The sequence below is a fragment of the Enterobacter sp. DSM 30060 genome (assembly GCF_013375955.1).
Classification (GTDB): Bacteria; Pseudomonadota; Gammaproteobacteria; order Enterobacterales; family Enterobacteriaceae; genus Enterobacter; species Enterobacter intestinihominis.
In genome coordinates, this window is the sequence record NZ_CP056118.1 from 3,327,719 (window position 1) to 3,385,389 (window position 57,671).

Consider the following 57,671-nt stretch of genomic DNA (forward strand, 5'->3'; position numbering starts at 1 on the left):
CGCAGGATCTGCATCAGACGGGGCTGTTTTGCAAGGTTTCCGAGCAGGTGCGCAGTGGTGAACGGCGTTGCCAGCGAGCGCAACATAAACTTACGTCGATAGGCCGGATTTTGCCACGCCAGCCCCGGCGTGAGGGAACCCGATGCCAGGCTTTTAAACAGTTGCCAGCCCGATTTAGGCTGGGACAGCGTTGAATAAGGTGTATCGACGATGGAAGACATGTTAGATCCTGCTTCTGGTGGAATTTCGCTATTTCAGCAGGCGCTTTATCAACATCGGGTAAACAATTCCCGACGATTACGGGGATCGGGGGTTTCGTTGAGGAGTGGTTTAGATAAAATCAACGGTGATGATAGCCAGAACAATTATTTGGAATATTTATGAACCTGAAGGGAAAACGCAGAAAGCTGTTTCTGCTGCTGGCGGTAGTGGTGTTAGCAGGCGGATTCTGGTTATGGAAGGTACTGAACGCGCCGGTACCCCAGTATCAAACGCTGATTGTTCGTCCGGGCGAGCTGCAACAAAACGTGCTGGCGACGGGGAAGCTGGATGCCCTGCGTAAGGTTGACGTGGGCGCGCAGGTCAGCGGTCAGCTTAAAACCCTGTCGGTTGAGATTGGCGATAAGGTTAAAAAAGGCCAGTTGCTTGGCGTGATCGATCCTGAGCAGGCGCAAAACCAGATCCGCGAAGTGGAAGCGACGCTGATGGAGTTACGCGCGCAGCGCGCTCAGGCTCAGGCGGAGCGTAATCTCGCTCAGGTCACCCTGTCGCGCCAGCAGGCGCTGGCGAAAACGCAGGCCATCTCGAAACAGGATCTGGACACAGCCGCCACGGAGCTGGCGGTGAAGCAGGCGCAGATTGGCACCATCGATGCGCAAATCAAGCGGAATCAGGCCTCGCTGGATACGGCGAAAACCAACCTCGATTACACGCAAATCGTTGCGCCAATGGCCGGGGAAGTGACGCAGATAACCACCCTGCAAGGCCAGACGGTCATCGCCGCGCAGCAGGCGCCGAACATCCTGACCCTGGCGGATATGAGCACCATGCTGGTGAAAGCCCAGGTATCTGAAGCGGACGTCATTCACCTTAAGCCGGGGCAGAAAGCCTGGTTTACGGTGCTGGGCGATCCGCAAACCCGCTATGAAGGGATGCTGAAAGATATCCTGCCGACGCCGGAGAAGGTCAACGACGCCATCTTCTACTATGCGCGTTTTGAGGTGCCTAACCCGCAGGGCGTGCTGCGTCTGGACATGACCGCTCAGGTGCATATCCAGCTGACCGGCGTGAAAAACGTGCTGACGGTTCCGCTCTCCGCGCTGGGCGAATCCGCCGGGGATAATCGCTACAAAGTTAAGGTGCTGCGCAACGGTGAAACCCGCGAGCGGGAAGTGGTGATTGGCGCACGTAACGACACCGACGTGGTGGTGGTAAAAGGGCTGGAAGAGGGTGAGGAAGTGGTCACCAGCGAAAGCCTGCCTGGAGCCGCGCAATGACGGCGCTGCTTGAGCTAAATGACATTCGTCGCAGCTATCCGTCCGGCGACGGGCCGGTGGAGGTGCTGAAAGGCATCTCCCTGCGCGTTGAAGCCGGTGAAATGGTGGCGATTGTCGGGGCATCGGGCTCGGGTAAATCAACGCTGATGAACATTCTCGGCTGTCTGGATAAGCCTACCAGCGGCACCTATCGCGTGGCCGGGACGGATGTTTCCACCCTGGACGGCGACGCGCTGGCGAAGCTGCGTCGCGAGCATTTTGGCTTTATCTTCCAGCGTTACCATCTGCTTTCACACCTGAGCGCGGCGCAGAATGTGGAAGTGCCAGCGGTGTATGCGGGCGTCGAGCGCAAAAAACGCCTCGAACGCGCGAAGGCGCTGTTAACGCGTCTTGGGCTGGCGGAGCGTGTTGATTATCAGCCTTCGCAGCTTTCCGGCGGTCAGCAGCAACGCGTGAGTATTGCCCGCGCGCTGATGAACGGTGGGCAGGTGATCCTCGCCGATGAGCCAACCGGTGCGCTCGACAGCCATTCCGGTGAAGAGGTGATGGCGATCCTGCATCAGCTTCGCGATCAGGGGCATACGGTGATTATCGTCACCCACGATCCGCAGGTGGCAGCGCAGGCGGAACGCATTATCGAGATCCACGACGGCGAGCTGGTCAGCAACCCGCCGCCACGTCAGTCCAGAGCGGCGGCGGCGAAAGAGGCGCTGCCGGCCGCAACTGGCTGGGGCCAGTTTTCCAGCGGTTTCCGCGAGGCGCTGACCATGGCCTGGCTGGCGATGGCGGCCAACAAAATGCGCACTCTGCTGACCATGCTTGGCATCATTATTGGTATTGCCTCAGTGGTGTCGATTGTGGTGGTGGGCGATGCCGCGAAACAGCTGGTGCTGGCAGATATTCGCGCCATCGGGACTAACACCATCGACGTTTACCCCGGCAAAGATTTTGGCGACGACGAGCCGCAGTATCAGCAGGCGCTGAAGTATGACGATCTGGCGGCTATTCAGAAGCAGCCGTGGGTGAACTCCGCCACGCCTGCCGTCTCGCAAAACCTGCGTCTGCGCTATGGCAACATCGACGTGGCGGCCAGCGCTAACGGCGTCAGCGGAGATTACTTCAACGTCTACGGCATGACCTTCAGCGAAGGGGCGACCTTCAACGCTGAACAGCTGGCGGGCAGGGCGCAGGTGGTGGTGTTAGACGCTAACTCCCGCAGGCAGCTGTTCCCGAATAAGACCAATGTGGTGGGGGAAGTGATCCTCGTAGGCAACATGCCAGCGACGGTGATCGGCGTGGCGGAAGAGAAGCAGTCGATGTTCGGCAGCAGTAAAATCCTGCGCGTCTGGCTGCCGTACACCACCATTTCCGGGCGCATCATGGGGCAGTCATGGCTTAACTCTATTACCGTTCGAGTGAAGGAGGGCTACGACAGCGGGCTGGCAGAACAGCAGCTGGAGCGGCTGTTAACCCTGCGCCACGGGAAAAAGGATTTCTTCACCTGGAATATGGATGGCCTCTTGAAAACGGCGGAAAAGACCACACGTACTCTTCAGCTGTTCCTGACGCTGGTGGCGGTGATTTCGCTGGTCGTCGGCGGGATAGGGGTGATGAACATTATGCTGGTGTCGGTGACCGAACGTACGCGGGAGATCGGCATCCGTATGGCGGTCGGAGCCAGAGCCAGCGACGTGCTGCAGCAATTTTTGATTGAAGCGGTGCTGGTGTGTCTGGTGGGCGGTGCGATGGGGATTGCGCTCTCGATGATGATCGCCTTTGCGCTCCAGCTCTTCTTACCGGGCTGGGAGATTGGCTTCTCGCCGATGGCGATCCTGACGGCGTTTTTATGTTCCACCTTCACCGGTATTCTGTTCGGCTGGCTACCGGCGCGAAACGCGGCGCGGCTGGATCCGGTGGATGCGCTGGCGCGCGAATAACCCGAAAATAAAAATGCCAGCCGATCGGGCTGGCATTTTGCCTGCAGGGTGTACACAATGAATCAGAGAGCTATGCAACCGCTTCTGCTTCAACGGGGACGATCAGACTGGCATGATTGCCTTTTGGCCCCTGGTGTACATCGAACCGGACGGACTGCCCGGCTTTGAGCGTCCTGTAACCATCCATCTGAATGGTGGAATAGTGAGCGAAGATATCCTCGCCGCCGCCTTCGGGGCAAATGAAGCCAAACCCCTTGGCGTTGTTGAACCACTTAACAGTACCCATTTCCATGCTTCGACATCCTTCGTAAATCTTATAAATTAAGATGGAATGAACCGGTGGTGGAGTGGGGGCTGTTCAAAACCTCGCCAACTCACGCTTGTACAATTTAGAGAAACGGAAGAAGCCGTCAAGCGTTTGGCGCTGGAGTTGGGACAATAATCAACCAAAATTTGAGGCAGTTAACGCTATTGCAACAGTTTGTGACAGACATCGCGGATGACAGTAATAGATGATTGTTATCTAACATCTGAGGTAGATTCAAAGTGGTTATGCATAATGGGTAAGACCAACGATTGGCTGGATTTTGACCAGCTGGCGGAAGATAAAGTGCGCGACGCGCTAAAACCGCCATCTATGTATAAAGTTATGTTAATGAACGATGATTACACGCCGATGGAATTTGTTATTGACGTGCTACAAAAGTTCTTTTCTTATGATGTTGAACGTGCAACGCAACTGATGCTTACCGTTCATTATCGTGGCAAAGCGATCTGCGGCATCTTTACTGCCGAAGTAGCGGAAACCAAAGTAGCGATGGTGAACGACTATGCAAGGGAGAACGAGCATCCGTTGCTGTGTACGCTGGAAAAGGCCTGATAAGGCATAAAATTGGGGGAGGTGCCTATGCTCAATCAAGAACTGGAACTCAGTTTAAACATGGCTTTCGCCAGAGCGCGTGAGCACCGACATGAGTTTATGACCGTCGAGCATTTGCTGCTCGCACTGCTTAGCAACCCATCTGCCCGCGAAGCGCTGGAAGCCTGCTCCGTGGATCTGGTGGCGCTACGTCAGGAACTCGAAGCCTTCATCGAACAAACCACACCGGTGCTGCCAGCCAGTGAAGAAGAGCGCGACACACAGCCGACGCTCAGCTTCCAGCGCGTGCTGCAGCGCGCGGTTTTCCACGTCCAGTCTTCCGGACGTAGCGAAGTGACGGGCGCCAATGTGCTGGTCGCCATCTTCAGTGAGCAGGAGTCCCAGGCGGCCTACCTGCTGCGTAAACACGAAGTCAGCCGGCTCGACGTGGTCAACTTCATCTCTCACGGAACGCGAAAAGACGAGCCTAACCAGGCATCGGATCCCAGCGGACAGATCAACAGCAATGAAGAGCAAGCAGGCGGGGAGGATCGTATGGAAAACTTCACCACCAACCTTAACCAGCTTGCTCGCGTTGGCGGTATCGACCCGCTGATTGGCCGCGACAAAGAGCTGGAGCGTGCCATCCAGGTGCTGTGCCGTCGCCGTAAGAATAACCCGCTGCTGGTGGGGGAATCTGGCGTGGGTAAAACCGCGATTGCCGAAGGTCTGGCCTGGCGCATTGTGCAGGGCGACGTGCCGGAAGTGATTGCCGACTGCACCATCTACTCACTGGATATCGGCTCGCTGCTGGCGGGCACCAAATACCGCGGTGATTTTGAAAAACGTTTCAAAGCGCTGTTAAAACAGCTGGAGCAGGACACCAACAGCATCCTGTTTATCGATGAGATCCACACCATCATCGGCGCAGGCGCGGCTTCCGGTGGTCAGGTAGATGCCGCCAACCTGATCAAACCGCTGCTCTCCAGCGGCAAGATCCGCGTGATGGGCTCTACGACGTACCAGGAGTTCAGCAACATCTTTGAGAAAGATCGTGCGCTGGCGCGTCGTTTCCAGAAAATCGACGTTACCGAGCCGTCGGTTGACGAAACGGTGCAGATCATCAACGGTCTGAAAACCAAGTACGAAGCGCACCACGACGTGCGTTACACCGCGAAAGCGGTGCGTGCGGCGGTGGAGCTGGCGGTGAAATACATCAACGATCGTCATCTGCCGGATAAAGCGATCGACGTGATTGATGAAGCGGGTGCGCGTGCGCGCCTGATGCCAGCGAGCAAGCGTAAGAAAACCGTGAACGTAGCGGATATCGAGTCCGTGGTGGCCCGTATCGCACGTATCCCTGAGAAGAGCGTCTCTCAGAGCGACCGTGATACGCTGCGCACCCTCGGCAATCGCCTGAAAATGCTGGTCTTTGGTCAGGATAAAGCCATTGAGGCCTTAACCGAAGCGATTAAGATGGCCCGTGCTGGCCTTGGGCATGACCACAAGCCTGTCGGTTCCTTCCTGTTCGCCGGCCCGACCGGTGTGGGTAAAACCGAGGTAACGGTGCAGCTCTCCAAAGCGCTGGGCATTGAGCTGTTGCGCTTTGATATGTCCGAGTATATGGAGCGTCACACCGTCAGCCGTTTGATTGGTGCGCCTCCGGGCTACGTGGGCTTTGACCAGGGCGGCCTGCTCACCGACGCGGTGATCAAGCATCCGCACGCGGTCCTGCTGCTCGATGAAATCGAGAAAGCGCACCCGGACGTGTTCAACATCCTGTTGCAGGTGATGGACAACGGGACGCTGACCGATAACAACGGGCGCAAGGCCGATTTCCGCAACGTGGTGCTGGTGATGACCACCAACGCCGGGGTACGTGAAACCGAGCGCAAATCCATCGGCCTGATCCATCAGGATAACAGCACCGATGCGATGGAGGAGATCAAGAAGATCTTCACGCCGGAGTTCCGTAACCGTCTGGACAACATTATCTGGTTCGATCACCTGTCTACCGAGGTGATCCATCAGGTGGTGGATAAGTTCATCGTCGAGCTGCAGGTTCAGCTGGATCAGAAAGGCGTGTCGCTGGAAGTGAGCCAGGAGGCCCGCAACTGGCTGGCCGAGAAAGGCTACGACCGTGCGATGGGTGCCCGTCCGATGGCGCGTGTGATTCAGGACAACCTGAAGAAACCGCTGGCGAACGAACTGCTGTTTGGATCGCTGGTTGACGGCGGCCAGGTGACCGTGGCGCTGGATCAGGCGAAGAACGAGCTGACGTACGATTTCCAGAGTGCGGCGAAGCACAAGCCGGAAGCGGCTCACTGAGTTGAAAGGTAAAAGCAAAACGGCAACTTCGGTTGCCGTTTTTTTTGTTTGCTCCCTCTCCCAGTGGGAGAGGGCTGGGGTGAGGGCATCAGGCCGCAGAGGAATTTTGCGAGGCGCTTTCCAGTTTCTTTCGAAGTCAGTTGCTGGATAAATCTACAGTAATAAAATGGCGTCGCACCTGCAAAATCGGGTGCCGGGATTGGCGTCCTGAAAGTGTGTGCACAGACAATCTTGCGTGCATAAAGGATTACATATGACTAATATTAATAGCTTCGCCCAGCTCTACACCGAACTCTCCCTCAACCCCGATCTCCCAACCCTGGCCGAGCGCTGCAAGCTGCTCACCGAAATCCTTCTCGACTGCAAATCTCTCCCACAAACGCAGCCCGTTTGCCGCTGTCTCGGAGCTTATCTGGAAGAGGTAAAATCCGGCCTCACAGAATCCATGCGTGATTTTCAGGTGGTGGAATTTGAGGACGAAGCGGAACAGCCGCGACAAAAAGAGTGGTTGCTGGAAGATACAGAAACGAAATGTGACTACTGCCGGGCGTTAAACCACGTGCTGCTGGTTTCGCATTTTGACCGCGATATGTTGCCGCACCTGACGGGACTGTTGCATGACATTACCCACGCGATAGCTGAAGATTTAATCGTACCCATGAACCCGTGCATGACAATACATCTGCCGACACAGCCACACTAAGGCCATAAATAAAAAAGGCCGGGATTGTCCCGACCTTTTAAATATTCATCTGCCATTACAGGCGAAAACAATTAGCGACTACGGAAGACAATGCGGCCTTTGCTCAGGTCGTACGGGGTCAGTTCAACAGTCACTTTGTCGCCCGTCAAAATGCGGATATAGTTTTTGCGCATTTTACCGGAGATGTGCGCAGTTACCACGTGACCGTTTTCCAGTTCTACGCGAAACATGGTATTAGGCAACGTATCAAGTACGGTACCCTGCATTTCAATATTGTCTTCTTTGGCCATCTAATCCTCTGGGGTATCACTACCAAGTTTTGAACCGGCAAGATAATGCCGAAATTCATCAATTAAGTAAAGAATTGCGCGTTTAAAACGCAGCAAAACAATTTCAGCGTATTGCCCAAGCGTCACGGTACAACCGAACGGAAAGCGCATTCGTAAAGGGGATACGACAGGATAAACGTCAGGACGTTATCTGAAGCGAGGGTCCCAAACGGCGGCGGGGCAACAGGCAGAAGCTACTCTGCGGCGTAATTATAACACCCTCATAAAAAATATGCGGAAAACATTTAGGCATTGGGCATAAAGAGCATTCTGGGAACCCAAAAATCGCGCGGAAGAGTCTCCTGTCGGCACTGTTCAAGGTGTTCGATATAGCGTCGGCGGGAAATTTCAACCGCGCCGAGCGAGGCGGTGTGCTCATTCAGCACCTGACAATCCATCAGTTGTCCGCCGCGTTGGGCAAATTCCTGGCTAAAAACCAGCAGCGCGGTTTTCGACGCATTCGTGGCGCGGGAGAACATCGACTCACCGCAGAAAAGCGTGCCCTGCGCCACCCCGTACATCCCCCCAACGAGGTCATCATCTTTCCATACTTCGATGGAGTGCGCGTAGCCTAGCTCATGAAGCTGGTGGTAGGCGATAATGATGTCGCGGGTTATCCAGGTGCCTTCATGACGATCTTCAGCGCAGCCTTCGATAACCTGCCCGAAGGCGTGATTGAGCGTGACGCGATAGGGCGAATTTGCGTGAAAACGTTTCATGCTGCGGCTCAGGTGAAACTGCCCAGGCCACAGCACGGCTCGCGGGTCCGGAGACCACCATAAAATCGGGTCGCCGGGAGAAAACCACGGGAAAATGCCGCGCTGGTAAGCCATTAAGAGACGCGCCGGGCTGAGATCGCCGCCCAAAGCCAGCAATCCGTTAGGTTCACGCAGCGCCCCCTCCGGAGAAGGGAACGCAATATTATGGCGAGAAAGCTGCACCAGGCGCATGACAACAGAACTCCAGTACGCGAGAGAGGACGCTACAAATATAGTCTACAGGCGCTGTTTAAACTGGTAGTAGCGACCCTGTTTTGCCAGCAGCTCTGCGTGATTACCTTGCTCAATTATGTGTCCGTTGTCCATCACAATTATTCGATCGAAATTCACCAGCCCGCGCAGGCGGTGAGTGACCATCAGCACGGTTTTGCCTTTCATCACCTTTGTCAGTAAATCAAGAATTTGACTCTCGGTTGTCGCATCCAGACCTTCTGTCGGTTCATCCAGCAACATCAGCGGCGCATCGTGCAGCAAGGCGCGCGCGATGGCCAGACGACGCAGTTCGCCGCCGGAAAGCTGTCGGCCCCCTTCACCCAGCCAGCTGTTCAACCCGTCGTCCTCAAGCAGCTTGTGCAGCCCAACCTGTTCCAGCATCGCCCGCAGCGTATCGTCAGAGGCGTCCGGTGCCGCCAGAAGAAGATTATCGCGCAGCGTAGCGCTGAACAGGTGCACACGCTGGGGCACGACGCTGACCGTTTTACGCAAGGCCGCTTCGCTAAAATCAGACAGCGGAAGGTCGTTAAACCGAATCTCGCCCTGCTGCGGGTCCCAGGCGCGCGTGAGGAGTTGCAGAAGCGTCGATTTGCCACATCCCGTACGGCCAAGGATCGCAATGCGCTGCCCGGCATCAACAGAAAGGCTGATGTCTTCCAGCGCGTTTTGCGCCTGCTTGTCGTAGGCGAAGGTAACGTTGCTGAGCGTCAGCGCGACCTGCTCCGGCACAGCGGTTTGACCCGCGCTGAACTTCACTTCCGGCTCCTGCTCTGCAATATCCGTAATGCGCAGCGCAGAGGCAATCACCTGGCCGAGATGCTGAAAGGCGCCGGTGACCGGGGCTAAGGCTTCGAAGGCTGCCAGGGCACAGAAAACAAACAGCGCAATCAGCGGGCCAGGCTGCGGGTTACCGCCCACGCCACCGGAGGCCATCCAGAGCATGGCGATAACGGCAAACCCACCGATTAACATCATCAGCGCCTGAGAAAACGCGGTCAGTTCAGACTGGCGACGCTGGGCTTCATGCCAGTTCAGTTCCGTATTTTCCATACGGGTGCGGTAGCGCTTGCTGGCACCAAAAATGGTGAGCTCGGCCTGACCCTGCAACCAGGAGGTGAGCTGCTGGCGGTATTCCCCGCGCAGACGCGTCAGGTTTTCCCCGGTGGTTTTACCTGCACGATAAAACAGGGGCGGCAGAATAATCAGCGTCATCAGCATGATGCCGCCGAGCGTCAGTGCGATGGGAACATCCAGGAAACTCAACCCCAGCGTGACCACGACAATCACCACAAACGCGCCCACCATGGGCGAGATGACGCGCAGATAGAGGTGATCCAGCGTATCCACATCCGCAACTACGCGGTTGAGTAATTCGCCCTGCCGAAAACGTGCCAGCCCGGCAGGGGAGAGGGGCAGCAATTTGCTGAACGTATAAATACGCAGGTGTTGCAGCACGCGGAAGGTCGCGTCGTGGCTGACCAGGCGTTCGAAGTAGCGCCCGGCAGTTCGCGTAATCGCCGTGCCGCGCACCCCGGCGGCAGGCAGCATGTAGTTAAAGCTGTATAGCCCGGCAAAGCCTGCGGCCGCAGACGCGGAGAGGAACCAGCCAGAAAGCGTAAGCAGGCCGATGCTGGCGAGCAGAGTGATAATCGCCAGTACGATCCCGAGCGTCAGCATCCATTTGTGGCGTTTATACAAAGCAAGATAGGGAAGCAGGGCGCGCATCAGATATCCTCCTGACGGTTCGCCAGCAGGGTCGCAAAGGGCCCCTGCGCGGCAACAAGCGCGGCGTAATCGCCTTGCTCAACAATGTGTCCGTTTTCCATCACCCAGATCTGATCCCAGTCGGCAATACCTTCCAGCTGGTGGGTCACCATCAGGGTAGTTTGCTGGCGTGAGGCTGCGTTAAGCGCATCCATCACGCGCTGCTCGCTGTGAGCGTCCAGGCTGGCGGCGGGTTCGTCCAGCAGCATTAACGAACAGGGGTTCAGCAGCGCACGGGCAACCGCGACGCGCTGTGCCTGGCCCACTGACAGCCCGGCAGACTGATCGCCAATGAGGGTATCGACACCCTGCGCAAGCAGCGGCAAAAACTCGCTGACCCAGGCGCGGTCGAGGACCGATTGCAGCTCATCGTCACGCGCATCCGGCCTTGCCAGCAGCACATTCTCGCGCAGCGTCGGGGCAGGCAGCTGAGGGTTTTGACCCACCCAGCTTAGCTGTTTACGCCAGGCATCAGGATCGAGCTCGCGTAGCTCCGTTTTGTTGATACGCAGCGATCCGGTGTACGCCATAAAACCTGACAGCGCATTCAACAATGAGCTTTTACCTGAGCCGCTGGTACCCACCAGCACCACACGTTGCCCGGCAGGCAGGGTAAAGTTCAGCGGGCCGGCCAGCACTTTGCCTTCAGGCGACAGAACAGAAAAATCCTGTGCTTCAATGGTCACCGGATCGTTCGTATTCAGCGTCACCTCACCACGCTCCGGATGTGCCAGCGGCGTTTCCATAAAGGTTTTCAGGCTGTCGGCAGCACCCACCGCCTGCGCTTTGGCATGGTAAAAGGTGCCGAGATCGCGAAGCGGCTGGAAAAATTCCGGGGCCAGGATCAGCGCCAGGAACCCGGCGGAAAGCGTGACCGCCGTACCGTAGTGGCCAAAGTCCAGCGCGCCGAGGTAGGAGAAGCCAAAGTAAACCGCCACCAGCGCGATCGACAGGGAGGTAAAGAACTCGAGCACGCCGGAAGAAAGGAAGGCCATGCGCAACACTTCCATGGTGCGCTGACGAAAATCCTGCGACGCCAGGCGAATATTTTCGGTTTCCGCTTCACCACGACCAAAGATCCGCAGGGTTTCCATTCCGCGCAGACGGTCCAGGAAATGACCGCTCAACCGACCCAGCGCAAGGAAGTTGCGACGGTTGGCATCTGCCGCGCCCATGCCGACCATCGCCATAAACAGCGGGATGAGCGGGGCGGTTCCCATCAGGATCAGAGCCGCTACCCAGTTAACAGGGAAGATGGCGATAACAATCATCAGAGGCACAAACACTGCCAGCGCCATCTGTGGAAGATAACGCGCATAGTAATCGTGCATATCGTCGATTTGCTCAAGGATCAGCGTCGCCCAGCTACCGGCCGGTTTGCCCTGGATCCACGCAGGCCCGGCTTCCGAAAGCCGGTCGAGCACTTTGCGGCGGATCTCATAGCGGATGTGCTGGCCGGCATGGAACCCAACCCGTTCGCGCAGCCAGACCACCCACGCACGCAGGACGAAAACCAGCACCAGAACGATAAACGGCAGCAGCAGCGCTTCGCGCGGGATGCTCTCCATGATCATATGATTGAGAATGCGGGCCAGCAGCCATGCCTGGGCAACAATCAACAGACCGCTGATAAATCCCAGAACGCGGGAAATCATAAGCCAGCGGCGGGACAGAACGCTTTGCTGTTTCAGCCAGCGCGTTAACTCTTGTTGACGGGTTTTTTCCATTGCGTACTTTGCAGGTGACGTTATAAGAAATTAGACATCTGCATGTTACACGTGAGCAAAAATAAAGGCGACCAGTGGCCGCCTTTATTTACGTTTGTTACTGACTTGTAAAGATTATTTACCTTGTTCTGCCAGTCCGTCCAGATAGCGTTCTGCGTCCAGCGCGGCCATACAGCCGGTGCCCGCAGAGGTGATCGCCTGACGATAAATATGGTCCATCACGTCGCCAGCCGCGAAGACGCCTGGGATGCTGGTCTGCGTGGCATTGCCGTGAATGCCAGACTGCACTTTGATGTAGCCGTTCTCCAGCTCAAGTTGGCCTTCGAAAATGGCCGTGTTCGGGCTGTGACCGATTGCCACAAACAGGCCTGCCACCTCCAGCGTTTCGACGGTGTCGGTGTTCTGCGTATCACGAATTCGCAGACCCGCCACACCCATCTGATCGCCGGTCACTTCTTCCAGCGTACGGTTGGTATGCAGCACAATGTTGCCGCTCGCCACTTTATCCATCAGGCGTTTGATCAGGATCTTCTCGGCGCGGAAGGTGTCGCGACGGTGGATCAGGTGTACTTCTGAGGCGATGTTCGCCAGATACAACGCTTCTTCCACAGCGGTGTTGCCGCCGCCGATCACCGCAACTTTCTGGTTGCGATAGAAGAAACCGTCGCAGGTCGCGCAGGCTGATACGCCGCGCCCTTTGAATGCTTCTTCAGACGGCAGACCGAGATAACGGGCAGAGGCACCGGTAGCGATGATCAGCGCATCGCAGGTGTATTCACCGCTGTCGCCGGTCAGACGGAACGGACGGTTCTGCAAATCCACTTTATTAATGTGGTCGAACAGGATTTCGGTTTCGAATTTAGCAGCATGCTCGTGCATGCGCTCCATCAGCAGCGGCCCGGTCAGGTCGTTCGGGTCGCCCGGCCAGTTTTCCACTTCCGTGGTGGTGGTCAGCTGACCGCCTTTTTCCATCCCGGTAATCAGTACCGGTTGCAGGTTAGCGCGTGCAGCATAGACCGCTGCGGTATATCCCGCAGGTCCAGAACCAAGGATTAGCAGCTTACTGTGTTTGGTCGTGCCCATGAGATCCCCATTGTTGTTGGCAGGCAATGGGCTGGATTGTAGGGAATTTGTTGCCGTAAAAAAAGAGCACGACAGTTTTGCTTCCGATATATGCAATAGTCACGCCCTATGGATCAGACACGGTCATATCACGTCTGCTACTGAAAATCGCGCGTTTATAAGGCAATAAAATGATGATTAATACCCCCCCGTAATGAATATCCGGCATCTTGTACTAAAAATCGATGTTTTGCTTTGACAATCCCCTGCGCTTTTGCGAAAACATTCAAGGAAGAAAAAAAGACGCATGAACTGCATGCCGAATAGACATGCACGTAAATGCCATTTTTACCGGGTCAGTGAAATCTACGCATGGTGTGGACAGACGCCATACGTGATGTCTGTGACTGCTTTCGGGCAACGGTCTTCTTACCGCAGACCCCGAATCCACATCGCGTCTAATACATAACCAGGCGATGTGATGAATAACGGGTGCAGGCTCTGAACAGTGATGTGCACAGGGTCCAGGCAGGAGTAGGGAAGGAATACAGAGAGACAATAATAATGGTAGATAGCAAGAAGCGCCCTGGCAAAGATCTCGACCGTATCGATCGTAACATTCTTAATGAATTGCAAAAGGATGGGCGTATTTCCAACGTCGAGCTTTCAAAACGTGTGGGACTTTCCCCGACGCCGTGCCTTGAGCGTGTGCGTCGACTGGAAAGACAGGGTTTTATCCAGGGCTATACGGCTCTGCTAAACCCGCATTATCTGGATGCCTCACTTCTGGTATTTGTTGAGATTACTCTGAATCGTGGTGCGCCGGATGTGTTTGAGCAATTTAACGCCGCTGTACAAAAACTTGAAGAAATTCAAGAGTGTCATCTGGTTTCCGGTGATTTTGACTACCTGTTAAAAACCCGTGTGCCCGATATGTCCGCCTACCGTAAGCTGCTGGGTGAAACCCTGCTGCGTCTGCCAGGCGTGAACGACACCCGTACTTATGTGGTGATGGAAGAGGTCAAACAGAGCAATCGTCTGGTTATTAAGACGCGCTAACACGGAACAGGTGCAAAATCAGTGTAGTTTGATTACACTCCTGTTAATCCATACAGCAACAGTGCCGGGGATACCCGGCGCTGTTGTCCGTTTTAGCACACAGGCAGGACATGCCTGATACCTGGAGAGCCTTTCTTGAGCCAGGAATACACTGAAGACAAAGAAGTCACATTATCTAAGCTAAGCAGCGGACGTCGTCTCCTCGAGGCGTTACTGATTGTTATTGCCCTTTTTGCCGTCTGGCTGATGGCCGCCTTACTCAGTTTCAACCCCTCAGATCCCAGCTGGTCGCAAACCGCATGGCATGAGCCTATTCATAACTTAGGTGGCGTTCCCGGTGCCTGGCTTGCGGACACGCTCTTTTTCATTTTCGGAGTGATGGCTTATACCCTTCCCGTCATCATTATTGGCGGATGCTGGTTTGCCTGGCGTCATCGACAGAACGACGACTACATCGATTATTTTGCCGTTTCGCTGCGCCTGATTGGCGCCCTGGCGCTGATCCTCACCTCCTGTGGGCTGGCGGCGATCAACGCTGATGATATCTGGTACTTCGCCTCCGGCGGGGTGATCGGCAGCCTGTTGAGCTCCGCGCTGCAACCAATGCTTCATAGCAGCGGCGGCACGCTGGCGCTGCTCTGTATCTGGGCGGCGGGCCTGACGCTGTTTACCGGCTGGTCCTGGGTGAGCATTGCTGAGAAGATCGGCAGCTTTATTCTGACGCTGCTGACGTTCGCCAGCAACCGTACCCGTCGTGACGATACGTGGGTCGATGAAGACGAGTATGAAGATGAGTACGAAGAGGAAGACGAGGCGCCTGTACAGCGGCGTGAATCTCGCCGCGCGCGTATTCTGCGCGGTGCTCTGGCGCGCCGCCAGCGCGTCGCTGAAAAATTTGCTAACCCGTTAGGCCGTAAAACGGATGCCGCGCTGTTCTCCGGCAAACGTATGGATGAAGACGAGCAGATTGAGTATCGCGGTGCGGCCGTCGACCCTGATGACGTACTGTTCTCTGGCCATCGAGCCACGCCGGGAGAGTATGACGAATACGATCCGCTGCTGAATGGCCACTCCGTGACTGAACCGGTAGCCGCTGCTGCTGCCGCAACGACGGCTGCTCAGGCCCATGTTGCGCCTGTTGAAGCCGTGATGCCGTCCTCGCCTGTTCCGGCACCGGAGTCCGCGATCCAGCAACCGCAGGTAGACTGGCAGACTGCGCCAGGCGTCCATACGCCTGAACCGACCATTGCACCTGAGCCTGAAAGTTATATTCCTGTGCAGCAGGAACAGTGGCAGCAAACGTATCAGCCGCCTGAGCCTGCCAGCGTGCCGCAACAACCGTATCAGGCTTATACGCCCGAACCCGCTGTACCTGAACAGCCATACGTTGCACCGGTGTCTGAACCCGAAGTGGTGGAGGAAGCGAAGCCATCCCGTCCGCCATTATACTATTTTGAAGAAGTGGAAGAGCGCCGCGCCCGTGAGCGCGAGCAGCTTGCCGCCTGGTATCAGCCCGTGCCCGAGCCGGTACAGGAGCCCATTGCAAAAGCGCCTACTGTAAGCGTTCCATCTGTAGAACCTACGTCAGCCGTCGCGTCGGGTGCTGAAGCCGTGAAGCAGGCAACGGCAGCCGCTGCCGCGTCCGCTCCGCTATTCAGCCCGGCAGCCGACAGCGCCCCGCGTCCTCAGGTGAAAGAGGGCATTGGTCCACAGCTGCCGCGCCCTAACCGCGTGCGCGTACCGACTCGCCGGGAGCTGGCCTCTTATGGCATTAAACTGCCTTCCCAGCGTATGGCGGAAGAAAAAGCCCGTGAGTCCGACTACGAAGATGATGCCGACGAACTGCATCAGGATGAGCTGGCGCGTCAGTTTGCTGCCCAGCAGAATCAGCGTTACGGCGAAGAGTATCAGCATGACGTGCCTTCACAGCATCACGTGCCTTCACAGCAGGACGACGATGATGCGGCCGAAGCGGAGCTGGCGCGCCAGTTTGCAGCAACGCAGCAGCAGCGTTATTCCGGTGAGCAACCTTCGGGGGCAAACCCGTTCTCGCTGTCGGATTTCGAATTCTCACCAATGAAAGATCTGGTGGATGATGGCCCAAGCGAACCGCTGTTCACGCCGAGCGTAATGCCGGAAGCGGAGCCGGTGCGTCAGCCGCCTGCACCACAGGCTTATGTGCAGCCGCAACAGCCGGCGCCGCAGGCGTATGCGCAGCCGCAGACACCTTCTCAACCGCCTCAGCCACAGTTCCAGCAGCCAGCACCACAGCCGCAGGAGAGCCTGATTCACCCGCTGCTGATGCGTAACGGAGACAGCCGACCGCTGCAACGGCCAAGCACGCCGCTGCCGTCGCTGGATCTGTTAACGCCGCCGCCAGCGGAAGTCGAGCCGGTGGATACCTTTGCCCTTGAGCAGATGGCCCGTCTGGTGGAAGCGCGTCTGGCTGACTTCCGCATTAAAGCGGACGTGGTGAACTACTCACCGGGCCCGGTGATCACCCGTTTCGAACTGAACCTGGCACCGGGCGTAAAAGCGGCGCGTATTTCTAACCTCTCCCGCGACCTGGCGCGTTCTCTGTCCACCGTGGCGGTACGCGTGGTGGAAGTGATCCCAGGCAAGCCTTACGTTGGCCTTGAGCTGCCAAACAAGAAACGTCAGACCGTTTATCTGCGTGAAGTTCTGGATAACACCAAATTCCGCGACAACCCGTCCCCGCTGACCGTGGTGTTGGGTAAAGATATCGCCGGCGATCCGGTGGTTGCCGATCTCGCGAAGATGCCGCACCTGCTGGTTGCGGGTACTACCGGCTCCGGTAAATCGGTCGGGGTGAACGCCATGATCCTCAGTATGCTCTACAAAGCGCAGCCTGAAGACGTGCGTTTCATCATGATCGACCCAAAAATGCTCGAACTGTCCGTCTACGAAGGCATTCCGCATCTGTTAACGGAAGTGGTTACCGACATGAAGGACGCCGCCAACGCATTACGCTGGAGCGTCAATGAAATGGAGCGTCGCTACAAGCTGATGTCGGCGCTGGGCGTGCGTAACCTGGCCGGTTATAACGAGAAAATCGCCGAGGCGGCGCGTATGGGCCGTCCGATTCCGGACCCATACTGGAAGCCGGGTGACAGCATGGATGCCCAGCATCCGGTGCTGGAAAAACTGCCTTACATCGTGGTGCTGGTGGATGAATTTGCCGACCTGATGATGACCGTTGGCAAGAAAGTGGAAGAGCTGATTGCGCGTCTGGCACAGAAAGCGCGTGCGGCGGGCATCCACCTGGTACTGGCAACGCAGCGTCCGTCCGTGGATGTAATCACCGGTCTTATTAAGGCAAACATCCCGACCCGTATCGCGTTTACCGTGTCGAGTAAAATTGACTCCCGTACTATCCTTGACCAGGGCGGAGCAGAGTCGCTGCTGGGGATGGGTGATATGCTCTATTCCGGGCCGAACTCCACCTCGCCGGTGCGTGTTCACGGTGCGTTTGTTCGCGACCAGGAAGTGCACGCGGTTGTGCAAGACTGGAAAGCGCGCGGGCGACCGCAATATGTTGACGGCATCACCTCTGACAGCGAAAACGAAGGTGGCGGCGGTGGTTTTGACGGCGGCGAAGAGCTGGATCCGTTATTCGACCAGGCGGTTAATTTCGTCACCGAAAAACGCAAAGCGTCCATCTCCGGCGTGCAGCGCCAGTTCCGTATCGGTTACAACCGCGCGGCGCGTATCATTGAGCAGATGGAAGCCCAGGGCATCGTGAGCGAACAGGGGCACAACGGTAACCGTGAGGTGCTGGCGCCACCGCCTTTTGAGTAATCTTCAGCGATTGCAAAGAAGGGTAAATCAGCAAAAATTAAGCATATTCTTCTGTCGCCTGCCTTCGGGCAGGTACAGAATAGAAACGGAACCCCCATATCGGGAAGACGTATTTTAAGGAATAACAATGAAAAAAATCGCCATCGCCTGTGCATTACTCTCCAGTTTTGTTGCCAGCAGCGTCTGGGCTGATGCAGCCAGCGACCTTAAAAGCCGACTGGATAAAGTGAGCAGTTTCCACGCCAGCTTCACGCAAAAAGTGACTGACGGCAGCGGCAACGCGGTGCAGGAAGGCCAGGGAGATTTGTGGGTAAAACGCCCAAATCTGTTCAACTGGCACATGACCCAGCCGGATGAAAGCGTTCTGGTGTCTGACGGTAAAACCCTGTGGTTCTACAATCCGTTTGTTGAGCAGGCGACCGCCACCTGGCTCAAAGACGCGACCAGCAATACGCCGTTTATGCTCATTGCCCGTAACCAGTCCAGCGACTGGCAGCAGTACAACATCAAACAAAACGGTGATGAGTTCGTCCTGACGCCAAAAGGCAGCAACGGTAATCTGAAGCAGTTCACCATTAACGTGAGCAGCAACGGTACCATCAATCAGTTCGGCGCGGTTGAGCAGGACGATCAGCGCAGCAGCTATCAGTTGAAGTCTCAGCAAAACGGCGCCATTGATGCATCGAAATTCACCTTTACCCCGCCGCAGGGCGTAACGGTGGACGACCAACGCAATAAGTAAGAGGCATGAGTGAGCAACCTGTCGCTCGATTTTTCAGATAATGCGTTTCAACCTCTGGCCGCCCGTATGCGGCCAGAAAATTTAGCGCAGTACATCGGTCAGCAACATCTGCTGGCTGCGGGGAAACCCTTGCCGCGCGCTATTGAGGCGGGACATCTGCACTCCATGATCCTCTGGGGGCCACCCGGCACCGGAAAAACCACGCTCGCTGAAGTGATTGCCCGCTATGCCAACGCGGACGTTGAGCGCATCTCGGCGGTCACGTCGGGGGTGAAAGAGATCCGCGAGGCGATCGAGCGGGCGCGACAAAACCGCAATGCCGGACGTCGCACCATTCTGTTTGTCGACGAAGTTCACCGCTTCAACAAGAGCCAGCAGGACGCCTTTCTGCCGCACATTGAAGACGGTACGATTTTCTTTATCGGCGCCACCACGGAAAACCCGTCGTTTGAACTGAACTCTGCGCTGCTCTCCCGGGCGCGCGTGTATCTGCTTAAATCGCTGACCACGGAAGATATCGAAAAAGTTCTGACGCAGGCGATGGAGGACAACGCGCGTGGTTACGGCGGACAGGATATCGTTCTGCCGGACGAGACGCGTCTTGCTATCGCCGAACTGGTTAACGGTGATGCCCGTCGTGCGTTGAACACGCTCGAAATGATGGCCGATATGGCCGAAGTGGACGATGCGGGCAAGCGCGTATTAAAGCCTGAACTGCTCACCGAAATTGCCGGTGAGCGCAGCGCGCGCTTCGATAATAAAGGCGATCGTTTTTACGACCTCATCTCTGCTTTACATAAGTCCGTGCGCGGCAGCGCTCCGGATGCGGCGCTCTACTGGTATGCGCGTATCATCACCGCCGGTGGCGATCCGTTATATGTCGCGCGTCGCTGCCTGGCGATTGCGTCAGAAGATGTCGGTAATGCCGATCCACGCGCCATGCAGGTCGCTATTTCCGCCTGGGACTGCTTTACCCGCGTCGGGCCTGCGGAGGGCGAGCGTGCCATTGCGCAGGCGATTGTGTATCTGGCTTGCGCACCGAAAAGTAACGCGGTGTATACCGCCTTCAAAGCGGCGATGTCGGATGCACGTGAACGTCCGGACTACGATGTGCCGGTTCATCTGCGCAATGCGCCAACCAAATTGATGAAAGAGATGGGTTACGGGCAGGAGTATCGCTACGCCCATGACGAACCCAACGCCTACGCCGCCGGCGAGGAGTATTTCCCGCAGGAGATGGCACAAACCCGCTATTATCACCCCACAAACAGAGGTCTTGAGGGTAAGATTGGCGAAAAGCTCGCCTGGCTTGCCGGACAGGATCAAAATAGCCCTATAAAACGCTACCGTTAGTTCAATCGTTGCGGTAATGTTGGCAATATATCTCTGTGGCCGCAGGCTGTGGTCACTTTTTCCTCTTTTAATTCGATAAGCACAGGATAAGCATGCTCGATCCCAATCTGCTGCGTAATGAGCCAGACGCAGTCGCTGAAAAACTGGCACGCCGGGGCTTTAAGCTGGATGTAGATAAGCTGCGCGCTCTTGAAGAGCGTCGTAAAGTTTTGCAGGTACAAACAGAAAATCTGCAGGCAGAGCGTAATTCTCGATCGAAATCCATTGGCCAGGCGAAAGCGCGCGGGGAAGATATTGAGCCATTACGCCTGGAAGTGAACAAACTGGGTGAAGAGCTGGATCAGGCGAAAGCTGAACTGGACGTTCTTCAGGCTGAAATTCGTGATATCGCTCTGGCGATCCCGAACATTCCTGACGACAGCGTCCCTGTCGGCAAAGACGAAAACGACAACGTTGAAGTGAAACGCTGGGGTACGCCTCGCGAGTTTGACTTCGAGGTGCGCGATCACGTGACGCTGGGCGAAATGCACGCGGGCCTGGACTTTGCGGCTGCGGTTAAGCTGACCGGTTCTCGCTTCGTGGTAATGAAAGGTCAGATTGCTCACCTGCACCGCGCGCTGGCACAGTTTATGCTGGATCTGCACACCGAGCAGCATGGCTACAGCGAAACCTACGTTCCGTATCTGGTTAACCACGATACGCTGTACGGTACAGGCCAGCTGCCGAAATTTGCCGGCGATCTGTTCCATACCCGTCCGCTGGACGAAGAAGCTGACAGCAGCAACTACGCGCTGATCCCAACCGCGGAAGTGCCGCTGACCAACCTCGTGCGTGATGAGATCATCGACGAAGACGATCTGCCAATCAAACTGACTGCGCACTCTCCATGTTTCCGTTCTGAAGCCGGTTCTTACGGTCGTGATACGCGCGGTCTGATCCGTATGCACCAGTTCGATAAAGTTGAGATGGTGCAGATCGTTCGTCCGGAAGAGTCTATGGACGCGCTGGAAGAGATGACAGGTCACGCAGAGAAAGTGCTGGAGCTGCTGGGGCTGCCATACCGCCGTATGGCGCTGTGCACCGGTGACATGGGCTTCGGCGCCTGCAAAACCTTCGACCTCGAAGTCTGGGTGCCTGCGCAAAACACCTACCGTGAAATCTCCTCTTGCTCTAACGTCTGGGATTTCCAGGCGCGTCGTATGCAGGCGCGTTGCCGCAGCAAGTCCGACAAGAAGACCCGTCTGGTTCATACCCTGAACGGTTCTGGTCTGGCGGTTGGCCGTACGCTGGTTGCCGTGCTGGAGAACTACCAGCAGGCAGATGGTCGTATTGAGATCCCTGAGGTGCTGCGTCCTTACATGAAAGGCCAGCAGTTTATCGGCTAATATTTTGCTGCAAAACAAAAAAGCGCCTCAGGGCGCTTTTTTTATATCTTTGATTTGATACGACGCAATATTCCCTCCCTCTAAAGTAGTAATACTCCTCCGAACGAAAGTTAGCATAAAACACCTGTAACGAAGGAATTCGTTATATATAAAACTACATAGCGGTATGCGCCGCCTCTCTTTTCTTTGTGAGCAACCAAAGTGAGTCTTTATGAAAATCAAAGCGCCTGAAGCGTTAATGGCTGCCGAGGTCACTCGCCGTGGGTTGATGAAAACCACGGCAATAGGTGGTCTGGCGGTTGCCAGCAGCGCCTTTACGCTTCCTTTTACCCGTCTGGCGTCGGCGGCGGATGCTCTGTCTCCCGCTTCAGCCCCGGAAAAAGTGGTGTGGAGTGCCTGTACCGTTAACTGTGGTAGCCGTTGTCCCCTGCGTATGCATGTTGTGGACGGTGAAATCAAATACGTTGAAACCGACAATACCGGCGATGATAACTACGAAGGGTTACACCAGGTTCGTGCCTGTCTGCGTGGCCGCTCAATGCGCCGTCGCGTTTATAACCCGGATCGTCTGAAATATCCGATGAAGCGTGTCGGTAAGCGTGGGGAAGGGAAGTTCGAGCGCATTAGCTGGGACGAGGCCTACGATATTATCGCGTCCAACATGCAGCGCCTGATCAAAGAGTACGGCAACGAATCCATCTACCTGAACTATGGCACCGGGACGCTGGGTGGCACCATGACCCGCTCCTGGCCGCCGGGTAAAACGCTGGTAGCGCGCCTGATGAACTGCTGCGGCGGCTATCTCAACCATTATGGCGACTACTCTTCCGCACAGATTGCTGCGGGCCTGAACTACACCTATGGCGGCTGGGCAGACGGTAACAGCCCGTCGGATATAGAAAACAGCAAGCTGGTGGTATTGTTCGGCAACAACCCGGGCGAAACGCGTATGAGCGGCGGTGGGGTAACCTATTATCTTGAGCAGGCGCGCGCCAAATCCAACGCACGTATGATCATCGTCGATCCGCGCTACACCGATACCGGCGCGGGGCGAGAAGACGAGTGGATCCCTATCCGCCCTGGTACCGATGCGGCGCTGGTCAATGCGCTTGCGTATGTGATGATCACTGAAAACCTCGTCGATCAGCCGTTCCTTGATAAATACTGCGTCGGCTATGACGAGAAGACGCTGCCAGCCAGCGCACCGGCTAACGGGCATTACAAAGCGTATATACTTGGTCAGGGCAGCGACGGGGTAGCGAAAACCCCTGAGTGGGCATCCACCATCACCGGCATTCCAGTCGAACGTATTGTTCAGCTGGCCCGTGAAATTGGTTCAACAAAACCGGCTTATATCAGCCAGGGCTGGGGACCGCAGCGTCACGCGAACGGCGAAATTGCCACCCGCGCTATTTCTATGCTCTCGATTCTGACTGGCAACGTCGGCATTCACGGCGGTAATAGCGGGGCGCGTGAAGGCTCGTATGAAGTACCGTTTGAACGTATGCCAACGCTGGATAACCCGGTTCAGACCAGCATCTCCATGTTTATGTGGACGGACGCGATCGAGCGCGGCCCGGAAATGACCGCGCTACGCGACGGTGTTCGGGGCAAAGATAAGCTGGATGTGCCGATCAAAATGATCTGGAACTATGCCGGTAACTGCCTGATCAACCAGCACTCAGAGATCAACCGCACCCATGAAATTTTGCAGGACGACAAGAAGTGCGAAATGATTGTGGTGATCGACTGCCACATGACCTCATCGGCGAAGTATGCCGATATTCTGCTCCCAGACTGCACCGCCTCTGAGCAGATGGATTTCGCGCTGGACGCCTCCTGCGGCAACATGTCCTATGTGATCTTCACAGACCAGGCCATCAAACCGCGCTTCGAGTGCAAAACTATCTATGAGATGACGTCCGAGCTGGCGAAACGTCTTGGCGTTGAGCAGCAGTTCACAGAGGGGCGTACTCAGGAAGAGTGGATGCGCCATCTGCACGAGCTCTCACGCAAAGCCATTCCAGACCTGCCGGACTTCGATACCTTCCGCAAGCAGGGCATGTACAAGCAGCGCGATCCGGAAGGGCATCACGTGGCGTATAAAGCCTTCCGCGACGATCCGCAGGCCAATCCGCTGACCACGCCGTCGGGCAAAATCGAGATCTACTCCGAAGAGCTGGCAAAAATTGCCGCAACGTGGGAACTGCCGGAAGGGGACGTTATCGATCCGCTGCCGATCTATACGTCTGGCTTCGAAAACTACAACGATCCACTGACGGAGAAATTCCCACTTCAGTTAACCGGTTTCCACTACAAAGCGCGTGTTCACTCCACCTACGGCAACGTTGACGTTCTGAAAGCGGCCTGCCGACAGGAGATGTGGATCAACCCGATGGATGCGAAAGCGCGCGGCATCAGTAATGGCGATCGCGTACGTATCTTCAACGGACGTGGCGAAGTGCATATCGAAGCTAAAGTGACTCCGCGCATGATGCCTGGCGTTGTCGCGCTGGGGGAAGGGGCCTGGTATAACCCGGATGCGAACCGTATCGATCAGGCGGGCTGCATCAACGTTCTCACTACGCAGCGTCCATCGCCGCTGGCGAAGGGCAACCCATCCCACACAAACCTCGTTCAGGTTGAAAAGGCGTAAGGAGTAACCGATGACAACCCAGTATGGATTTTTTATTGATTCCAGCCGCTGCACCGGGTGTAAAACCTGCGAGCTGGCCTGCAAGGATTATAAAGACCTGACCCCGGACGTCAGCTTCCGTCGTATTTATGAATACGCGGGCGGCGACTGGCAGGAGGATAACGGCGTCTGGCATCAGAACGTCTTCGCCTATTACCTGTCGATTGCCTGCAACCACTGCGAAGATCCGGCCTGCACCAAGGTCTGCCCGAGCGGGGCAATGCACAAGCGCGACGACGGTTTTGTGGTGGTGGACGAGGATGTCTGCATTGGCTGTCGCTACTGCCACATGGCCTGCCCGTACGGTGCGCCGCAGTATAACGCGGCTAAAGGCCACATGACCAAGTGCGACGGCTGCCACAGCCGCGTGGCGGACGGCAAAAAGCCCATCTGCGTCGAGTCCTGCCCGCTGCGCGCGCTGGACTTTGGCCCGATTGAAGAGCTGCGTAAAAAACACGGTCAGCTTGCTGCGGTCGCGCCGCTGCCGTCTGCGCACTTCACGAAGCCGAGTATTGTGATTAAACCTAACGCCAACAGCCGTCCGACGGGTGATACCACCGGCTACCTGGCAAACCCGAAGGAGGTGTGAGATGGGAAGTGGATGGCATGAATGGCCGCTTATGATCTTCACGGTCTTTGGGCAGTGCGTGGCAGGCGGGTTTATCGTCCTTGCGCTGGCGCTGTTAAAAGGGAACCTCAATGCTGAACAGCAGCAGCGTTTAGTGTTGAGCATGTTTGGCCTGTGGGTGTTGATGGGGATTGGGTTTATCGCATCTACGCTGCACCTGGGCTCACCGATGCGCGCGTTTAACTCCCTAAACCGCGTAGGTGCCTCTTCGCTGAGTAACGAGATTGCCAGCGGCGCAATCTTCTTTGCAGTTGGCGGGCTGGGGTGGTTACTGGCAGCGCTGAAAAAGCTGCCGTCAGGGTTACGTGCGTTGTGGCTCATCGTCACCATGGTACTGGGCGTTGTCTTCGTCTGGATGATGGTCCGGGTGTACAACACCATCGATACCGTTCCGACCTGGTACAGCGTCTGGACGCCGATGAGCTTCTTCCTGACCATGTTTATTGGCGGGCCGCTGCTGGGTTATCTGCTTCTGCGTGTAGCTGGCATTAATGGTTGGGCGATGCGCCTGCTGCCCGCGGTCTCGCTGCTGGCACTGGTCATCAGTACCGTTGTAGCGCTTATGCAGGGAGCGGAGCTGGCGACGATTCACAGCTCTATCCAACAGGCTTCGGCGCTGGTACCGGATTACGGTTCTCTGATGGCCTGGCGTGTGGTGCTGCTGACGGCGGCGCTGGTGTGCTGGATTGCCCCTCAGCTTAAAGGTTACGCGCCTGCGCTACCGTTGCTGTCACTGGCCTTTGTGCTGGTGCTGGCAGGGGAGTTAATTGGTCGCGGCGTATTTTACGGTCTGCATATGACGGTCGGTATGGCTGTCGCCAGCTAATTTTAGATTTTGTTATAAAAAGCCGGGACATAGTGCCCGGCTTTTCTTTTTTCATTCATGAAATTTTTCGACTGATGTTTCGTTGTAAAAATTCCCGGAAATAAATAAAAACAAATAGATAATTAATATTGGTAGCAGGCTTTGCATTAGCAGGATGAGTTTTTTAAATCGACAAGGCGCATATCGTGCGTGACGCCTGAATCGGTGGATTGACTTTGTTTTTGCCAGTGGCATGATGCGCACGAAATCTGAACTTCCTCACGGTTTTTAATCCATGACCACCTATACCCGCCCGGTGCTTTTGTTGCTCTGTGGCCTGCTTTTGCTGACCCTGGCGATCGCGGTGTTGAACACACTCGTCCCGCTATGGCTCGCCCATGAAAACTTACCAACCTGGCAGGTGGGTATGGTTAGCTCGTCCTTTTTTACGGGCAATCTGCTGGGCACCTTATTAACGGGCAGCCTTATTAAGCGCTTTGGTTTTAACCGCAGTTATTATCTGGCGTCACTGATCTTTGCCGTCGGATGCGCCGGTTTAGGACTGATGGTCGGCTTCTGGAGCTGGATGGTCTGGCGCTTTATTGCGGGCGTTGGCTGCGCCATGATCTGGGTGGTGGTTGAAAGTGCGCTGATGTGCAGCGGCACGTCCCGTAATCGCGGGCGTCTGCTGGCGGCTTATATGATGGTTTACTACGTCGGTACCGTTCTGGGACAACTGATGGTCAGCAAATTCCCAACCGACCTGATGAGCGTTCTGCCATGGGTAACAGGGATGGTGCTGGCCGCAATTCTGCCGCTGCTCTTTACCCGTATCGTGAACCAGAGCAGTGAGCATCAGGAGGCCACGCACGTTTGGCCGATGCTGAGACTGCGTCAGGCGCGCCTGGGGATTAACGGCTGTATTATTTCCGGGATTGTGCTGGGGTCGCTCTATGGCCTGATGCCGCTCTATCTCAACCATCAGGGCGTCAGCGATTCCGGGATCGGTTTCTGGATGGCGGTGATGGTCAGCGCGGGGATTGTCGGCCAGTGGCCGATTGGCCGCCTGGCGGACCGCTTTGGTCGTCTGCTGGTGCTGCGCGTCCAGGTTTTCGTGGTCATCATGGGCTGTCTCGCCATGCTCAGCAACGCCGCGATGGCGCCTGCGCTGTTCATTCTGGGGGCTGCGGGTTTTACGCTCTATCCGGTCGCGATGGCCTGGGCCTGTGAGAAAGTTGAGCATCACCAGCTGGTGGCGATGAACCAGGCATTGTTGCTGAGTTACACCATCGGCAGTTTACTGGGGCCGACTTTTACCGCTATGCTCATGCAAAATTACTCTGATAATCTGCTGTTTATCATGATCGCCAGCGTATCGTTTATTTATCTGTTAATGTTGCTGCGCAAAGCGGGCGAGCACCCAACGCCAGTGGCACATGCCTGATTAAATAAAAGCCTGTCGATGACAGGCTTTTTTGTCCCTGTCACATATAAGACTTTTACTTATTGTGAGTTTTTACTGCCTGGCGATAATTCAAATGAGTTCTACCACTAAAAGGCAGCAATCATGTCTACTCGTCGTTTTTCCACTACCGCACTTGCCGTAGTGTTGGCTTTAACGTTTGCAACGGCTCCGGCCATGGCTAATCCAGGAAACGGGAATGGCGGTGGTCATGGAAACGGTGGCGGACAAGGTAATAGCGGCAATCATGGTAACGGGAACGCTGGTAACCATGGTAATAAGCACAATAACGGCCAGGATAATCCAGGGAAATCGGATAAGAGCTTTAAAAACAGCAACGATGTGGGTCATGATGTTGACGTCCGCGTGAGCTTCGATCATGCCCGCCATCTGGCACTGAATTACGGCTTAACGGGCTACGACTCTCTGCCTCCGGGTATTGCGAAAAACCTGGCGCGCGGTAAGCCACTGCCTCCGGGCATTGCGAAGAAAACCGTGCCAGCCGATATGCTGGGTCAGCTTCCTTCTTATCCGGGCTATGAATGGCGCGTGGTGGGTGACGACCTGGTCTTAATTGCGCTGAGTACCGCGATTGTGACTTCCGTGATTAACGGCGTCTTTAAATAGAATATAAAAAGGCCCGGTTTTCACCGGGCCTTTTCGTTAATACATGACCTTGTGGCCATACTGCTCAAGAATACCTTTGACGCGCTCCATCGTCTCTTTTTTCGGCGGCTTCACGCCATCGAGCTTGTACTCTTCACCCATTGCCACCCATTTGTGTTTACCCAGCTCGTGATAGGGCAGGAGTTCAATTTTCTCCACGTTACCCATATCCCGGGTAAATTCGCCCAGACGATGTGCAGAATCATCATCATCTGACCAGCCCGGTACTACCACGTAGCGGATCCAGGTCTTGACGCCTTTGTTGGCAATGTATTTGGCAAATTCCAGCGTACGGTGGTTTGAGACGCCAACCAGATTCTGGTGGATCTCATCGTTCATCTGCTTGAGATCGAGCATCACCAGTTCGGTCACTTCAAGCAGTTCATCAATAACCGGATCGTAACGGCGCACAAAGCCGTTGGTGTCGAGGCAGGTATGAATACCTTCTTTATGGCAGGCGCGGAACCAGTCGCGCACAAATTCAGCCTGAAGAATAGCTTCACCGCCGGATGCCGTCACGCCACCACCGGACGCGTTCATGAAGTGGCGATAGGTCACCACCTCTTTCATCAGATCTTCAACGGTGACTTCTTTACCGCCATGGGTGTCCCAGGTGTCACGGTTATGGCAGTACAGGCAGCGCATCAGGCAGCCCTGGAAGAAAGTGATAAAGCGGATCCCCGGGCCATCGACGGTGCCACAGGATTCAAAGGAGTGAATGCGACCAATAATTGACATTGCGGTGATATCTCCGAATTTGGCCCATCCGGGGGCCTATGTAGATGCACAGCTCAAAGGCTATGTCGAGTCTGTTTTGGCTGTTATCCATTAAGTATAGATAGCGGACAAAAGAGACTGATGAAGCGAGGGTGTTAAAAAGGCCCCACTTGCGTGGAGCCTTTATTGTACGCTTTTTAACGCGTGATTTCAGTCAATTCCACTTACATGGACTGAGTGAAAGTACGGGTGATAACGTCCTGCTGCTGTTCTTTCGTCAGGGAGTTAAAACGTACTGCGTAGCCAGATACGCGGATGGTCAGCTGAGGATATTTCTCAGGATGTTCCATCGCGTCGAGCAGCATTTCACGGTTCATCACGTTCACGTTCAGGTGCTGACCACCTTCAATGGACGCTTCGTGGTGGAAGTAACCATCCATCAGACCCGCGAGGTTAGTTTTACGCACTTCGTCGTCTTTACCCAGCGCGTTTGGCACGATAGAGAAGGTGTAAGAGATACCATCTTTCGCGTATGCAAACGGCAGTTTAGCAACGGAGGTCAGAGAGGCAACCGCACCTTTCTGGTCACGACCGTGCATTGGGTTAGCACCTGGGCCGAATGGCGCGCCAGCACGACGACCGTCTGGGGTGTTACCGGTTTTCTTACCATACACAACGTTAGAGGTGATGGTCAGAACAGACTGAGTCGGGATAGCGTTACGATAGGTAGTGAGTTTCTGAATTTTCTTCATGAAACGTTCTACCAGGTCAACCGCCATGTCATCAACGCGAGCGTCGTTGTTACCAAACTGCGGATATTCGCCTTCGATTTCGAAGTCGATAGCCAGACCATCTTCGTCACGAATTGGTTTAACTTTCGCATATTTGATTGCAGACAGGGAGTCAGCCGCAACGGACAGACCTGCGATACCACACGCCATGGTGCGAACGACGTCACGGTCGTGCAGCGCCATCAGAGAGGCTTCGTAGCTGTACTTGTCGTGCATGTAGTGGATGACGTTCAGCGCAGTGACATACTGCTTAGCCAGCCAGTCCATGAAGTGATCCATGCGCTCCATCACTTCGTCGAAGTTCAGAAGGTCGCCTTTGATCGGTTCAGACTTAGGACCAACCTGCATTTTCAGTTTTTCGTCAACGCCGCCGTTGATTGCGTACAGCATGGTTTTCGCCAGGTTTGCACGCGCACCGAAGAACTGCATTTGCTTACCAACAACCATTGGGCTTACGCAGCACGCGATAGCGTAGTCGTCGTTGTTGAAGTCCGGACGCATCAGGTCATCGTTCTCGTATTGCAGAGAAGAGGTGTCGATGGACACTTTAGCGGCGAATTTCTTGAAGTTCAGTGGCAGTTTTTCAGACCACAGAACGGTGATGTTCGGCTCCGGAGAAGGACCCATGGTGTACAGGGTGTTCAGGAAGCGGAAGCTGTTTTTGGTTACCAGAGTACGGCCATCTACGCCCATACCGCCGATAGATTCGGTTGCCCAGATTGGGTCACCAGAGAACAGCTCATCATATTCTGGAGTACGCAGGAAGCGAACCATACGCAGTTTCATGACCAGGTGGTCAATCATTTCCTGAGCGTCTTGTTCGGTGATTTTGCCTGCTTTGATATCGCGTTCGATATACGCATCCAGGAAGGTGGATACGCGGCCGAAGGACATTGCTGCACCGTTCTGAGACTTAACCGCGGCCAGGTAGCCGAAGTAGGTCCACTGGATAGCTTCCTGAGCGTTGGTTGCAGGACCAGAGATATCACAGCCGTATTTAGCCGCCATCTCTTTGATCTGACCCAGCGCACGGTGCTGTTCAGCAATCTCTTCACGCAGACGGATAGTCGCTTCCAGGTTTACGCCGTTTTCCAGGTCAGACTGGAGAGAGACGAACTGCGCGTATTTGTCTTTCATCAGGAAGTCGATACCGTACAGCGCAACGCGACGGTAGTCACCGATGATACGGCCACGGCCATAGGCATCTGGCAGACCGGTCAGAACGCCAGATTTACGGCAGTTCAGAATGTCTTTGGTGTAAACATCGAATACACCCTGGTTATGGGTTTTACGGTATTCGGTGAAGATTTTTTTCAGCATTGGGTCCAGCTCGCGGTTATACGCTTTGCAGGAACCTTCAACCATTTTAATGCCACCGAACGGGATGATTGCGCGTTTCAGTGGTGCTTCAGTCTGGAGACCAACGATTTTCTCAAGGGCTTTGTTGATGTAGCCAGCATCGTGAGAAGTGATGGTAGAAGCAACGGAGGTGTCAAAATCAACTGGCGCGTGAGTGCGGTTTTCCAGTTTAACGCCTTCCATTACGCTGTCCCACAGCTTGGTGGTTGCATCAGTCGCACCAGCCAGGAAGGATTCGTCACCTTCATACGGGGTATAGTTTTTCTGAATGAAGTCACGGACGTTGACTTCATTCTGCCAGTCACCTTTCGTAAAACCTTCCCAGGCTGTGGCTAACTTTTCATTAAGCTCGGACATGTAACACCTACCTTCTTAAGTGGATTTTTTATTTACTGCCTGAGACAACCATTAATGATGATCGCCGCCACGCAGGTAAATGACCCAGTATGTCAACCCAACTAACAGACCCCCACCGATAATGTTCCCGATAGTGACGGGGATCAGGTTATCAGTAATGAAATTCATAATAGTCAGGTGTGAAAAACTTTCCGGGGTTGAACCAACAGCAGTCCAGAACTCCGGGCTTGCAAAGTTGCGGATAACAATCCCCATCGGGATCATGAACATATTCGCAATACTGTGCTCAAAGCCGCTGGCAACAAACATCGCAACCGGCAGAACCATAATCATGGCTTTATCCATCAGGCTACGACCAGAGTAGCTCATCCAGACCGCCAGGCAGACCATCAGGTTTGCAAGGATGCCGAGAGCAACGGCTTCGATAAATGTATGGTGCATTTTGTGGTCGGCGGTTTGCAGGACGTTAAGCCCCCAGCCGCCGTTGGCGGTCATGTACTCGCCAGAAAGCCACATCAACAGAACAAAGAGCAGACAGCCAATCAGGTTGCCAACGTAGACGTTGAGCCAGTTGCGCCCCAGTTGACCCCAGGTAATTCTTCCGCTGGCTTTTGCCACAACAATCAGCACCGTTGAGGTGAAGAGGTCGGCGCCGCAGATGACGCAGAGGATCAGGCCCAGTGAGAAGCAAATACCACCAATCAGTTTCGCTATGCCGAAAGGCATCCCGGCAGTGCCGGTGGTGGCTGTGATATAGAAGACGAAAGCGATGGAGATGAACACCCCAGCCGTAATGGCCAGAAAGAACGTCGTCATCGGATGTTTCGTTGCTTTGTAGACACCCGCTTCTTCGGCAACTTTCGCCATCGCAGCGGGGAGTAATAGATCAAAAGGGTTGTCAGCTTTCACACTAACTCTCTCTTTATTAAGTCGGCGACGAGATACTAACAAAGCATTATAGAAGAGAAATTGATATAGATCATATCTCGCCTGGCTTATAGGCCCGCAGTGTGTATGGTTTTACAGCAAAAGCGGAGTAAGTATTTGATTATCCGTATAAAAATAAATTTTAAAAGTTATGAAAAGAGTTGAATTTTTTCCTTCAGCCTCCCGTGGAACAGTTAATTAAAATGGAGTATTTATTAGAATTAGTAACAGTAAAGCCCAGGTAAGCGTTTTTATATTTACCCGTGGTTAACTTAATTATTACAATTAAACGTCATTGCGGAAAAATAAAAAAAAGGGGCAATGAAATTGCCCCGTAATATAGCTCAGGCGATTGAATACGCCTACAGCCATTAATGTTATATGCGCTTATTTTGACCAGTAAGCGGCTTTAGCCTTCTGCAATTTTTCATACGCATTCAGCAGCGACTGATGCGCCGGGAAGGCTTTCAGATCGCTGTCAACCGCTTGCAGGCCATAGAACGGTTCTTCACCGCTCAGCGCCGCGCTGGCAGCCTCAACGGCATCTGCACCGTACATGCGGACGAAGGCGTTCAGATACTGCAATGGCTCGCGGTCGTCTTCCTGAGAAAGCAAGAGCAGCGTTTGCAGGCAACGGTAATAGTTAGTGCGCTCGGCGGAGAAGACGGACTGGTTAAACTCCATCGTCCACTCGGTCCAGGCCAAAGCCTGATCCAGATCGCCGCCCGCCAGCGCCAGCATCGCTTTTAGCTCGCCGATGCGCAGCGTGTACCAGCCGTTATCTTTTCCGGTTGCCAGACCCAGCAGTTCGCGTACGCGGGTGAAATCATCGTGTCCTTCTTCGTCCAGTTGGGCGATCAGGTTCAGATAATCTTCTTTATCCCACTCGCTGCCCGGCAGGGCCAGCAGGGTTTCACGCAGATGCGCACCCATGCTGTTGTTCGCCAGCCACAGATCTTCTGCCGGATAGATGTCCGACATACCCGGCACAATAATACGGCACGCATAAACGCCGAGGTGTTCATAGTCGGCAATATAGACTTCCTGATCTTCCGCGTTGAAGATCGCCATCAGGGTGGCGAACTCTTCTTCCGTCGTACCGGCAAAGCTCCAGTCCACGAACGGATAGTCTGCGTCCTGTTTGAACATATCCCAGGAGATCAAACCGCTGGAGTCGATGAAGTGCGTTTCGAGGTTGGTGTGCTCGGCGACTTCTTCATCATCAAAGGTTGGCGGGGTGAATACGTCGAGATCTTTCAGGCTACGACCTTGCAGCAGTTCGGTCACGGTACGCTCCAGCGCCACGCCGAAGTCCGGGTGCGCGCCGAAAGAGGCGAAGCAGGTGCCATTTGCCGGGTTAAACAGTACCACGCAGATAACCGGATATTTGCCGCCCAGAGAGCCGTCATAAGCAAAGATTGGGAAACCTTCCGCTTCCAGTTTGGCGATGGATTCCACCACGCCCGGGTAGCGCGCCAGCACGTCAGCCGGGATCTCCGGCAGGCTGATGGATTCAGCAATAATACGGTTTTTGATGTGACGCTCGAAAACTTCAGACAACCCCTGTACACGCGCTTCGTTACGGGTGTTACCGGCAGACATACCGTTAGACACATACAGATTGCCAACGATGTTCATTGGAATGTAAACGGTCTGCTCGTCAGACTGACGGGTGAACGGCAGGGCGCAGATACCACGATCCTCATTGCCGGATTGCAGGTCGATCAGCATGCTGGCGGTCAGTTCGTTTTCCGGATCGTAGAACGCGCGCAGGCGGGCATCGAGAATGCCTTCCGGCAGTTCGTCGTCTTCGGGTAGCGGGAACCATTTTTCGTTCGGGTAGTGAACGAACGGGCCGTTGGCAATCGTTTCACCCAGCCAGAAGTCGGCGAAGAAATAGTTGGTGGACAGACGCTCAAAATACTCACCCAGCGCAGAGGCCAGTGCCGCTTTTTTGGTCGCGCCTTTGCCGTTGGTGAAGCACAGCGCACAGTCTTTGTCGCGAATATGCACGGACCAGACGTGAGGCACCGGATTCAGCCAGGAGGCTTCTTCGATATTAAAGCCCAGGTCGGTCAGTTTCTGCTGGAAGCGAGCGATGGAATCTTCCAGAGCGGCGTCTTTGCCGGGGATAAACGTTTGAGTCATGGCGTTCACTTTTATCGTACGTAAAGCGCGCAATGATACGGGTTTTGCGTGACGGGTGCTATCTCCGGCGAAAATAAATGGCTGGGCTATGCTTATAAGCAGTAACCTACTGTTAAGGCATAAAAAAATGAAAGCATTTGATCTCCAGCGGATGGCGTTTGATAAAGTCCCACCTGAGTTTTTAGGCGAAGTGGCGTTGCGTAGCCTGTACACCTTTGTACTCGTCTTCCTGTTCCTGAAAATCACCGGACGTCGCGGCGTGCGGCAGATGTCACTGTTTGAAGTGCTGATTATCCTGACGCTGGGTTCGGCGGCAGGGGACGTTGCCTTTTATGACGATGTGCCGATGGTGCCGGTTTTTATCGTCTTCGTGACGCTTGCGCTGCTGTACCGGCTGGTCATGTGGCTGATGTCGAAAAGTGAAAAACTGGAAGATCTGTTCGAAGGAAAACCGGTGGTGATTGTCGAAGATGGTCAACTTGCCTGGGAGAATGTGCAAAGCGCCAATATGACGGAGTTTGAGTTCTTTATGGAGCTACGTATAAGCAGCGTTGAACAGCTGGGGCAGGTGCGTCTGGCGATTATGGAAACGAACGGTCAAATCAGCGTTTATTACTATCCTGACGATGAGGTCAAGCCCGGCCTGTGCATACTGCCGGATATGCTTATCGAGCGATACAAAACCGTCCCTGATGCGGGCCAGTATGCTTGCATAAAATGCAGCCATGTGGTGGTCATGCAGGCGGGCGATCATCAATTATGCCCTCGCTGTACAAATCCAGAATGGACGAAGGTTAGCCGGGCTAAACGCATTACCTGACAGCGATATTGTCGGTTTTGCGACAACGGTACGGCAGATTGTTTTGTGTGACAAGGGGCACATTTCTTCGGCCATAAGTTTTAGACATTGCGGCGCGTGTCACTGAATGATAAAACCGATATCCACAGTTATAACTTATGGCTTTTAGCGTGGTGAGGGGAAATGGCTCAAGTCTTTAATTTCAGTTCAGGTCCGGCAATGTTACCGGCAGACGTGCTCAAACAGGCTCAACAGGAGCTGTGTGACTGGAACGGTCTGGGTACGTCGGTGATGGAAGTCAGCCACCGGGGTAAAGCGTTTATTCAGGTGGCGGAAGAGGCAGAAAAGGATTTTCGCGATCTGCTGAACATTCCCTCGAACTACAAAGTATTGTTCTGTCACGGCGGTGGACGCGGTCAGTTTGCGGGTATTCCGCTCAATCTGCTGGGCGACAAATCCACCGCTGATTACGTTGATGCCGGCTACTGGGCGGCCAGTGCGGTAAAAGAAGCGCACAAATATTGCACGCCGAACGTTATCGATGCCAAAGTGACCGTTGACGGTATGCGCGCCGTGAAGCCGATGAGTGAGTGGCAGCTTTCTGACAACGCCGCGTATCTTCATTACTGCCCGAACGAAACCATCGACGGTATCGCTATTCACGAAGAGCCAGACTTTGGCGAAAATGTCATTGTGACGGCGGACTTCTCCTCCACCATTCTGTCCACGCCGCTGGACGTCAGCCGCTACGGCGTCATCTACGCGGGTGCCCAGAAAAACATCGGTCCTGCGGGTCTGACTATCGTTATCGTGCGTGAAGACCTGCTGGGGAAAGCCCATAAGTCTTGCCCGTCAATTCTGGATTACACCGTCCTGAACGACAACGATTCCATGTTCAACACTCCACCAACGTTCGCCTGGTACCTCTCCGGCCTGGTCTTCAAATGGCTGAAGCAAAAAGGCGGCGTGGCGCAGATGGACAAGATCAATCAGCAAAAAGCTGAACTGCTGTACGGCGTGATCGACAAGAGCGATTTCTACCGTAACGATGTCGCCAAAACTAACCGTTCGCGCATGAACGTGCCGTTCCAGCTGGCGGACAACAACCTGGATAACGTGTTCCTGGAAGAGTCCTTCGCGGCGGGTCTGCATGCGCTGAAAGGTCACCGTGTGGTAGGCGGTATGCGTGCCTCTATCTATAACGCGATGCCGCTGGAAGGCGTTAAAGCCCTGACTGATTTCATGATCGACTTCGAACGTCGTCACGGTTAATTGGCTGTTTTCACCCCCGCAGCGTTCCTGCGGGGTTTTTATTATGTTGAGTTGAGAGTTAAGTTTCATGGAATCCCTGACGTTACAACCTATCGCGCGGGTAGATGGCACCATTAATCTGCCTGGTTCAAAAAGTGTCTCGAACCGCGCTCTGCTGCTGGCAGCTCTGGCAAACGGCACCACCGTCCTTTCCAACCTGCTGGACAGCGATGACGTGCGCCATATGCTCAATGCACTGAAAGCGTTGGGCGTTCAGTACGCGCTGTCAGACGATCGTACCCGTTGTGAAGTCACCGGTAACGGCGGCGCATTACATTCCGCTGAAGCGCTGGAGCTCTTCCTGGGTAACGCCGGTACGGCGATGCGTCCTCTGGCCGCTGCGCTGTGTCTTGGGAGCAACGATATTGTGCTGACCGGCGAGCCGCGCATGAAAGAGCGTCCGATCGGCCACCTGGTCGATGCCCTGCGTCAGGGCGGCGCGCAGATTGATTATCTTGAGCAAGAAAATTACCCGCCACTGCGTCTGCGCGGTGGTTTCACTGGCGGTAATGTTGAGGTTGATGGTAGCGTCTCCAGCCAGTTCCTGACGGCACTGCTGATGACCGCACCGCTGGCTCCAAATGATACCGTGATTAGCATTAAAGGCGATCTGGTTTCTAAACCGTACATTGATATCACGCTGCACCTGATGAAAACCTTCGGCGTTGAGGTGGAAAACCAGTCTTATCAGCGCTTCGTGGTGCGCGGGGCACAGCAGTACCAGTCTCCGGGCAACTACCTGGTTGAAGGGGATGCGTCATCCGCGTCCTACTTCCTGGCCGCGGGTGCGATTAAAGGCGGTACGGTAAAAGTGACGGGTATTGGTCGCAACAGCGTGCAGGGCGACATTCGTTTTGCCGACGTGCTGGAAAAAATGGGCGCGGTTGTGACCTGGGGCGATGACTTCATCTCCTGTACGCACGGTGAGCTGAACGCCATCGACATGGACATGAACCATATTCCTGACGCGGCAATGACCATCGCCACCGCTGCGCTGTTTGCGAAAGGCACCACCACGCTGCGTAACATCTATAACTGGCGCGTAAAAGAGACCGACCGCCTGTTCGCAATGGCAACCGAGCTGCGTAAAGTGGGGGCGGTGGTAGAAGAGGGCGAAGACTACATTCGCGTCACGCCGCCGGCAAAACTGCAATTTGCAGAAATTGGCACCTACAACGATCACCGCATGGCGATGTGTTTCTCGCTGGTGGCGCTGTCAGATACGCCAGTCACCATCCTTGACCCGAAGTGCACGGCGAAAACCTTCCCGGACTACTTCGAACAGCTGGCGCGCATTAGCACCCTGGCCTGACGATCGTATGCCGCATCTCCTGATGCGGCATTTCCTTACGCTTTCTGACAGTCATCCTCTTTCATTTCTTCTACACTCTGCTTCAATCATTCCGTAATTTGCACGCAAAGGTAACAGTTGCGCACGTTGGCGCGTATAATGCGCGGCGTTCATGTAAACGGTATGCCTTAATTAAGGAGAAAAAGATGACGGCAATTGCCCCGGTAATCACCATTGATGGGCCAAGTGGCGCAGGGAAAGGTACTCTGTGCAAAGCGATGGCGGAAGCATTGCAATGGCATCTTTTAGATTCGGGAGCAATCTATCGCGTGCTGGCGCTGGCTGCGCTGCATCATCATGTAGATGTTGCGTCTGAAGAAGCGCTGGTACCGCTGGCTGCACATCTGGATGTGCGCTTTGTCTCTACTGATGGCAACCTTGAAGTGATCCTGGAAGGGGAAGATGTCAGCGGTGAAATCCGTACGCAGGAAGTGGCCAATGCGGCCTCTCAGGTGGCGGCTTTCCCACGCGTTCGTGAAGCGCTGTTACGTCGCCAGCGCGGTTTCCGCGAAGCGCCGGGGCTGATCGCCGACGGCCGCGACATGGGAACCGTGGTATTCCCTGATGCGCCAGTGAAAATTTTCCTTGACGCCTCTTCGGAAGAACGTGCTCAACGCCGCATGCTTCAGTTGCAGGAAAAGGGGTTTAGTGTTAACTTTGATCGCCTTTTATCCGAGATAAAAGAGCGCGATGACCGCGATCGTAACCGCGCCGTCGCACCACTTGTTCCCGCGCAAGACGCATTAGTGCTGGATTCAACCAGTTTAACTATTGAGCAAGTGATTGAAAAAGCGCTACAATATGCGCGCCAAAAACTGGCACTCGCGTAATCGCGACCGATTTAGCAGTACCCCCGCTGCAATGGATTGACGGCGGGTATGTGAAACAACCCCATCCGGCACGGAGCCAGGTGGACGTTAATATTAACCTGAAGATTAAACATGACTGAATCTTTTGCTCAACTGTTTGAAGAATCCTTAAAAGAAATCGAAACCCGTCCGGGTTCCATCGTTCGCGGTGTTGTTGTTGCTATCGACAAAGACGTAGTACTGGTTGACGCCGGTCTGAAATCTGAGTCCGCCATCCCGGCTGAGCAGTTCAAAAACGCCCAGGGCGAGCTGGAAATCCAGGTAGGTGACGAAGTTGACGTTGCTCTGGACGCAGTAGAAGACGGCTTCGGCGAAACCCTGCTGTCTCGTGAGAAAGCTAAACGTCACGAAGCATGGATCACGCTGGAAAAAGCTTACGAAGAAGCTGAAACTGTGGTCGGTGTTATCAACGGCAAAGTTAAAGGTGGCTTCACTGTTGAGCTGAATGGTATTCGTGCGTTCCTGCCAGGTTCTCTGGTAGACGTTCGTCCAGTCCGTGACACCCTGCACCTCGAAGGCAAAGAGCTTGAGTTCAAAGTAATCAAGCTGGACCAGAAGCGTAACAACGTTGTTGTTTCTCGTCGTGCCGTTATCGAATCCGAAAACAGCGCAGAACGCGATCAGCTGCTGGAAAACCTGCAGGAAGGCATGGAAGTCAAAGGTATCGTTAAGAACCTCACTGACTACGGCGCATTCGTTGACCTGGGCGGCGTTGATGGCCTGCTGCACATCACCGACATGGCGTGGAAACGCGTTAAGCACCCAAGCGAAATCGTGAACGTGGGCGACGAAATCACTGTTAAAGTGCTGAAGTTCGACCGCGAGCGTACTCGTGTATCCCTCGGCCTGAAACAGCTGGGCGAAGATCCATGGGTAGCTATCGCTAAGCGTTACCCAGAAGGTACTAAACTGACTGGTCGCGTTACCAACCTGACCGACTACGGCTGCTTCGTTGAAATCGAAGAAGGCGTTGAAGGCCTGGTGCACGTTTCCGAAATGGACTGGACCAACAAAAACATCCACCCATCCAAAGTTGTTAACGTTGGTGATGTAGTGGAAGTGATGGTTCTGGATATCGACGAAGAACGTCGTCGTATCTCCCTGGGCCTGAAGCAGTGCAAAAACAACCCATGGCAGCAGTTCGCGGAAACCCACAACAAGGGCGACCGTGTTGAAGGTAAAATCAAGTCTATCACTGACTTCGGTATCTTCATCGGCCTGGACGGCGGCATCGATGGCCTGGTTCACCTGTCTGACATCTCCTGGAACGTTGCAGGCGAAGAAGCAGTTCGTGAATACAAAAAAGGCGACGAAATCGCAGCAGTTGTTCTGCAGGTTGACGCAGAGCGTGAACGTATCTCCCTGGGCGTTAAACAGCTCGCAGAAGATCCGTTCAACAACTGGGTTGCACTGAACAAGAAAGGCGCAATCGTAAACGGTAAAGTGACTGCTGTTGACGCTAAAGGCGCAACCGTAGAACTGGCTGACGGCGTTGAAGGTTACCTGCGCGCTTCCGAAGCTTCACGTGACCGCGTTGAAGATGCAACTCTGGTTCTGAGCGTTGGTGACGACGTTGAAGCTAAGTTCACCGGTGTTGACCGTAAGAACCGTGCAATCAGCCTGTCTGTTCGTGCTAAAGACGAAGCTGATGAGAAAGATGCAATCGCAACTGTGAACAAACAGGAAGATGCAAACTTCTCTAACAACGCAATGGCTGAAGCTTTCAAAGCAGCTAAAGGCGAGTAAGTTCAGGTTCGCACCATCATTTGAGCTGTAACGCATTTACAGCGCGAAGGATGGAGAGCAGACTTGACAGATTGCAGGATTCGTCCTGTAATCAATAACAAAGGGCGGCTACGGCCGCCCTTGTTTAATAAGCTGTTCAGCTAATGGGTTTGAAAGGAACCGGAGGAATCATGACCAAGTCAGAATTGATTGAAAGACTTGCCAGTCAGCAACCGCATATCCCTGCCAAGGCTGTGGAAGATGCCGTTAAAGAGATGCTGGAGCATATGGCTACCACTCTTGCCCAGGGCGAGCGCATTGAAATCCGCGGTTTCGGTAGTTTTTCCCTGCACTATCGTGCACCACGTACCGGGCGTAACCCGAAGACTGGCGATAAAGTGGAGCTGGAAGGAAAGTATGTTCCGCACTTTAAGCCGGGTAAAGAACTGCGCGATCGCGCCAATATTTACGGTAACTGAGTTTAATCATCAGGGTTAAACTGAGTTTAAAGAAAGCACCTTAGGGTGCTTTTTTTGTATCCCGCCCTGCATTTCTGAATACGCGCCGTATTTAAATTTTCTCTTTGCTGTAAACGCTTAAAAACGTTGCAGCGCCCGCTGTAAATCACGCCTTTTCTGTCTGACGACGCATCAGTCCCGCCGCATAATCGCCTGAAACATGGAGGTGAAGATGGGGATCCACGTTATCAGTATGTGCGCCATTCTGGCCATAATCCCGCTCTATTGGTTACCCGTTTTGCCAGACTTGCATATTGTCTGGTTGCTGATTGCCGCAGGAATTGCGTTATCCGTACAGAAGAGAAAATGGCTCAGGTTTTCAGGCCTCGCATTGCTTTTTATGTGCTGGGGGATCCTGGCCGCTCAGGAAAGCGTGTGGCCGATGAACCATTTAACGAAAGCACCGCAGCAGGCCGAGGTGGTCATTACCGCAACTGACGGCGCAACGATGCATCAGGGAAGGATTATCAGCCTCAATGGAGAACGCGTGTGGGCTGCCATGGGCGTGTCACTCTACGGCAACTACCTGCCTCAAAATGTCTGCGTGGGTCAACGCTGGGCGATGACCCTGCGGCTCAGGGCGGTACACGGAGAGCTCAACGATGGCGGCTATGATTCGCAGAAAAACGCCTTTGCTCGACACCAGACGCTGAGCGGACGGTTTACCCATGCGGAGATTGTCGACGCACGCTGTAGCCTGCGTTCGCAATACCTGACATCACTACAGAATACGCTTTCAGCATATCAGTGGGGGCCCGTGATCCTGGGGCTGGGAATGGGGGAGCGGCTGTCGGTCTCGCGGGAGATAAAAAACCTGATGCGTGAGACCGGAACGATGCATCTGATGGCAATCTCGGGATTGCATATTGCGCTGGCCGCTTCTGTCATCTGGTTTCTGGCGCGGGGGATCCAGTTCTTCCTGCCGGGCCGCTGGATTATCTGGCAAATCCCCTTGCTGACAGGGCTGATTTTTGCCGCGTTTTACGCATGGCTAACGGGCTTGCAGCCGCCTGCGCTGCGTACGGTTATTGCGCTTGTGGTACTGGCTGCATTAAAAATGAGTGGTCGCCAGTGGTCGCCCTGGCAGGTATGGCTTACCTGCGTGGCGGCGATCCTGATTTTCGATCCGCTGGCGGTACTGTCACAAAGCCTGGCGTTATCCGCGTTTGCGGTCGCCGCGCTTATTTTTTGGTATCAGTGGTTGCCTCTCCCGCACTGGCAACGTGGCCGGTGCCTGCGGCCGCTGGTTACGCTGTTGTATTTGCAGGTTGGAATGCTGCTGCTCCTGTTGCCGCTTCAGGTACTGATTTTCCATGGTTTCAGTCTCTCCTCGCTGGTGGCGAATCTGTTTGCTGTTCCTCTGGTAACGTTTATCTCAGTTCCACTGATCCTGCTCGGCATGTTTCTGCATCTGTTTCCGGTGGCGACGCTGGAAAGTATCGTCTGGCTGGCTGCCGATAAGTCTCTGGCAGGACTTTTCTGGCTATTGATGCGTTTACCGAATGGCTGGCAGGACGTGGATGAACGCTGGCAATACCTGACGTTACTGCCGTGGCTGCTGATCATTGGCTGGCGATTCAGGGCCTTCAGCGCAGTACCCGCAGTCTGTCTGGCAGGCAGCGTGGTGATGGCATTTCCCCTCTGGCACAGGATTAAAACTGACAGCTGGTCCCTGCATATGCTGGATGTAGGGCAAGGGCTGGCGATGGTCATTGAGCGTCACGGGAAGGCCATTCTGTATGACACCGGGCTGGCATGGCCCGGTGGGGACAGCGCGCAGCAGCTGATTATCCCCTGGCTACGCTGGCATCATCTGAGGCCGGAAGGGGTGATCCTGAGCCATGAACATCTCGACCACGCGGGGGGACTGGCATCGCTACAAGCTGCCTGGCCTGCAATGTGGATCAGAAGCCCCTTAGCCTGGGCCGGACATCTTCCATGCTTTCGTGGACAGCGATGGCAGTGGCATGGGTTAACGTTCTCCGTGCATTGGCCACCCGAAAACACCCCGGCGAAAGGTAACAACCGCTCCTGCGTGGTAAAAATCGATGACGGCGAACAGAGCGTTTTACTGACCGGAGATATTGAAGCGCAGGCAGAACTGGCAATGTTGAGCCACCGCTGGCGTCAACTTGCGGCTACACTGATTCAGGTGCCGCATCATGGGAGTAACACGTCATCTTCAACACCGCTGCTACAGCGCGTGGAGGGGCAGGTTTCGCTGGCCTCGATGGCCCGCTATAACGCGTGGCGTTTCCCTTCCATCAAAGTAGTCAGGCGCTATCGAACTGAGGGATATCTCTGGCTTGATACCCCGCAGTCCGGACAGATAACTGTGACGTTTTCGCACCAAAGTCGGCAAATTCGCCGCTTACGTGAACACTATTTACCGCGTTGGTATCATCAGTGGTTTGGCGCGCCCGTAGATAACGGGTAGAATATGCGGCTATTTCAACAAATGCTGGTTTTTTGAATGCATAACGACAAAGATCTCTCCACGTGGCAAACGTTCCGCCGGCTCTGGCCGATGATTGCACCTTTCAAAGCAGGCTTGATCGTGGCGGGCGTAGCGTTAATCCTCAACGCAGCCAGCGATACGTTTATGTTATCGCTTCTCAAACCGTTACTGGATGACGGTTTTGGTAAAACGGATCGTTCAGTGCTGCTATGGATGCCGCTGGTGGTTATTGGGCTGATGATCTTACGCGGAATCTCCAGCTATGTATCCAGCTACTGCATCTCCTGGGTATCCGGTAAAGTGGTGATGACCATGCGCCGTCGGTTATTCAGCCATATGATGGGGATGCCAGTCTCATTCTTTGACAAACAGTCAACCGGTACCCTGCTGTCGCGTATTACCTACGATTCAGAGCAGGTGGCGTCGTCCTCTTCCAGCGCACTGATTACCGTTGTGCGTGAAGGCGCATCCATCATCGGACTCTTTGCGATGATGTTCTATTACAGCTGGCAACTGTCGCTGATCCTTATTGTGCTGGCACCGATTGTCTCCATTGCGATCCGCGTGGTATCAAAGCGTTTTCGCAACATCAGTAAAAATATGCAGAATACGATGGGGCAGGTGACTACCAGCGCCGAGCAGATGCTGAAAGGCCATAAGGAAGTGTTGATCTTCGGCGGTCAGGAAGTCGAAACCAAACGCTTTGACAAGGTCAGCAACAAAATGCGCCTGCAAGGGATGAAAATGGTATCGGCCTCGTCGATTTCCGATCCGATCATTCAGCTGATTGCCTCTTTGGCCCTGGCCTTCGTCCTGTATGCAGCAAGCTTCCCGAGCGTCATGGAAACCCTGACTGCGGGTACCATTACCGTGGTGTTCTCATCCATGATTGCGCTGATGCGTCCGCTGAAATCGCTGACTAACGTCAACGCCCAGTTCCAGCGCGGGATGGCAGCCTGTCAGACGCTGTTCAGCATCCTCGATTCCGAACAAGAAAAAGATGAAGGTACACGCGTGATCGAGCGCGCTAAAGGTGACCTGGAATTCCGCAACGTGACCTTTACTTATCCAGGCCGTGAAGTGCCGGCGCTGCGTGATATCAGCCTGTCCATCCCGGCGGGTAAGACCGTTGCACTGGTCGGTCGTTCCGGTTCGGGCAAGTCGACTATTGCCAGCCTGATTACCCGTTTCTACGATATCGACCAGGGCGAAATCCTGCTTGATGGTCACGACCTGCGGGAATATACCCTACAGTCGTTGCGTAACCAGGTCGCGCTGGTTTCGCAAAACGTGCATCTGTTCAACGATACGGTGGCGAACAACATTGCGTATGCCCGTACCGAAGAGTACAGCCGTGAAGAGATCGAGAATGCGGCGCGTATGGCCTATGCGATGGACTTCATTAACAAAATGGATAACGGTCTGGATACGATCATTGGCGAAAACGGTGTGCTGCTCTCCGGTGGTCAGCGTCAACGTATCGCGATTGCCCGAGCGCTGCTGCGCAACAGCCCGATTCTGATCCTCGATGAAGCAACGTCCGCACTGGATACGGAATCTGAACGCGCTATCCAGTCGGCTCTGGATGAATTACAGAAAAACCGTACCTCGCTGGTTATCGCGCACCGTCTGTCGACCATCGAACAGGCTGACGAAATCGTGGTGGTGGAAGACGGCGTTATCGTTGAACGCGGCAGCCATGCGGACCTGCTGGAACAACGTGGTGTATACGCGCAGCTTCATAAAATGCAGTTCGGTCAATGATTGCACGCATCTGGTCGGGTGAATCCCCTCTGTGGGTGCTGCTTCTCCCGCTCTCCTGGCTGTATGGCCTGGTGAGCGGTGCTATTCGTCTGCTTTATCGCCTCAGGATCAAGCGCGCCTGGCGCGCACCGGTACCGGTAGTGGTGGTCGGCAACCTGACGGCGGGGGGAAACGGCAAAACGCCGGTGGTGATCTGGCTGGTAGAACAGCTCCAGAAGCGCGGTATCCGCCCGGGAGTTGTCTCACGCGGTTACGGTGGTAAAGCGGCGCAGTATCCACTGGTGCTGAGCCCAGCTACGACAACCGCTGAAGCCGGTGATGAGCCGGTACTGATTTACCAACGTACTGGCGCGCCGGTTGCGGTATCGCCGGTGCGCAGTGATGCCGTAAAGGCACTGCTTGCAGAGCATGACGTACAAATCATAATTACCGATGATGGTTTGCAGCATTACGCGCTGGCGCGTGACAAAGAGATCGTGGTTATTGACGGCGTGCGGCGTTTTGGCAACGGCTGGTGGCTGCCAGCCGGTCCAATGCGTGAGCGTGCGTCGCGCCTGAAGAGCGTCGATGCCGTGATTGTAAACGGTGGTGAAGCCAGAGCGGGTGAGATCCCGATGCATCTTCGTCCCGGAAAGGCAGTGAATATGCTGACCGGCGAGCGTAAAGACGTCGCGTTACTGGATCATCTGATTGCGATGGCCGGGATTGGTCATCCGCCGCGTTTCTTCGCGACGCTGGAGCAGTGCGGCGCGCGGCTGGAGAAACGGGTACCGCTGGCCGATCACCAGGCGCTGGTTGCCGAAGAGATTGAGAGGCTGGCCGCACCGGGCCAGACGCTGATCATGACGGAAAAAGACGCGGTAAAATGCCGGGCCTTTGCGAAAGAAAACTGGTGGTATCTGCCGGTTGATGCTGAACTCAGCGGCGAACAGCCGGAACATTTGCTCAAGGAACTGCTCGCGTTAGTGCAGTAACTTCTACGCGGTTCCGGTGGCGCTTTGACTGACAGGAAAACGCATGTCTCTACCGCAACTCTCACTTGCAGCCGCACGAAACCTGCATCTTGCCGCCCAGGGGCTTCTGAAAAAGTCCCGCCGCCGCGCACAGCCAGCGGATATCCTCTCTACCGTGCAACGCATGTCGTTGCTGCAAATCGACACCATTAACATCGTGGCGCGTAGCCCGTATCTGGTCCTGTTTAGCCGCCTGGGAAACTATCCTCCGCAGTGGCTGGATAATGCGCTAAGTCAGGGCGAACTGATGGAATACTGGGCGCATGAAGCCTGTTTTCTCCCGCGCAGCGATTTTGCACTGGTGCGTCACCGCATGCTCGCCCCGGACAAAATGGGCTGGAAATACCGCCAGGAATGGATGGCGGAACACGCGGATGAAATAGAACAACTGATTGCCCATATTCAGGAAAACGGTCCGGTACGCTCCGCGGATTTTGAACACCCGCGAAAAGGCGCAAGCGGATGGTGGGAGTGGAAACCGCACAAACGCCATCTTGAAGGGCTGTTTACGTCGGGCAAAGTGATGGTGGTCGAGCGCCGCAACTTTCAGCGCGTCTATGACCTCACGCACCGCGTTATGCCTCACTGGGACGATACGCGTGACCTGCTGTCTCAGGACGCAGCCGAAGCCATCATGCTCGGGAACAGCGCCCGCAGCCTGGGCATATTCCGCCCACAGTGGCTGGCGGATTATTATCGCCTGCGTCAGCCGCAGCTAAAACCGCTGCTGGAAACGTGGCAGCGTGAACAGCGCGTGATGCCGGTCTCGGTTGAGTCGTTAGGTGAAATGTGGCTGCATGCGGATTTGTTCCCTCTGCTGGCGCAGGCGCAAGAGGGCAAACTCCAGGCGACCCACAGTGCCGTACTCTCGCCGTTCGACCCCGTTGTCTGGGACAGAAAGCGGGCCGAACAGCTGTTTGATTTCAGCTACCGTCTGGAATGCTACACCCCGGCGCAAAAACGTCAGTACGGTTATTTTGTTTTGCCGTTGCTTCATAAAGGGCAGCTTGTCGGGCGCATGGACGCTAAAATGCACCGTAAAACCGGCACGCTTGAAATTATCGCGCTCTGGCTGGAAGAGGGCATAAAAGTCACGGCTGGCCTGGAAAAAGGGCTAACGTCTGCGCTCAGTGAATTTGCGCGCTGGCAGGGGGCGTATGAAATTGTACTCGGTCGCGTGCCTGCGGGGCTGTTTTCGACCTGTCGAGGTGGCTGGGAAACAGGCACTCCCTGAAAAAAGAATGTGGTAAGCTTTAGCAATTACCCATACGGAGGAACTATGGATCACCGTTTACTTGAAATTATTGCCTGCCCGGTGTGCAACGGCAAACTGTATTACAGCCAGGATAAACAAGAGCTGATTTGCAAACTGGACAGCCTGGCGTTCCCGCTGCGTGACGGTATTCCGGTCCTGCTGGAAAATGAAGCCCGTTCTCTGGTGGCAGAAGAGATCAAACCATGAGTTTTGTTGTCATTATCCCTGCGCGTTATGCTTCAACGCGCCTGCCAGGTAAACCGCTGGTGGATATCAACGGTAAACCGATGATTGTGCATGTCCTTGAACGGGCACGCGAATCGGGCGCCGGACGCGTCATCGTCGCCACCGATCACCCGGATGTCGCGCGAGCGGTTGAGGCCGCGGGTGGGGAAGTGTGCATGACCCGTGCCGACCACCAGTCAGGCACCGAGCGCCTGGCGGAAGTCGTCGAAAAATGCGGTTTCAGTGACGAGACGGTGATTGTGAACGTGCAGGGCGATGAGCCGATGATCCCGGCGGCTATTATCCGTCAGGTGGCCGACAACCTGGCCCAGCGTAAGGTTGGCATGGCGACCCTCGCGGTGCCGATTCACCACGCTGAAGAGGCGTTCAATCCGAATGCGGTGAAAGTGGTCATGGACGCAGAGGGCTACGCGCTCTATTTCTCCCGCGCCACCATTCCGTGGGATCGCGATCGTTTCGCGCAATCGAAAGAGACGATCGGCGAAACCTTCCTGCGCCACATCGGTATTTACGGCTACCGCGCCGGCTTTATTCGTCGCTATGTCGCCTGGGCACCAAGCCCGCTTGAGCATATCGAAATGCTCGAACAACTTCGCGTACTGTGGTACGGCGAGAAAATTCACGTTGCGGTTGCCCAGGAAGTCCCTGGCACCGGCGTGGATACGCCTGAAGATCTCGAGCGCGTACGCGTCGAATTGCGTTAATTCGCTGCCATCCCCTCGTTCTGGGGGATGTTCTCTTCCTTTTCTTTTTCATTATTGATCTCGACCGGGTGACATCCGGGGTTCGCGCGCTCATTATAAAAGCAGTAGTCTTAATGTGGGTAATCTCATATGGAACAGCTGCGTGTTGAACTCAGCCATCTCCTTGGCGAAAAGCTAAGCCGGGTGGAATGCGTGAATGAAAAGGCCGATACCGCACTCTGGTCGTTGTACGACAGTCAGGGAAACCCCATGCCGCTGATGGCCAGAAGTTTTACCTCGCCGGGCGTCGCCAGACAGCTGGCCTGGAAAATGTCGATGCTGGCGCGGGAAGGGACTGTCCGTATGCCGACGGTCTACGGCGTGATGACCCATGAGGAGCATCCCGGCCCGGATGTTCTGCTTATTGAACGTTTACGCGGGGTTTCTGTTGAAGCTCCGACGCGTACACCGGAGCGCTGGGAACAGCTGAAAGATCAGATTGTCGAGGCCCTGCTAGCCTGGCATCGGCAGGACAGCCGGGGTCTTGTTGGCGCGGTAGACAGCACCCAGGAAAACCTGTGGCCGCTATGGTATCGCCAGCGTGTCGAAGTGCTCTGGGGCACGCTGAACCAGTTCAACAACACCGGTTTAACGATGCAGGACAAACGTATTCTGTTCCGCACCCGGGAATGTCTTCCGACGCTGTTTGAGGGTTTTAACGACAACTGCGTGCTGGTTCACGGCAACTTCACGCTGCGCAGTATGCTTAAAGACTCGCGCAGCGATCAGCTTCTGGCAATGGTCGGGCCGGGGATCATGCTCTGGGCGCCGCGCGAGTACGAACTGTTCAGGCTGAGCGAGGGCGGGGCGGCGGAAGATTTGCTCTGGCACTATCTTCAGCGCGCCCCCGTTGCGGAGGCCTTTCTCTGGCGACGCTGGCTCTATCTTCTCTGGGATGAGGTGGCGCAACTGGTCAACACCGGGCGCTTTAATCGGGCCAGTTTCGATCTGGCCGCAAAATCACTCCTGCCCTGGCTTGCCTGACGAACCCTTAAGCCACTGCCACAGGCGGCCAAGCGTCTCGTAACCGACGCGGTCGCTGTGCATCAGCCATACCGGGGACGGGATTATCCGTTCCCACGGGTTGAGCGGGGCGTCAATGGCCAGCTGGTTTGCCGGAGCAGGAAGCGGATGCAGGCCCTGATTCTCAAAGAAAATCATTGCGCGCGGCAGGTGAGAAGCAGAGGTCACCAGCAGGAACGGCACATCACCGATGGCTTGTTTCACCGCAGCAGCTTCTTCTTCGGTATCTTTTGGGCTATCCAGCGTGATGATGGCGGAACGTGGTACGCCAAGCGATTCAGCCACTCTTGCCCCTGCTTCAGCGGTACTTACCGGGTTGGTTTTTGCCGCAGCGCCCGTGAAGATCATCTTCGATCCCGGATTGGCCAGCCACAGGCGGATCCCCTCGTTCAGACGCGGCAGACTGTTGTTGATCAGGTTCGAGCTGGGCGCCCAGTTCGGATCCCAGGTATACCCGCCGCCCAGCACCACGATATAGCCCACCTTCTGTTTTCCCTGCCACGTCGGGTAGGTGTTTTCAATCGGGCGTAACAAACCGTCAGCGACCGGTTGCAGGCTGAGTAACAGCAGCGCCAGCCAGCCCACGGTGACGAGGGATTTACCGCTTTTCTGAAAGCGGCTAAACCATATCAATGCCAGCCCCAGCGCGATGAGAAGCAACAGCAGGGGAAGGGGAAGCATCATGCCTCCGATATATTTTTTTAGGGTAAAAAGCATCCTTTTTGGTTCCTTTTTTAACCATACAGCAGGCGATTGCCCGTGATATTACACCAGAGTGGTTCATTCTCCGCGCGGGTGTGACAAAATAGCGGTTTTGCAGTGAGTGGAACCCTCCCAATGCGGGATCGCAATTTTGATGACATCGCGGAAAAGTTTTCGCGCAACATTTATGGCACTACCAAAGGTCAGCTTCGTCAGACGATCCTCTGGCAGGATCTGGATAAGCTGCTGGCTGAATTTGGTGACCGACCGTTGCGCGTACTGGATGCCGGAGGTGGGGAAGGGCAGACTGCAATTCTGATGGCGCAGCGGGGACATCACGTCACGCTTTGCGATCTTTCTGCCGAGATGGTTGCGCGCGCCGGGCGAGCGGCAGAAGAGAAAGGTGTGAGCGACAACATGCATTTTATACATTGCGCCGCTCAGGACATTCCGCAGCATTTGGAAACGCAGGTTGATCTGATATTGTTTCATGCTGTGCTCGAATGGGTCGCCGAACCACAAGCGATGTTAAAAACGCTGTGGTCGATGTTGCGCCCGGGCGGTGCGTTATCGCTGATGTTTTACAATGCCAACGGCCTGCTGATGCGAAACGTGTTGGTCGGCAATTTTGGCTATGTACAGCAGGGCATGTATAAAAAGAAACGACGCACGCTTTCACCGGATTTCCCCCGTGAACCGCAGCAGGTCTATGGCTGGCTGGAGGAGATCGGTTGGGAAATTACCGGCAAAACTGGCGTGAGGGTGTTTCATGATTATCTGCGTGATAAACAAAAACAGGATGACTGTTTAGACGCCTTAACAGAAATAGAGACGCGGTACTGCCGCCAGGAGCCTTATCTGAGCCTTGGCCGCTATATCCACGTCACCGCGCGCAAGCCGCAGATGCAAGGATAATCTATGAGTGAATTTTCCCAGACAGTCCCCGAACTGGTTGCCTGGGCCAGGAAAAACGATTTCTCCATCTCGCTGCCGGTAGACAGACTCTCATTCCTGCTGGCGGTTGCGACGCTAAACGGCGAACGCCTGGATGGCGAAATGAGTGAAGGCGAACTGGTGGATGCGTTCCGCCACGTCAGTGATGCGTTTGAGCAAACCAGCGAAACCATTAGCGTGCGTGCCAACAACGCAATCAATGATATGGTGCGTCAACGTCTGCTGAACCGCTTTACCAGCGAGCAGGCGGAAGGAAACGCCATCTATCGTCTTACGCCACTGGGCATTGGCATTACCGACTATTACATCCGCCAGCGCGAATTTTCCACGCTGCGTCTCTCCATGCAGCTCTCCATTGTTGCAGGCGAGCTGAAGCGTGCCGCCGACGCGGCTGATGAAAACGGTGACGAATTCCACTGGCATCGCAACGTTTACGCGCCGCTAAAATACTCGGTCGCCGAGATTTTCGACAGTATCGATCTGACTCAACGTCTGATGGACGAACAGCAGCAGCAGGTCAAAGACGATATCGCTCAACTGCTGAATAAAGACTGGCGTGCGGCCATCTCCAGCTGTGAACTTTTGCTGTCAGAAACGTCCGGTACGCTACGTGAGTTGCAGGATACGCTGGAGGCGGCTGGGGATAAGCTACAGGCCAACCTGCTGCGCATCCAGGACGCGACGATGGCGCACGACGATCTGCATTTTATCGATCGTCTGGTGTTTGATTTGCAGAGCAAGCTTGACCGCATTATCAGCTGGGGCCAGCAGTCGATCGACCTGTGGATCGGTTACGACCGCCACGTGCATAAATTTATCCGTACCGCCATCGATATGGATAAGAACCGCGTCTTTGCTCAGCGTCTGCGCCAGTCGGTACAGACCTACTTTGATGCGCCGTGGGCGCTGACCTACGCCAACGCCGATCGTCTTCTGGATATGCGCGACGAAGAGATGGCGCTGCGTGATGAAGAGGTCACCGGTGAACTGCCGCCGGATCTGGAATACGAAGAATTTAACGAAATTCGCGAGCAGCTTGCGGCGATGATCGAAGAACAGCTCGCTGTCTATAAAGCCAGACAAGCACCGCTGGATCTTGGCCTCGTGGTACGCGACTATCTGGCGCAGTATCCGCGCGCGCGCCACTTCGATGTAGCCCGCATTGTTGTAGACCAGGCGGTGCGCCTGGGCATCGCACAAGCCGATTTCACCGGACTGCCGCCGAAGTGGCAGCCGATTAACGATTACGGAGCCAAGGTACAGGCGCATGTCATTGACAAATATTGAACAAGTGATGCCAGTTAAGCTGGCACAGGCGCTGGCGAATCCGTTGTTTCCGGCGCTGGACAGCCAGCTGCGTGCCGGTCGTCACATTGGCCTTGACGAGCTGGATAATCACGCCTTTTTGATGGACTTTCAGGAGTATCTGGAAGAGTTTTACGCTCGCTATAACGTTGAGCTGATCCGCGCGCCGGAAGGGTTTTTCTACCTGCGTCCGCGCTCTACTACGCTTATTCCGCGCTCGGTGCTTTCCGAACTGGATATGATGGTCGGCAAAATTCTCTGCTACCTCTACCTCAGCCCGGAACGTCTGGCGAATGAAGGGATCTTCACCCAGCAGGAGCTTTACGATGAGCTGCTGTCGCTGGCGGATGAAAGCAAGCTGCTCAAGCTGGTAAATAACCGCTCGACGGGGTCCGATCTGGACCGTCAGAAATTACAGGAAAAAGTTCGCTCTTCCCTGAACCGTCTGCGCCGTCTGGGAATGGTCTGGTTCATGGGTCACGACAGCAGCAAGTTCCGCATTACCGAATCGGTCTTCCGCTTTGGTGCCGACGTGCGTGCGGGTGACGATGCGCGTGAAGCACAGCTGCGCATGATCCGTGACGGTGAAGCGATGCCGGTGGAAAACCATTTGCAGCTCAATGACGAGCACGAAGAGAATCAGCCGGATAGCGGGGAGGAAGAGTAATGATTGAACGCGGTAAATTTCGCTCACTAACGCTGATTAACTGGAACGGCTTCTTTGCCCGAACCTTCGATCTGGATGAGCTGGTGACAACGCTCTCCGGCGGTAACGGGGCAGGTAAATCCACCACCATGGCGGCCTTCGTGACGGCGCTGATCCCTGACCTGACCCTGCTGCACTTCCGTAACACCACTGAAGCGGGTGCAACGAGCGGCTCCCGAGATAAAGGGCTGCACGGTAAGCTGAAAGCGGGCGTCTGTTATTCGGTGCTGGACGTGATCAACTCCCGTCATCAGCGCGTGGTTGTAGGCGTGCGCCTGCAGCAGGTTGCCGGCCGCGACCGTAAAGTAGATATCAAACCGTTTGCGATCCAGGGGCTGCCAACCTCCGTGCAGCCGACCGCGCTGCTGACGGAAACCCTGAATGAACGTCAGGCGCGCGTTCTGACGCTCCAGGAGCTGAAAGACAAGCTGGAAGCCATCGAAGGCGTGCAGTTTAAGCAGTTTAACTCCATTACCGACTACCACTCTCTGATGTTCGATCTCGGCGTGGTGGCCCGTCGTCTGCGCAGCGCGTCAGATCGTAGTAAATACTACCGTCTGATTGAAGCCTCCCTGTACGGCGGTATCTCAAGCGCCATTACCCGCTCCCTGCGCGACTACCTGCTGCCGGAAAACAGCGGCGTGCGTAAGGCCTTCCAGGATATGGAAGCCGCGCTGCGTGAAAACCGCATGACGCTGGAAGCGATTCGCGTTACGCAATCTGACCGCGATCTGTTTAAGCACCTGATCAGCGAAGCCACCAACTACGTGGCGGCAGACTATATGCGTCACGCCAACGAGCGCCGTATTCATCTCGATCAGGCGCTGGAATACCGCCGCGAGCTGTTTACCTCCCGCAAACAGCTGGTCGCCGAGCAGTATAAGCATGTCGAAATGGCGCGCGAACTGGGCGAGCACAACGGTGCCGAAGGGGATCTGGAAGCCGATTACCAGGCGGCCAGCGATCATCTGAACCTGGTGCAAACCGCGCTGCGTCAGCAGGAAAAAATCGAGCGTTATGAAGCCGATCTCGATGAGCTGCAAATTCGTCTTGAAGAGCAAAATGAAGTGGTGGCAGAAGCCGCCGATTTGCAGGAAGAGAACGAAGCCCGCGCGGAAGCCGCCGAGCTGGAAGTGGATGAGCTGAAAAGCCAGCTCGCAGACTACCAGCAGGCGCTGGACGTGCAGCAGACCCGCGCGATCCAATACAACCAGGCGCTGCAGGCGTTGCAGCGTGCCAAAGAGCTGTGCCACCTGCCGGACCTGACCCCTGAAAGCGCTGACGAGTGGCTGGATACCTTCCAGGCCAAAGAGCAGGAAGCCACTGAGAAACTGCTTTCTCTCGATCAGAAAATGAGCGTGGCGCAAACGGCACACAGCCAGTTTGAGCAGGCGTACCAGCTGGTGGTGGCGATCAACGGTCCGCTGGCGCGTAACGAAGCGTGGGACGTTGCCCGTGAGTTGCTGCGCGACGGCGTCAATCAGCGCCATCTGGCCGAGCAGGTGCAGCCGCTGCGCATGCGCCTGAACGAGCTGGAACAGCGTCTGCGTGAACAGCAGGAAGCTGAGCGTCTGCTGGCGGAATTCTGCAAACGTCAGGGTAAAAATTACGATTTCGACGAGCTTGAGGCTCTGCATCAGGAGCTGGAAGCGCGTATTGCGGCCCTGTCCGATACCGTATCGAACGCCAGCGAACAGCGCATGACGCTGCGTCAGGAGCTGGAACAGCTTCAGTCCCGTTCGAAGACGCTCTTACAGCGTGCGCCGATCTGGCTGGCCGCACAAAGCAGCCTGAACCAGCTCAGCGAGCAGTGTGGTCAGGAGTTTGCCTCCAGCCAGGACGTCACCGAATACATGCAACAGCTGCTGGAGCGCGAACGCGAAGCGATTGTTGAGCGTGACGAAGTGGGCGCGCGCAAGCGTGACGTCGATGAAGAAATCGAGCGTTTAAGCCAGCCAGGCGGCTCAGAAGATCCGCGCCTGAATGCGTTAGCCGAGCGTTTCGGCGGCGTGCTGCTGTCTGAAATTTACGACGACGTCGGCCTGGACGATGCGCCGTACTTCTCCGCGCTGTACGGTCCGTCCCGTAACGCGATTGTAGTGCCGGATCTGTCGCTGATTTCTGACCAGCTTGCAGGGCTGGAAGACTGCCCGGAAGATCTCTACCTCATCGAAGGGGATCCGCAGTCGTTTGATGACAGCGTATTCAGCGTCGACGAGCTGGAAAAAGCGGTGGTGGTGAAAATCGCCGATCGCCAGTGGCGCTATTCGCGCTTTCCGGAACTGCCGCTGTTTGGCCGCGCCGCGCGTGAAAACCGTATTGAAAGCCTGCACGCCGAGCGTGAAACGCTTTCAGAGCGTTTTGCGACCCTGTCGTTTGACGTGCAGAAAACCCAGCGTCTGCATCAGGCGTTCAGCCGCTTTATCGGCAGCCATCTGGGCGTTGCCTTTCAGCCCGATCCGGAAGCCGAAATTCGTAAGCTCAACACCCGCCGCGGTGAGCTGGAGCGTGCGCTTGCCAGCCATGAAAATGACAACCAGCAAAGCCGCGTGCAGTTTGAGCAGGCGAAAGAAGGCGTTGCGGCCCTTAACCGCATCCTGCCGCGCCTGAACCTGCTGGCGGACGATACGCTCGCCGACCGCGTGGATGAGATTCAGGAACGTCTGGACGAAGCGCAGGAAGCGGCGCGCTTTGTGCAGCAACACGGCAATCAACTGGCAAAACTGGAGCCGATGGTTTCCGTTCTCCAGAGCGACCCGGAACAGTTTGAGCAGTTAAAAGAAGATTACGCCTGGTCACAGCAGGTGCAGCGCGAAGCGCGTCAGCAGGCGTTTGCCCTCACGGAAGTGGTGCAACGTCGCGCACACTTCGGCTACTCCGATTCAGCAGAAATGCTGAGCGGGAACAGCGATCTGAATGAAAAGCTGCGCCAGCGTCTTGAGCAGGCCGAAGCGGAACGAACGCGCGCCCGTGAAGCGATGCGTACTCACGCTGCACAGCTGAGCCAGTACAGCCAGGTCATGGCATCGCTGAAAAGCTCCTTCGACACCAAGAAAGAGCTGTTAAATGACCTGCATAAAGAGTTGCAGGACATTGGCGTGCGCGCCGACAGCGGCGCAGAAGAGCGGGCGCGTATTCGCCGTGATGAGCTGCATGCTCAGCTCAGCAACAACCGTGCGCGTCGTAATCAGCTCGAAAAAGCGCTGACCTTCTGTGAAGCGGAGATGGACAACCTGACGCGTCGTCTGCGCAAGCTGGAGCGCGACTATTTTGAGATGCGTGAACAGGTTGTGACCGCGAAGGCGGGCTGGTGCGCGGTGATGCGCATGGTGAAGGACAACAACGTGGAGCGTCGTCTGCACCGTCGCGAGCTGGCGTATCTGTCAGCTGATGAACTGCGCTCTATGTCGGATAAGGCGCTGGGTGCGCTGCGTCTGGCCGTGGCGGACAATGAACACCTGCGCGACGTGCTGCGCATGTCCGAAGATCCGAAGCGTCCTGAGCGCAAAATTCAGTTCTTCGTGGCGGTTTATCAGCACTTACGCGAACGTATTCGTCAGGACATCATCCGTACCGACGATCCGGTTGAAGCGATCGAACAGATGGAGATCGAGCTGGGCCGTCTGACGGAGGAGCTGACTTCCCGCGAGCAGAAGCTGGCAATCAGCTCCCGCAGCGTGGCGAATATTATTCGTAAAACCATTCAGCGCGAGCAGAACCGTATCCGTCAGCTGAACCAGGGCCTGCAAAGCGTGTCGTTTGGCCAGGTAAACAGCGTGCGGCTGAACGTGAACGTGCGTGAGGCGCACTCCACGCTGCTGGACGTGTTGTCTGAACAGCATGAGCAGCATCAGGATCTGTTCAACAGTAACCGCCTGACCTTCTCCGAAGCGCTGGCGAAGCTGTATCAGCGTCTGAATCCGCAGATTGACATGGGCCAGCGTACGCCGCAAACCATCGGCGAGGAGTTGCTGGACTATCGCAACTATCTGGAAATGGAAGTTGAGGTTAACCGTGGCTCAGACGGCTGGCTGCGCGCGGAATCCGGTGCGCTCTCTACCGGTGAAGCCATCGGTACCGGTATGTCGATTCTGGTGATGGTGGTGCAGAGCTGGGAAGATGAAGCGCGTCGTCTGCGCGGCAAGGACATCTCTCCATGCCGTCTGCTGTTCCTCGATGAAGCCGCGCGTCTCGACGCCCGCTCCATCGCCACGCTGTTTGAGCTTTGCGAGCGACTCGATATGCAGCTCATCATCGCGGCGCCGGAAAACATCAGTCCGGAAAAAGGGACAACCTATAAGCTGGTGCGTAAAGTGTTCCAGAACAGTGAACATGTACACGTCGTAGGTCTGCGTGGCTTTGCGCCGCAGCCTCCGGAGTCTTTACCGGGCACGGCTGACGCCTCTTAACCCGGGGTATGATAAAAGGCGGCGCTCAGGCGTCGCTTTTTTTATTCACTTAACTTGTGTTCAGGGCTGCGTTATCTTTAAACTTCTTTACATAAGGCAAGGCAGCAGCGTGTATGCCTTTCTATACTGAAGGAAAGCTCCAGAATACTGGGCATGTCGTGAAAAACAGGGGGCAAGGGATGTTGCTTAAGAAAGATCGTGGTCGTCAGCTGTCTGCGCTGAGTTTGTGCCTGACAGTGATGTTTGCTCCACTGTTTACCGCTCAGGCCGATGAGCCTGAAATTGTACCGACTGACAGCTCCGCGACGATGGGCGCGCAGCCGACGTCGCTGTCACAACCGCTGGATCAGTCTCCGGCGACGGCCATCATGGCCGGCATTAAACCGCTGCCGGAAGGCATCGATACTGAA

At 55.3% G+C, this 57,671-nt stretch carries 45 protein-coding genes (2 of these 45 running past the window's edge); 33 read left to right on the plus strand and 12 right to left on the minus strand.

Going from position 1 to position 57,671, the window contains the following annotated elements:
• Positions 1-221: the beginning of a VirK/YbjX family protein gene (locus HWQ15_RS15790; protein WP_063216310.1), read on the minus strand. The gene continues 736 nt to the left of window position 1, outside the view; the window shows 221 of its 957 coding nt (coding positions 1-221); it begins with the start codon at positions 219-221; the stop codon falls past the left edge of the window.
• Between the two features lie 159 nt (positions 222-380).
• Here HWQ15_RS15790 and macA point away from each other — a divergent pair, with 159 nt between their 5' ends.
• Entirely contained in the window at positions 381-1,496 is a 1,116-nt protein-coding gene (gene macA, locus HWQ15_RS15795; protein WP_023305794.1) for a macrolide transporter subunit MacA, read from the plus strand.
• The gene (gene macB / locus HWQ15_RS15800; protein ID WP_023305795.1) at positions 1,493-3,433 is read left to right on the plus strand and encodes a macrolide ABC transporter ATP-binding protein/permease MacB; all 1,941 of its coding nucleotides are present in this window, start codon (positions 1,493-1,495) and stop codon (positions 3,431-3,433) included. Before macA ends, macB begins: the two co-directional genes overlap by 4 nt.
• 70 nt (positions 3,434-3,503) lie before the next feature.
• Here the strand turns inward: macB and cspD are convergent, their stop codons facing one another.
• Positions 3,504-3,725 carry a cold shock-like protein CspD gene (cspD, locus tag HWQ15_RS15805; protein WP_006174390.1) on the minus strand — a complete coding sequence of 74 codons (222 nt, stop codon included), beginning with the start codon at positions 3,723-3,725 and terminating at the stop codon, positions 3,504-3,506.
• A 267-nt stretch (positions 3,726-3,992) separates the two neighbouring features.
• Here cspD and clpS point away from each other — a divergent pair, with 267 nt between their 5' ends.
• The 3 genes from clpS to HWQ15_RS15820 all read left to right on the plus strand — a co-directional run bounded on the left by clpS (position 3,993) and on the right by HWQ15_RS15820 (position 7,323).
• On the plus strand, positions 3,993-4,313 hold the full coding sequence (gene clpS / locus HWQ15_RS15810) for an ATP-dependent Clp protease adapter ClpS (RefSeq protein ID WP_006174393.1): 321 nt from the start codon (positions 3,993-3,995) through the stop codon (positions 4,311-4,313).
• A 27-nt stretch (positions 4,314-4,340) separates the two neighbouring features.
• The gene (gene clpA / locus HWQ15_RS15815; RefSeq protein ID WP_022647611.1) at positions 4,341-6,620 is read left to right on the plus strand and encodes an ATP-dependent Clp protease ATP-binding subunit ClpA; all 2,280 of its coding nucleotides are present in this window, start codon (positions 4,341-4,343) and stop codon (positions 6,618-6,620) included.
• Positions 6,621-6,873: 253 nt separating this feature from the next.
• Positions 6,874-7,323 (plus strand): hypothetical protein, encoded by a 450-nt coding sequence (locus tag HWQ15_RS15820; RefSeq protein WP_045309092.1) that lies wholly within the window; start codon positions 6,874-6,876, stop codon positions 7,321-7,323.
• 71 nt (positions 7,324-7,394) lie between these two features.
• On the opposite strand, the gene infA is transcribed toward HWQ15_RS15820, so the two are convergent.
• The 5 genes from infA to trxB all read right to left on the minus strand — a co-directional run bounded on the left by infA (position 7,395) and on the right by trxB (position 13,218).
• Positions 7,395-7,613 carry a translation initiation factor IF-1 gene (gene infA, locus HWQ15_RS15825; protein WP_002211347.1) on the minus strand — a complete coding sequence of 73 codons (219 nt, stop codon included), beginning with the start codon at positions 7,611-7,613 and terminating at the stop codon, positions 7,395-7,397.
• A 284-nt stretch (positions 7,614-7,897) separates the two neighbouring features.
• The gene (gene aat / locus HWQ15_RS15830) at positions 7,898-8,602 is read right to left on the minus strand and encodes a leucyl/phenylalanyl-tRNA--protein transferase (RefSeq protein ID WP_023299713.1); all 705 of its coding nucleotides are present in this window, start codon (positions 8,600-8,602) and stop codon (positions 7,898-7,900) included.
• A gap of 45 nt (positions 8,603-8,647) precedes the next feature.
• Complete coding sequence (gene cydC, locus HWQ15_RS15835) at positions 8,648-10,369, minus strand: cysteine/glutathione ABC transporter ATP-binding protein/permease CydC (RefSeq protein WP_023299714.1); 1,722 nt, start codon at positions 10,367-10,369, stop codon at positions 8,648-8,650.
• Positions 10,369-12,135: a cysteine/glutathione ABC transporter permease/ATP-binding protein CydD gene (cydD, locus tag HWQ15_RS15840; RefSeq protein WP_058676867.1), complete on the minus strand. Its 1,767-nt coding sequence runs from the start codon at positions 12,133-12,135 to the stop codon at positions 10,369-10,371. The genes cydC and cydD overlap by 1 nt, the downstream gene beginning before the upstream one ends.
• Positions 12,136-12,249: 114 nt before the next feature.
• Complete coding sequence (trxB, locus tag HWQ15_RS15845; protein ID WP_022647616.1) at positions 12,250-13,218, minus strand: thioredoxin-disulfide reductase; 969 nt, start codon at positions 13,216-13,218, stop codon at positions 12,250-12,252.
• Between the two features lie 543 nt (positions 13,219-13,761).
• Between trxB and lrp the strand changes: the two genes are divergently transcribed.
• The 10 genes from lrp (at position 13,762) to HWQ15_RS15895 (ending at position 27,772) form a co-directional block, all read left to right on the plus strand.
• Entirely contained in the window at positions 13,762-14,256 is a 495-nt protein-coding gene (gene lrp, locus HWQ15_RS15850; protein WP_000228469.1) for a leucine-responsive transcriptional regulator Lrp, read from the plus strand.
• Between the two features lie 135 nt (positions 14,257-14,391).
• Positions 14,392-18,075, plus strand: a complete 3,684-nt coding sequence (locus HWQ15_RS15855) for a DNA translocase FtsK 4TM domain-containing protein (RefSeq protein WP_063149043.1) — start codon at positions 14,392-14,394, stop codon at positions 18,073-18,075.
• A 127-nt stretch (positions 18,076-18,202) separates the two neighbouring features.
• Positions 18,203-18,817 carry an outer membrane lipoprotein chaperone LolA gene (lolA, locus tag HWQ15_RS15860; RefSeq protein WP_022647618.1) on the plus strand — a complete coding sequence of 205 codons (615 nt, stop codon included), beginning with the start codon at positions 18,203-18,205 and terminating at the stop codon, positions 18,815-18,817.
• A 9-nt stretch (positions 18,818-18,826) separates the two neighbouring features.
• On the plus strand, positions 18,827-20,170 hold the full coding sequence (gene rarA, locus HWQ15_RS15865) for a replication-associated recombination protein RarA (protein ID WP_022647619.1): 1,344 nt from the start codon (positions 18,827-18,829) through the stop codon (positions 20,168-20,170).
• A gap of 92 nt (positions 20,171-20,262) precedes the next feature.
• The gene (gene serS, locus HWQ15_RS15870) at positions 20,263-21,555 is read left to right on the plus strand and encodes a serine--tRNA ligase (RefSeq protein ID WP_003858266.1); all 1,293 of its coding nucleotides are present in this window, start codon (positions 20,263-20,265) and stop codon (positions 21,553-21,555) included.
• A gap of 211 nt (positions 21,556-21,766) precedes the next feature.
• Positions 21,767-24,211: a dimethylsulfoxide reductase subunit A gene (gene dmsA, locus HWQ15_RS15875; protein ID WP_063149042.1), complete on the plus strand. Its 2,445-nt coding sequence runs from the start codon at positions 21,767-21,769 to the stop codon at positions 24,209-24,211.
• Between the two features lie 10 nt (positions 24,212-24,221).
• Positions 24,222-24,839 (plus strand): DMSO/selenate family reductase complex B subunit, encoded by a 618-nt coding sequence (locus HWQ15_RS15880; protein WP_017384545.1) that lies wholly within the window; start codon positions 24,222-24,224, stop codon positions 24,837-24,839.
• A gap of 1 nt (position 24,840) precedes the next feature.
• Positions 24,841-25,704, plus strand: a complete 864-nt coding sequence (locus HWQ15_RS15885) for a dimethyl sulfoxide reductase anchor subunit family protein (RefSeq protein WP_023299719.1) — start codon at positions 24,841-24,843, stop codon at positions 25,702-25,704.
• A gap of 274 nt (positions 25,705-25,978) precedes the next feature.
• A complete protein-coding gene (locus tag HWQ15_RS15890) occupies positions 25,979-27,127 on the plus strand; it encodes an MFS transporter (RefSeq protein WP_022647622.1) in 1,149 nt (382 codons plus the stop codon).
• A gap of 123 nt (positions 27,128-27,250) precedes the next feature.
• Positions 27,251-27,772 carry an anti-virulence regulator CigR family protein gene (locus HWQ15_RS15895; RefSeq protein ID WP_032624534.1) on the plus strand — a complete coding sequence of 174 codons (522 nt, stop codon included), beginning with the start codon at positions 27,251-27,253 and terminating at the stop codon, positions 27,770-27,772.
• 36 nt (positions 27,773-27,808) lie between these two features.
• On the opposite strand, the gene pflA is transcribed toward HWQ15_RS15895, so the two are convergent.
• From pflA to ycaO, 4 genes are all read right to left on the minus strand, one after another.
• Positions 27,809-28,549 (minus strand): pyruvate formate lyase 1-activating protein, encoded by a 741-nt coding sequence (gene pflA, locus HWQ15_RS15900; protein ID WP_063149041.1) that lies wholly within the window; start codon positions 28,547-28,549, stop codon positions 27,809-27,811.
• A 203-nt stretch (positions 28,550-28,752) separates the two neighbouring features.
• Positions 28,753-31,035, minus strand: a complete 2,283-nt coding sequence (gene pflB, locus HWQ15_RS15905; RefSeq protein ID WP_022647624.1) for a formate C-acetyltransferase — start codon at positions 31,033-31,035, stop codon at positions 28,753-28,755.
• A 51-nt stretch (positions 31,036-31,086) separates the two neighbouring features.
• Positions 31,087-31,944: a formate transporter FocA gene (focA, locus tag HWQ15_RS15910; RefSeq protein WP_017384832.1), complete on the minus strand. Its 858-nt coding sequence runs from the start codon at positions 31,942-31,944 to the stop codon at positions 31,087-31,089.
• A 405-nt stretch (positions 31,945-32,349) separates the two neighbouring features.
• Positions 32,350-34,110: a 30S ribosomal protein S12 methylthiotransferase accessory factor YcaO gene (gene ycaO / locus HWQ15_RS15915; RefSeq protein WP_022647625.1), complete on the minus strand. Its 1,761-nt coding sequence runs from the start codon at positions 34,108-34,110 to the stop codon at positions 32,350-32,352.
• A 127-nt stretch (positions 34,111-34,237) separates the two neighbouring features.
• Between ycaO and HWQ15_RS15920 the strand changes: the two genes are divergently transcribed.
• The 13 genes from HWQ15_RS15920 (at position 34,238) to HWQ15_RS15980 (ending at position 49,146) form a co-directional block, all read left to right on the plus strand.
• Positions 34,238-34,930, plus strand: a complete 693-nt coding sequence (locus HWQ15_RS15920) for a DUF421 domain-containing protein (protein WP_023299721.1) — start codon at positions 34,238-34,240, stop codon at positions 34,928-34,930.
• A gap of 162 nt (positions 34,931-35,092) precedes the next feature.
• Positions 35,093-36,181 carry a 3-phosphoserine/phosphohydroxythreonine transaminase gene (serC, locus tag HWQ15_RS15925; RefSeq protein WP_022647627.1) on the plus strand — a complete coding sequence of 363 codons (1,089 nt, stop codon included), beginning with the start codon at positions 35,093-35,095 and terminating at the stop codon, positions 36,179-36,181.
• Positions 36,182-36,248: 67 nt separating this feature from the next.
• Entirely contained in the window at positions 36,249-37,532 is a 1,284-nt protein-coding gene (gene aroA, locus HWQ15_RS15930; protein WP_032624533.1) for a 3-phosphoshikimate 1-carboxyvinyltransferase, read from the plus strand.
• A 185-nt stretch (positions 37,533-37,717) separates the two neighbouring features.
• Positions 37,718-38,401: a (d)CMP kinase gene (gene cmk, locus HWQ15_RS15935; protein WP_015570968.1), complete on the plus strand. Its 684-nt coding sequence runs from the start codon at positions 37,718-37,720 to the stop codon at positions 38,399-38,401.
• Between the two features lie 111 nt (positions 38,402-38,512).
• Positions 38,513-40,186 (plus strand): 30S ribosomal protein S1, encoded by a 1,674-nt coding sequence (gene rpsA, locus HWQ15_RS15940; RefSeq protein ID WP_003858235.1) that lies wholly within the window; start codon positions 38,513-38,515, stop codon positions 40,184-40,186.
• 170 nt (positions 40,187-40,356) lie between these two features.
• Entirely contained in the window at positions 40,357-40,644 is a 288-nt protein-coding gene (gene ihfB / locus HWQ15_RS15945) for an integration host factor subunit beta (protein WP_003858233.1), read from the plus strand.
• Positions 40,645-40,855: 211 nt separating this feature from the next.
• Complete coding sequence (locus HWQ15_RS15950) at positions 40,856-43,120, plus strand: ComEC family protein (protein ID WP_063149039.1); 2,265 nt, start codon at positions 40,856-40,858, stop codon at positions 43,118-43,120.
• A 36-nt stretch (positions 43,121-43,156) separates the two neighbouring features.
• Positions 43,157-44,905 (plus strand): lipid A ABC transporter ATP-binding protein/permease MsbA, encoded by a 1,749-nt coding sequence (gene msbA, locus HWQ15_RS15955; RefSeq protein WP_023299725.1) that lies wholly within the window; start codon positions 43,157-43,159, stop codon positions 44,903-44,905.
• The gene (lpxK, locus tag HWQ15_RS15960) at positions 44,902-45,879 is read left to right on the plus strand and encodes a tetraacyldisaccharide 4'-kinase (RefSeq protein WP_063149038.1); all 978 of its coding nucleotides are present in this window, start codon (positions 44,902-44,904) and stop codon (positions 45,877-45,879) included. The genes msbA and lpxK overlap by 4 nt, the downstream gene beginning before the upstream one ends.
• Positions 45,880-45,922: 43 nt before the next feature.
• Positions 45,923-47,152, plus strand: coding sequence for a winged helix-turn-helix domain-containing protein (locus tag HWQ15_RS15965; protein WP_063149037.1), 1,230 nt, complete (start codon positions 45,923-45,925; stop codon positions 47,150-47,152).
• Positions 47,153-47,197: 45 nt separating this feature from the next.
• Positions 47,198-47,380: a protein YcaR gene (ycaR, locus tag HWQ15_RS15970; protein ID WP_003858220.1), complete on the plus strand. Its 183-nt coding sequence runs from the start codon at positions 47,198-47,200 to the stop codon at positions 47,378-47,380.
• Positions 47,377-48,123: a 3-deoxy-manno-octulosonate cytidylyltransferase gene (kdsB, locus tag HWQ15_RS15975; RefSeq protein ID WP_022647632.1), complete on the plus strand. Its 747-nt coding sequence runs from the start codon at positions 47,377-47,379 to the stop codon at positions 48,121-48,123. The genes ycaR and kdsB overlap by 4 nt, the downstream gene beginning before the upstream one ends.
• Before the next feature lie 129 nt (positions 48,124-48,252).
• The gene (locus tag HWQ15_RS15980; protein ID WP_063149036.1) at positions 48,253-49,146 is read left to right on the plus strand and encodes a YcbJ family phosphotransferase; all 894 of its coding nucleotides are present in this window, start codon (positions 48,253-48,255) and stop codon (positions 49,144-49,146) included.
• Here HWQ15_RS15980 and elyC read toward each other — a convergent pair.
• Complete coding sequence (elyC, locus tag HWQ15_RS15985) at positions 49,123-49,902, minus strand: envelope biogenesis factor ElyC (RefSeq protein ID WP_022647634.1); 780 nt, start codon at positions 49,900-49,902, stop codon at positions 49,123-49,125. The two genes, HWQ15_RS15980 and elyC, sit on opposite strands and share 24 nt — an antisense overlap.
• A 120-nt stretch (positions 49,903-50,022) precedes the next feature.
• Between elyC and cmoM the strand changes: the two genes are divergently transcribed.
• From cmoM to ldtD, 5 genes are all read left to right on the plus strand, one after another.
• On the plus strand, positions 50,023-50,802 hold the full coding sequence (gene cmoM / locus HWQ15_RS15990) for a tRNA uridine 5-oxyacetic acid(34) methyltransferase CmoM (protein WP_006809373.1): 780 nt from the start codon (positions 50,023-50,025) through the stop codon (positions 50,800-50,802).
• Between the two features lie 3 nt (positions 50,803-50,805).
• Positions 50,806-52,128, plus strand: a complete 1,323-nt coding sequence (gene mukF / locus HWQ15_RS15995; RefSeq protein ID WP_022647635.1) for a chromosome partition protein MukF — start codon at positions 50,806-50,808, stop codon at positions 52,126-52,128.
• Positions 52,109-52,813 (plus strand): chromosome partition protein MukE, encoded by a 705-nt coding sequence (mukE, locus tag HWQ15_RS16000; RefSeq protein ID WP_003858208.1) that lies wholly within the window; start codon positions 52,109-52,111, stop codon positions 52,811-52,813. Before mukF ends, mukE begins: the two co-directional genes overlap by 20 nt.
• Positions 52,813-57,261, plus strand: coding sequence for a chromosome partition protein MukB (gene mukB, locus HWQ15_RS16005; protein ID WP_023299731.1), 4,449 nt, complete (start codon positions 52,813-52,815; stop codon positions 57,259-57,261). Before mukE ends, mukB begins: the two co-directional genes overlap by 1 nt.
• 179 nt (positions 57,262-57,440) lie before the next feature.
• Positions 57,441-57,671, plus strand: the beginning of a protein-coding gene (gene ldtD, locus HWQ15_RS16010; RefSeq protein ID WP_063216314.1) for a L,D-transpeptidase. It continues 1,593 nt past the right edge of the window; the window shows 231 of its 1,824 coding nt (coding positions 1-231); it begins with the start codon at positions 57,441-57,443; the stop codon falls past the right edge of the window.

What these genes read in the sequence shown, in the direction of transcription:
- macA (WP_023305794.1), top strand. Translation starts at nt 381, where the DNA reads ATGAACCTGAAGGGAAAACGCAGAAAGCTGTTTCTGCTGCTGGCGGTA.
- macB (WP_023305795.1), top strand. Translation starts at nt 1,493, where the DNA reads ATGACGGCGCTGCTTGAGCTAAATGACATTCGTCGCAGCTATCCGTCC.
- cspD (WP_006174390.1), bottom strand. Translation starts at nt 3,725, where the DNA reads ATGGAAATGGGTACTGTTAAGTGGTTCAACAACGCCAAGGGGTTTGGC.
- clpS (WP_006174393.1), top strand. Translation starts at nt 3,993, where the DNA reads ATGGGTAAGACCAACGATTGGCTGGATTTTGACCAGCTGGCGGAAGAT.
- clpA (WP_022647611.1), top strand. Translation starts at nt 4,341, where the DNA reads ATGCTCAATCAAGAACTGGAACTCAGTTTAAACATGGCTTTCGCCAGA.
- HWQ15_RS15820 (WP_045309092.1), top strand. Translation starts at nt 6,874, where the DNA reads ATGACTAATATTAATAGCTTCGCCCAGCTCTACACCGAACTCTCCCTC.
- infA (WP_002211347.1), bottom strand. Translation starts at nt 7,613, where the DNA reads ATGGCCAAAGAAGACAATATTGAAATGCAGGGTACCGTACTTGATACG.
- aat (WP_023299713.1), bottom strand. Translation starts at nt 8,602, where the DNA reads ATGCGCCTGGTGCAGCTTTCTCGCCATAATATTGCGTTCCCTTCTCCG.
- cydC (WP_023299714.1), bottom strand. Translation starts at nt 10,369, where the DNA reads ATGCGCGCCCTGCTTCCCTATCTTGCTTTGTATAAACGCCACAAATGG.
- cydD (WP_058676867.1), bottom strand. Translation starts at nt 12,135, where the DNA reads ATGGAAAAAACCCGTCAACAAGAGTTAACGCGCTGGCTGAAACAGCAA.
- trxB (WP_022647616.1), bottom strand. Translation starts at nt 13,218, where the DNA reads ATGGGCACGACCAAACACAGTAAGCTGCTAATCCTTGGTTCTGGACCT.
- lrp (WP_000228469.1), top strand. Translation starts at nt 13,762, where the DNA reads ATGGTAGATAGCAAGAAGCGCCCTGGCAAAGATCTCGACCGTATCGAT.
- lolA (WP_022647618.1), top strand. Translation starts at nt 18,203, where the DNA reads ATGAAAAAAATCGCCATCGCCTGTGCATTACTCTCCAGTTTTGTTGCC.
- serS (WP_003858266.1), top strand. Translation starts at nt 20,263, where the DNA reads ATGCTCGATCCCAATCTGCTGCGTAATGAGCCAGACGCAGTCGCTGAA.
- dmsA (WP_063149042.1), top strand. Translation starts at nt 21,767, where the DNA reads ATGAAAATCAAAGCGCCTGAAGCGTTAATGGCTGCCGAGGTCACTCGC.
- HWQ15_RS15880 (WP_017384545.1), top strand. Translation starts at nt 24,222, where the DNA reads ATGACAACCCAGTATGGATTTTTTATTGATTCCAGCCGCTGCACCGGG.
- HWQ15_RS15885 (WP_023299719.1), top strand. Translation starts at nt 24,841, where the DNA reads ATGGGAAGTGGATGGCATGAATGGCCGCTTATGATCTTCACGGTCTTT.
- HWQ15_RS15890 (WP_022647622.1), top strand. Translation starts at nt 25,979, where the DNA reads ATGACCACCTATACCCGCCCGGTGCTTTTGTTGCTCTGTGGCCTGCTT.
- HWQ15_RS15895 (WP_032624534.1), top strand. Translation starts at nt 27,251, where the DNA reads ATGTCTACTCGTCGTTTTTCCACTACCGCACTTGCCGTAGTGTTGGCT.
- pflA (WP_063149041.1), bottom strand. Translation starts at nt 28,549, where the DNA reads ATGTCAATTATTGGTCGCATTCACTCCTTTGAATCCTGTGGCACCGTC.
- pflB (WP_022647624.1), bottom strand. Translation starts at nt 31,035, where the DNA reads ATGTCCGAGCTTAATGAAAAGTTAGCCACAGCCTGGGAAGGTTTTACG.
- ycaO (WP_022647625.1), bottom strand. Translation starts at nt 34,110, where the DNA reads ATGACTCAAACGTTTATCCCCGGCAAAGACGCCGCTCTGGAAGATTCC.
- HWQ15_RS15920 (WP_023299721.1), top strand. Translation starts at nt 34,238, where the DNA reads ATGAAAGCATTTGATCTCCAGCGGATGGCGTTTGATAAAGTCCCACCT.
- serC (WP_022647627.1), top strand. Translation starts at nt 35,093, where the DNA reads ATGGCTCAAGTCTTTAATTTCAGTTCAGGTCCGGCAATGTTACCGGCA.
- aroA (WP_032624533.1), top strand. Translation starts at nt 36,249, where the DNA reads ATGGAATCCCTGACGTTACAACCTATCGCGCGGGTAGATGGCACCATT.
- cmk (WP_015570968.1), top strand. Translation starts at nt 37,718, where the DNA reads ATGACGGCAATTGCCCCGGTAATCACCATTGATGGGCCAAGTGGCGCA.
- rpsA (WP_003858235.1), top strand. Translation starts at nt 38,513, where the DNA reads ATGACTGAATCTTTTGCTCAACTGTTTGAAGAATCCTTAAAAGAAATC.
- ihfB (WP_003858233.1), top strand. Translation starts at nt 40,357, where the DNA reads ATGACCAAGTCAGAATTGATTGAAAGACTTGCCAGTCAGCAACCGCAT.
- HWQ15_RS15950 (WP_063149039.1), top strand. Translation starts at nt 40,856, where the DNA reads ATGGGGATCCACGTTATCAGTATGTGCGCCATTCTGGCCATAATCCCG.
- msbA (WP_023299725.1), top strand. Translation starts at nt 43,157, where the DNA reads ATGCATAACGACAAAGATCTCTCCACGTGGCAAACGTTCCGCCGGCTC.
- lpxK (WP_063149038.1), top strand. Translation starts at nt 44,902, where the DNA reads ATGATTGCACGCATCTGGTCGGGTGAATCCCCTCTGTGGGTGCTGCTT.
- HWQ15_RS15965 (WP_063149037.1), top strand. Translation starts at nt 45,923, where the DNA reads ATGTCTCTACCGCAACTCTCACTTGCAGCCGCACGAAACCTGCATCTT.
- ycaR (WP_003858220.1), top strand. Translation starts at nt 47,198, where the DNA reads ATGGATCACCGTTTACTTGAAATTATTGCCTGCCCGGTGTGCAACGGC.
- kdsB (WP_022647632.1), top strand. Translation starts at nt 47,377, where the DNA reads ATGAGTTTTGTTGTCATTATCCCTGCGCGTTATGCTTCAACGCGCCTG.
- HWQ15_RS15980 (WP_063149036.1), top strand. Translation starts at nt 48,253, where the DNA reads ATGGAACAGCTGCGTGTTGAACTCAGCCATCTCCTTGGCGAAAAGCTA.
- elyC (WP_022647634.1), bottom strand. Translation starts at nt 49,902, where the DNA reads ATGCTTTTTACCCTAAAAAAATATATCGGAGGCATGATGCTTCCCCTT.
- cmoM (WP_006809373.1), top strand. Translation starts at nt 50,023, where the DNA reads ATGCGGGATCGCAATTTTGATGACATCGCGGAAAAGTTTTCGCGCAAC.
- mukF (WP_022647635.1), top strand. Translation starts at nt 50,806, where the DNA reads ATGAGTGAATTTTCCCAGACAGTCCCCGAACTGGTTGCCTGGGCCAGG.
- mukE (WP_003858208.1), top strand. Translation starts at nt 52,109, where the DNA reads ATGTCATTGACAAATATTGAACAAGTGATGCCAGTTAAGCTGGCACAG.
- mukB (WP_023299731.1), top strand. Translation starts at nt 52,813, where the DNA reads ATGATTGAACGCGGTAAATTTCGCTCACTAACGCTGATTAACTGGAAC.